The organism is Methanobacterium sp. (assembly GCA_030017655.1).
GTDB lineage: Archaea > Methanobacteriota > Methanobacteria > Methanobacteriales > Methanobacteriaceae > Methanobacterium_D.
On record JASEIM010000011.1, the window covers coordinates 1 to 57,671 of the forward strand.

The 57,671-nt window shown below is 33.0% G+C and carries 63 protein-coding genes and 1 CRISPR repeat array (1 of these 64 running past the window's edge); of the genes, 19 read left to right on the plus strand and 44 right to left on the minus strand.

Annotated elements, in window-relative coordinates; all coding sequences use genetic code 11:
• From QMD61_06185 to QMD61_06285, 21 genes are all read right to left on the minus strand, one after another.
• Nucleotides 1-121, minus strand: a 121-nt coding sequence (locus QMD61_06185; GenBank protein ID MDI6724217.1) for an inorganic pyrophosphatase, incomplete at its 3' end; no start/stop codon positions are given.
• Between the two features lie 55 nt (nt 122-176).
• Nucleotides 177-536 (minus strand): twitching motility protein PilT, encoded by a 360-nt coding sequence (locus QMD61_06190; protein ID MDI6724218.1) that lies wholly within the window; start codon nt 534-536, stop codon nt 177-179.
• Between the two features lie 30 nt (nt 537-566).
• Nucleotides 567-1,793 (minus strand): translation initiation factor IF-2 subunit gamma, encoded by a 1,227-nt coding sequence (locus QMD61_06195; GenBank protein ID MDI6724219.1) that lies wholly within the window; start codon nt 1,791-1,793, stop codon nt 567-569.
• 23 nt (nt 1,794-1,816) lie between these two features.
• Nucleotides 1,817-2,203, minus strand: coding sequence for a 30S ribosomal protein S6e (locus tag QMD61_06200; GenBank protein ID MDI6724220.1), 387 nt, complete (start codon nt 2,201-2,203; stop codon nt 1,817-1,819).
• Between the two features lie 70 nt (nt 2,204-2,273).
• Entirely contained in the window at nt 2,274-4,052 is a 1,779-nt protein-coding gene (gene infB / locus QMD61_06205) for a translation initiation factor IF-2 (protein MDI6724221.1), read from the minus strand.
• A gap of 277 nt (nt 4,053-4,329) precedes the next feature.
• The gene (gene ndk / locus QMD61_06210; GenBank protein MDI6724222.1) at nt 4,330-4,782 is read right to left on the minus strand and encodes a nucleoside-diphosphate kinase; all 453 of its coding nucleotides are present in this window, start codon (nt 4,780-4,782) and stop codon (nt 4,330-4,332) included.
• Nucleotides 4,779-4,940: a 50S ribosomal protein L24e gene (locus QMD61_06215; GenBank protein ID MDI6724223.1), complete on the minus strand. Its 162-nt coding sequence runs from the start codon at nt 4,938-4,940 to the stop codon at nt 4,779-4,781. Before QMD61_06215 ends, ndk begins: the two co-directional genes overlap by 4 nt.
• 15 nt (nt 4,941-4,955) lie before the next feature.
• On the minus strand, nt 4,956-5,162 hold the full coding sequence (locus QMD61_06220) for a 30S ribosomal protein S28e (protein MDI6724224.1): 207 nt from the start codon (nt 5,160-5,162) through the stop codon (nt 4,956-4,958).
• A gap of 58 nt (nt 5,163-5,220) precedes the next feature.
• On the minus strand, nt 5,221-5,592 hold the full coding sequence (gene rpl7ae / locus QMD61_06225) for a 50S ribosomal protein L7Ae (GenBank protein MDI6724225.1): 372 nt from the start codon (nt 5,590-5,592) through the stop codon (nt 5,221-5,223).
• 619 nt (nt 5,593-6,211) lie between these two features.
• Nucleotides 6,212-6,415, minus strand: a complete 204-nt coding sequence (locus tag QMD61_06230; GenBank protein MDI6724226.1) for a histone family protein — start codon at nt 6,413-6,415, stop codon at nt 6,212-6,214.
• Nucleotides 6,416-6,652: 237 nt separating this feature from the next.
• On the minus strand, nt 6,653-7,849 hold the full coding sequence (thrC, locus tag QMD61_06235) for a threonine synthase (protein MDI6724227.1): 1,197 nt from the start codon (nt 7,847-7,849) through the stop codon (nt 6,653-6,655).
• An 81-nt stretch (nt 7,850-7,930) separates the two neighbouring features.
• Nucleotides 7,931-8,590 (minus strand): stage II sporulation protein M, encoded by a 660-nt coding sequence (locus QMD61_06240; GenBank protein ID MDI6724228.1) that lies wholly within the window; start codon nt 8,588-8,590, stop codon nt 7,931-7,933.
• A complete protein-coding gene (locus QMD61_06245) occupies nt 8,584-9,690 on the minus strand; it encodes a tryptophan--tRNA ligase (protein MDI6724229.1) in 1,107 nt (368 codons plus the stop codon). Before QMD61_06245 ends, QMD61_06240 begins: the two co-directional genes overlap by 7 nt.
• A gap of 179 nt (nt 9,691-9,869) precedes the next feature.
• Nucleotides 9,870-10,373, minus strand: coding sequence for a tRNA-intron lyase (gene endA, locus QMD61_06250; protein ID MDI6724230.1), 504 nt, complete (start codon nt 10,371-10,373; stop codon nt 9,870-9,872).
• 28 nt (nt 10,374-10,401) lie between these two features.
• A complete protein-coding gene (gene hxlB, locus QMD61_06255) occupies nt 10,402-10,989 on the minus strand; it encodes a 6-phospho-3-hexuloisomerase (protein MDI6724231.1) in 588 nt (195 codons plus the stop codon).
• A gap of 37 nt (nt 10,990-11,026) precedes the next feature.
• Entirely contained in the window at nt 11,027-11,698 is a 672-nt protein-coding gene (gene npdG / locus QMD61_06260) for an NADPH-dependent F420 reductase (GenBank protein MDI6724232.1), read from the minus strand.
• 588 nt (nt 11,699-12,286) lie between these two features.
• Nucleotides 12,287-13,045, minus strand: coding sequence for a sugar phosphate isomerase/epimerase (locus QMD61_06265; GenBank protein MDI6724233.1), 759 nt, complete (start codon nt 13,043-13,045; stop codon nt 12,287-12,289).
• A gap of 56 nt (nt 13,046-13,101) precedes the next feature.
• On the minus strand, nt 13,102-14,928 hold the full coding sequence (locus tag QMD61_06270; GenBank protein MDI6724234.1) for a PINc/VapC family ATPase: 1,827 nt from the start codon (nt 14,926-14,928) through the stop codon (nt 13,102-13,104).
• Between the two features lie 30 nt (nt 14,929-14,958).
• A complete protein-coding gene (gene hisI / locus QMD61_06275; protein MDI6724235.1) occupies nt 14,959-15,357 on the minus strand; it encodes a phosphoribosyl-AMP cyclohydrolase in 399 nt (132 codons plus the stop codon).
• Between the two features lie 4 nt (nt 15,358-15,361).
• The gene (gene hisS, locus QMD61_06280) at nt 15,362-16,657 is read right to left on the minus strand and encodes a histidine--tRNA ligase (GenBank protein MDI6724236.1); all 1,296 of its coding nucleotides are present in this window, start codon (nt 16,655-16,657) and stop codon (nt 15,362-15,364) included.
• 422 nt (nt 16,658-17,079) lie between these two features.
• A CRISPR array of direct repeats spans nt 17,080-20,288; the repeat unit is 30 nt; unit sequence GCTTAAATCAGACTATTTTAGGATTGAAAT.
• Between the two features lie 76 nt (nt 20,289-20,364).
• Nucleotides 20,365-21,027, minus strand: coding sequence for an RNA ligase partner protein (locus QMD61_06285; GenBank protein ID MDI6724237.1), 663 nt, complete (start codon nt 21,025-21,027; stop codon nt 20,365-20,367).
• A 207-nt stretch (nt 21,028-21,234) separates the two neighbouring features.
• On the opposite strand from QMD61_06285, the gene aroE reads away from it, so the two are divergent.
• Nucleotides 21,235-22,083, plus strand: coding sequence for a shikimate dehydrogenase (gene aroE, locus QMD61_06290; GenBank protein MDI6724238.1), 849 nt, complete (start codon nt 21,235-21,237; stop codon nt 22,081-22,083).
• 18 nt (nt 22,084-22,101) lie between these two features.
• Nucleotides 22,102-22,947 (plus strand): TatD family hydrolase, encoded by an 846-nt coding sequence (locus QMD61_06295; protein ID MDI6724239.1) that lies wholly within the window; start codon nt 22,102-22,104, stop codon nt 22,945-22,947.
• 18 nt (nt 22,948-22,965) lie between these two features.
• Here the strand turns inward: QMD61_06295 and QMD61_06300 are convergent, their stop codons facing one another.
• From QMD61_06300 to QMD61_06315, 4 genes are all read right to left on the minus strand, one after another.
• Entirely contained in the window at nt 22,966-23,544 is a 579-nt protein-coding gene (locus QMD61_06300; GenBank protein MDI6724240.1) for a TIGR00267 family protein, read from the minus strand.
• 34 nt (nt 23,545-23,578) lie between these two features.
• Complete coding sequence (gene hmgA, locus QMD61_06305) at nt 23,579-24,790, minus strand: hydroxymethylglutaryl-CoA reductase (NADPH) (protein MDI6724241.1); 1,212 nt, start codon at nt 24,788-24,790, stop codon at nt 23,579-23,581.
• 125 nt (nt 24,791-24,915) lie between these two features.
• Nucleotides 24,916-25,776: a succinate--CoA ligase subunit alpha gene (sucD, locus tag QMD61_06310; protein ID MDI6724242.1), complete on the minus strand. Its 861-nt coding sequence runs from the start codon at nt 25,774-25,776 to the stop codon at nt 24,916-24,918.
• On the minus strand, nt 25,773-26,510 hold the full coding sequence (locus tag QMD61_06315) for a hypothetical protein (protein ID MDI6724243.1): 738 nt from the start codon (nt 26,508-26,510) through the stop codon (nt 25,773-25,775). The genes sucD and QMD61_06315 overlap by 4 nt, the downstream gene beginning before the upstream one ends.
• A gap of 200 nt (nt 26,511-26,710) precedes the next feature.
• On the opposite strand from QMD61_06315, the gene aroD reads away from it, so the two are divergent.
• The 4 genes from aroD (at nt 26,711) to QMD61_06335 (ending at nt 28,889) form a co-directional block, all read left to right on the plus strand.
• Nucleotides 26,711-27,358 carry a type I 3-dehydroquinate dehydratase gene (gene aroD / locus QMD61_06320; protein ID MDI6724244.1) on the plus strand — a complete coding sequence of 216 codons (648 nt, stop codon included), beginning with the start codon at nt 26,711-26,713 and terminating at the stop codon, nt 27,356-27,358.
• A 4-nt stretch (nt 27,359-27,362) separates the two neighbouring features.
• Entirely contained in the window at nt 27,363-28,001 is a 639-nt protein-coding gene (locus QMD61_06325; protein MDI6724245.1) for a S24/S26 family peptidase, read from the plus strand.
• Between the two features lie 49 nt (nt 28,002-28,050).
• Nucleotides 28,051-28,248: a YwbE family protein gene (locus QMD61_06330; GenBank protein ID MDI6724246.1), complete on the plus strand. Its 198-nt coding sequence runs from the start codon at nt 28,051-28,053 to the stop codon at nt 28,246-28,248.
• 302 nt (nt 28,249-28,550) lie between these two features.
• Entirely contained in the window at nt 28,551-28,889 is a 339-nt protein-coding gene (locus QMD61_06335) for a DUF3147 domain-containing protein (GenBank protein MDI6724247.1), read from the plus strand.
• A gap of 24 nt (nt 28,890-28,913) precedes the next feature.
• Here the strand turns inward: QMD61_06335 and QMD61_06340 are convergent, their stop codons facing one another.
• Complete coding sequence (locus tag QMD61_06340) at nt 28,914-29,522, minus strand: DedA family protein (GenBank protein MDI6724248.1); 609 nt, start codon at nt 29,520-29,522, stop codon at nt 28,914-28,916.
• A 218-nt stretch (nt 29,523-29,740) separates the two neighbouring features.
• Between QMD61_06340 and QMD61_06345 the strand changes: the two genes are divergently transcribed.
• Nucleotides 29,741-30,571: a DUF368 domain-containing protein gene (locus QMD61_06345; protein MDI6724249.1), complete on the plus strand. Its 831-nt coding sequence runs from the start codon at nt 29,741-29,743 to the stop codon at nt 30,569-30,571.
• A gap of 10 nt (nt 30,572-30,581) precedes the next feature.
• On the opposite strand, the gene QMD61_06350 is transcribed toward QMD61_06345, so the two are convergent.
• Nucleotides 30,582-31,511: a hypothetical protein gene (locus QMD61_06350; protein ID MDI6724250.1), complete on the minus strand. Its 930-nt coding sequence runs from the start codon at nt 31,509-31,511 to the stop codon at nt 30,582-30,584.
• Nucleotides 31,512-31,839: 328 nt separating this feature from the next.
• Here QMD61_06350 and QMD61_06355 point away from each other — a divergent pair, with 328 nt between their 5' ends.
• Nucleotides 31,840-32,505 carry an ATPase gene (locus tag QMD61_06355; GenBank protein MDI6724251.1) on the plus strand — a complete coding sequence of 222 codons (666 nt, stop codon included), beginning with the start codon at nt 31,840-31,842 and terminating at the stop codon, nt 32,503-32,505.
• Between the two features lies 1 nt (nt 32,506).
• Here QMD61_06355 and QMD61_06360 read toward each other — a convergent pair whose 3' ends face one another.
• Nucleotides 32,507-33,280: a winged helix-turn-helix domain-containing protein gene (locus QMD61_06360; protein MDI6724252.1), complete on the minus strand. Its 774-nt coding sequence runs from the start codon at nt 33,278-33,280 to the stop codon at nt 32,507-32,509.
• Nucleotides 33,281-33,890: 610 nt separating this feature from the next.
• On the opposite strand from QMD61_06360, the gene QMD61_06365 reads away from it, so the two are divergent.
• Together QMD61_06365 and QMD61_06370 are read left to right on the plus strand one after the other, a co-directional pair.
• A complete protein-coding gene (locus QMD61_06365; GenBank protein ID MDI6724253.1) occupies nt 33,891-34,289 on the plus strand; it encodes a pyridoxamine 5'-phosphate oxidase family protein in 399 nt (132 codons plus the stop codon).
• A 282-nt stretch (nt 34,290-34,571) separates the two neighbouring features.
• Nucleotides 34,572-34,808 carry an MTH865 family protein gene (locus tag QMD61_06370; protein ID MDI6724254.1) on the plus strand — a complete coding sequence of 79 codons (237 nt, stop codon included), beginning with the start codon at nt 34,572-34,574 and terminating at the stop codon, nt 34,806-34,808.
• Nucleotides 34,809-34,845: 37 nt separating this feature from the next.
• Here QMD61_06370 and QMD61_06375 read toward each other — a convergent pair whose 3' ends face one another.
• From QMD61_06375 to rnz, 11 genes are all read right to left on the minus strand, one after another.
• The gene (locus QMD61_06375) at nt 34,846-36,294 is read right to left on the minus strand and encodes a replication factor C large subunit (protein MDI6724255.1); all 1,449 of its coding nucleotides are present in this window, start codon (nt 36,292-36,294) and stop codon (nt 34,846-34,848) included.
• 2 nt (nt 36,295-36,296) lie between these two features.
• Complete coding sequence (locus QMD61_06380) at nt 36,297-37,262, minus strand: replication factor C small subunit (GenBank protein MDI6724256.1); 966 nt, start codon at nt 37,260-37,262, stop codon at nt 36,297-36,299.
• Between the two features lie 274 nt (nt 37,263-37,536).
• Nucleotides 37,537-38,778: a roadblock/LC7 domain-containing protein gene (locus QMD61_06385; protein ID MDI6724257.1), complete on the minus strand. Its 1,242-nt coding sequence runs from the start codon at nt 38,776-38,778 to the stop codon at nt 37,537-37,539.
• 216 nt (nt 38,779-38,994) lie between these two features.
• Nucleotides 38,995-40,443, minus strand: a complete 1,449-nt coding sequence (locus QMD61_06390) for a Ni/Fe hydrogenase subunit alpha (protein MDI6724258.1) — start codon at nt 40,441-40,443, stop codon at nt 38,995-38,997.
• Entirely contained in the window at nt 40,440-41,363 is a 924-nt protein-coding gene (locus tag QMD61_06395; protein ID MDI6724259.1) for a F420-nonreducing hydrogenase, read from the minus strand. The genes QMD61_06390 and QMD61_06395 overlap by 4 nt, the downstream gene beginning before the upstream one ends.
• Nucleotides 41,363-41,911 (minus strand): hydrocarbon binding protein (contains V4R domain), encoded by a 549-nt coding sequence (locus QMD61_06400; GenBank protein ID MDI6724260.1) that lies wholly within the window; start codon nt 41,909-41,911, stop codon nt 41,363-41,365. The genes QMD61_06395 and QMD61_06400 overlap by 1 nt, the downstream gene beginning before the upstream one ends.
• Before the next feature lie 11 nt (nt 41,912-41,922).
• Nucleotides 41,923-42,174 (minus strand): 4Fe-4S binding protein, encoded by a 252-nt coding sequence (locus QMD61_06405; GenBank protein MDI6724261.1) that lies wholly within the window; start codon nt 42,172-42,174, stop codon nt 41,923-41,925.
• A 462-nt stretch (nt 42,175-42,636) separates the two neighbouring features.
• On the minus strand, nt 42,637-42,888 hold the full coding sequence (locus tag QMD61_06410) for a 4Fe-4S binding protein (GenBank protein MDI6724262.1): 252 nt from the start codon (nt 42,886-42,888) through the stop codon (nt 42,637-42,639).
• Between the two features lie 325 nt (nt 42,889-43,213).
• Nucleotides 43,214-43,819 carry a sortase gene (locus QMD61_06415; GenBank protein MDI6724263.1) on the minus strand — a complete coding sequence of 202 codons (606 nt, stop codon included), beginning with the start codon at nt 43,817-43,819 and terminating at the stop codon, nt 43,214-43,216.
• 72 nt (nt 43,820-43,891) lie between these two features.
• The gene (locus QMD61_06420) at nt 43,892-44,647 is read right to left on the minus strand and encodes a mechanosensitive ion channel family protein (GenBank protein ID MDI6724264.1); all 756 of its coding nucleotides are present in this window, start codon (nt 44,645-44,647) and stop codon (nt 43,892-43,894) included.
• 85 nt (nt 44,648-44,732) lie between these two features.
• On the minus strand, nt 44,733-45,641 hold the full coding sequence (gene rnz / locus QMD61_06425; GenBank protein MDI6724265.1) for a ribonuclease Z: 909 nt from the start codon (nt 45,639-45,641) through the stop codon (nt 44,733-44,735).
• Nucleotides 45,642-45,753: 112 nt separating this feature from the next.
• Here rnz and nadC point away from each other — a divergent pair, with 112 nt between their 5' ends.
• Nucleotides 45,754-46,590: a carboxylating nicotinate-nucleotide diphosphorylase gene (nadC, locus tag QMD61_06430; GenBank protein MDI6724266.1), complete on the plus strand. Its 837-nt coding sequence runs from the start codon at nt 45,754-45,756 to the stop codon at nt 46,588-46,590.
• A gap of 534 nt (nt 46,591-47,124) precedes the next feature.
• Nucleotides 47,125-47,517, plus strand: coding sequence for a hypothetical protein (locus QMD61_06435; GenBank protein MDI6724267.1), 393 nt, complete (start codon nt 47,125-47,127; stop codon nt 47,515-47,517).
• Nucleotides 47,518-47,663: 146 nt separating this feature from the next.
• Here the strand turns inward: QMD61_06435 and QMD61_06440 are convergent, their stop codons facing one another.
• From QMD61_06440 to QMD61_06450, 3 genes are all read right to left on the minus strand, one after another.
• Entirely contained in the window at nt 47,664-48,227 is a 564-nt protein-coding gene (locus QMD61_06440) for a ZPR1 zinc finger domain-containing protein (GenBank protein MDI6724268.1), read from the minus strand.
• A gap of 78 nt (nt 48,228-48,305) precedes the next feature.
• Nucleotides 48,306-49,259: a 3H domain-containing protein gene (locus tag QMD61_06445; GenBank protein MDI6724269.1), complete on the minus strand. Its 954-nt coding sequence runs from the start codon at nt 49,257-49,259 to the stop codon at nt 48,306-48,308.
• Between the two features lie 101 nt (nt 49,260-49,360).
• Nucleotides 49,361-49,708, minus strand: coding sequence for a roadblock/LC7 domain-containing protein (locus tag QMD61_06450; protein ID MDI6724270.1), 348 nt, complete (start codon nt 49,706-49,708; stop codon nt 49,361-49,363).
• Nucleotides 49,709-49,842: 134 nt separating this feature from the next.
• Here QMD61_06450 and QMD61_06455 point away from each other — a divergent pair, with 134 nt between their 5' ends.
• The 6 genes from QMD61_06455 to QMD61_06480 all read left to right on the plus strand — a co-directional run bounded on the left by QMD61_06455 (nt 49,843) and on the right by QMD61_06480 (nt 55,171).
• Nucleotides 49,843-50,898: a DUF1611 domain-containing protein gene (locus QMD61_06455; GenBank protein MDI6724271.1), complete on the plus strand. Its 1,056-nt coding sequence runs from the start codon at nt 49,843-49,845 to the stop codon at nt 50,896-50,898.
• 45 nt (nt 50,899-50,943) lie between these two features.
• A complete protein-coding gene (gene sepF, locus QMD61_06460) occupies nt 50,944-51,297 on the plus strand; it encodes a cell division protein SepF (GenBank protein MDI6724272.1) in 354 nt (117 codons plus the stop codon).
• Between the two features lie 85 nt (nt 51,298-51,382).
• Complete coding sequence (locus tag QMD61_06465) at nt 51,383-52,582, plus strand: DUF2226 domain-containing protein (GenBank protein ID MDI6724273.1); 1,200 nt, start codon at nt 51,383-51,385, stop codon at nt 52,580-52,582.
• A 10-nt stretch (nt 52,583-52,592) separates the two neighbouring features.
• Complete coding sequence (gene minD / locus QMD61_06470; GenBank protein MDI6724274.1) at nt 52,593-53,372, plus strand: cell division ATPase MinD; 780 nt, start codon at nt 52,593-52,595, stop codon at nt 53,370-53,372.
• A 35-nt stretch (nt 53,373-53,407) separates the two neighbouring features.
• Nucleotides 53,408-54,196, plus strand: coding sequence for a cell division ATPase MinD (gene minD / locus QMD61_06475; protein ID MDI6724275.1), 789 nt, complete (start codon nt 53,408-53,410; stop codon nt 54,194-54,196).
• A gap of 93 nt (nt 54,197-54,289) precedes the next feature.
• The gene (locus QMD61_06480) at nt 54,290-55,171 is read left to right on the plus strand and encodes a carbohydrate kinase family protein (GenBank protein ID MDI6724276.1); all 882 of its coding nucleotides are present in this window, start codon (nt 54,290-54,292) and stop codon (nt 55,169-55,171) included.
• A 10-nt stretch (nt 55,172-55,181) separates the two neighbouring features.
• On the opposite strand, the gene QMD61_06485 is transcribed toward QMD61_06480, so the two are convergent.
• Both QMD61_06485 and QMD61_06490 read right to left on the minus strand, forming a co-directional pair.
• Nucleotides 55,182-55,922 carry a glucose-6-phosphate isomerase family protein gene (locus tag QMD61_06485; GenBank protein ID MDI6724277.1) on the minus strand — a complete coding sequence of 247 codons (741 nt, stop codon included), beginning with the start codon at nt 55,920-55,922 and terminating at the stop codon, nt 55,182-55,184.
• 78 nt (nt 55,923-56,000) lie between these two features.
• Nucleotides 56,001-56,759, minus strand: coding sequence for a TatD family hydrolase (locus QMD61_06490; protein ID MDI6724278.1), 759 nt, complete (start codon nt 56,757-56,759; stop codon nt 56,001-56,003).
• Between the two features lie 487 nt (nt 56,760-57,246).
• Between QMD61_06490 and QMD61_06495 the strand changes: the two genes are divergently transcribed.
• On the plus strand, nt 57,247-57,671 hold the 5' portion of the coding sequence (locus QMD61_06495; GenBank protein MDI6724279.1) for a winged helix-turn-helix domain-containing protein. It continues 391 nt past the right edge of the window; 425 of the gene's 816 nt are visible here — the first part of the coding sequence; the start codon lies at nt 57,247-57,249; the stop codon falls past the right edge of the window.

Here is a 57,671-nt window from a genome sequence, read left to right on the forward strand (position 1 = left end):
CAAATGCTTCCATATCCTTATCATATTCATATTTATTTCTTGATCCCTTAGGTATCTCAATAACTGCATATACAACTTCAGGAACCGATGGTCCTGGTGATAAATCCTTCCAAAGATTCATGTACAATCACTCCAAGTTTTCCAAATTATTTATTAAATGAGTATTAATTTTAAATTTATAATCCTAAATATCCATCAACGGCCAGATAACTTTTCTGGCGCAAATATATAACTGTAATTCCTTTTTCTCTTGCTCTTTTTTTAAGTCCTATGTCATTTGTACATAGGACATTGGAAATCCGAAGTAAAGCATCGTCTACTCTTTCCCTTTTTTTTAAATCAACATTTATTATGTTAATTTCGGGAGATTCAACTATTTTCAGGGCAATTGATGCTTCAGTTCTTGCTTTGCCCTTTGATCTTTTTTTTATCTCTTCAAGTTCATCAATAACAAATGATGGAACTAGAAGTTTGTAATTTGGTATAATATGCCCAAGTTCATCCAGTATATCAACATGAAATTGAGCAGGTATCATAAAAAATTTGCATCAAGGACCGCTTCTTTTTTATTCAATGATACCATATCCAATTAACCTCCATCTTGCACCTACTCGTCTACTTAAGGCTACTCTCTGGCCTTCTTCAGCGCAAACAGGTAATTTGAGCTTTACATCCACATTATTTCCTCTGGCACTTGTTACAACGCCTATAGTCGTGGCAGTTCCTATGTTAATCATTAGAGGTTCTGATGATTTTATTGGTTCAACTTCTCTTTCTTCTTTTGTTCCAACAACTCTTTCAAGGAGATGTGTATTCATTGTGAAATCAAGCAACATTGGAGGTAGCGTATCTGGCTCTCCAGCAACAGATCCTGATAATGAATCTGCTTTAGTTAATGCAGGATCAAGTTTTGTACCCACACCAATAAGTCCTCCAGGCCCTACTTCATCAACAGACTCTCCTGCTGCAATTAAACCAACGATTTCCGATTTCAAACTAATCCATGAGGCTTTACCCCTCTTTTTAATTTGAATTCCGGGCATTATCTCGATTTCATCACCGATTTTAAGTTTTCCCTGAACAAGAGAACCACCTATTACTCCTCCAGAGATATTTGCTGGAGAGCATCCCGGTTTATTTATATCAAATGATCTTGCAACGTACATCCTTGCGGGTTTGTCAAGCAACCTTTCAGGAGTTTTAATTCTTTCCTGAATCATTTCAATCAAAATATCCACATTTGCACCTTGCTGAGCTGATATCGGTATTATGGGTGCGTCTTCTGCACATGTACCCCTTACAAACTCTTTAATCTCGTTGTAACTTTCTATAGCTCTTTCTTTTGATACTATGTCAATTTTATTTTGAACCACAATAACTTCCTTGACCCCGATAACATCAAGAGCCATAAGATGTTCCTTAGTTTGGGGCTGTGGACATGGCTCATTGGCCGCTATTACCAGTACAGCGCCGTCCATTATTGCAGCACCAGATAACATTGTGGCCATAAGTGTTTCGTGTCCAGGAGAATCCACAAAGGAAACTTTTCTTAAAGTTTCTGTTTCCTTACCGCAGTGTTCACATACAAGTGCGGTGGTATAACATTGAGGGGCAGGACATTCAGTGCACTGTCTGAAAGTTATATCTGCATAACCTAACCTTATTGAAATTCCCCTCTTTGTCTCTTCACTATGAGTATCTGTCCATATGCCAGATAGGGCCTTTGTTAATGTAGTTTTACCATGATCAACATGACCTACAAGCCCTATATTTATTTCAGATTGTACTTTCACAATTACACCTAAATCCTAGACAATTATTCTTGAGCTTCTTCGGCTCCTAAAAGTTCTTCTATACTTTTATCGCCTTTTTCTGTAACAATTGTATTAATTTGAACTATATCATCAGATATTGTGTTTCCACGAACTGTTTTTCTTCTTCTCTGTCCGTCCATTTTAGGTTTGAAACCAATACCGCCTGAAAGAAGACTTCTTATTCTTCTTGGCCCTTCAACATCTCTTTTCATTGGGAAACCGTTTTTATCACTCCCACCTGTTATTTTAAGTTTATATCCATTTAAACCTACTATGGAAGCTTCAATCTCGTCTCCAATTTTTAAACCAATCAAATTTCTTGTTTGTGCTGTGTCAACTTCTACCTGATGACTCTTTTCTCCTTCTGAAATAACTAATTTAAATGCCAATCTATCTCCTCCATCTTACAATAGTATCCGAGTTTTTAGTTTAATATGAATTTTATTTATTTTATAGTATTTAATGAATTCCCCACGTAGGGTTTTCCTTCCTCTTTATATCCACTATTTCATTAAGTGTTTCATATTCATCCTCAGTAAGCTTATTTTTAAGCTCTGATTCAAGGATTTTATAATGATTTTCAGGTATATCAACGTAGAGAACATCTCCTTCATCAAAATTCTTGCCGAAAATACCATCTTTTATGCTCATGGCAACCTTCTTGCCTCTTGAGGCTAATTTTAGATTTTCACCCTTATCTTGCATTCCTTCAACTTTACCAACTTTTGACCCATCTCCCCTAATTAAACCGTAATCCTGTTTAATAGTTCCAGATAAGACTTCAATACCTGCAATAGCTGGTTTACTATTTCTGAAGATTAGTTTGGGTATTATTCTTATTTTAGCAGGCTTTATTATAGCATCAAGATATGCCTTTTTCTTTTTTTCCTCTGCAGCTTCTATCCATTCCTGGTAATCTTCTGTCAATTTATATATGACATTGGCAGAGAAAAGCTTAATATCTGATGCCTTAATTTCTTGAGCGGCAGAGGGAAGTATTTTAACATTGAAAGCCACAATTACACCATAGAGAGGATTTTCTTTTTTAACAATTACCGCATCCACAACGTCTCTTCTTGAGACATCGCCTATATTTGCGGCTCTTATTGGAACTTCCATGTCTCTGAGCAGATTAACCAGTGCTTCAAGAGAACCAAGGGTGTCTGCCTTTACGATAATTCCAAGTTCATCAGTATCTATTTTTATGTCTTCAATTTCTCTTAAAATTTCGTCTTTGACATTTTCAAAATTGTTTCTTGTAACTCTAAGAGGTGATCCTGCAACTGCATTTTCAATGTTGGGGGCTACAATTTTAATACCTGCTGCTGCAACAACTTCATCAACCTTCTGGAACCTCTTTTTAGATTCTCTTATCTCCTCAAGAGGTCTTGGTTTTAGAAGGGATCTTATACCTGTATTTATAACATCATCCAGTGTCATGATGGCAATGGTATCATCTTTTTTGATTATACCGTCATAAATCACGGCATCAATTGTTACTCCAAGCCCAACCTCTTCTTTCACCTCAAGAATGGTTCCCTTAGCTGGAGCATCCTCTTCTATCTTCAACTGTTCCTTCAAATATTGCTGGGCAAGTCCCATAAGCATTGCTAAAAGTTCAGGCACCCCTTCACCTGTTTTTGCGCTTATAGGTACTATACTAATCTGTTTTGAAAAGTCGCTGATTCTATCAAATCTCTCAGATTCAAATCCTTCTTCATGCAGAATTCCCACAAGTTCATAGACTCCTGTGTCCAGTTTTTCCTGAACATTTTGAGGTTGCTTAGAAAAAGTTTCTAAAAATGGAGATGCAGAGTGTGATTGCCAGCCATATATCTTATCCATTTTATTTGCTGCCACGATAAATGGAGTTTTATACATCTTGAGAATATTTAGAGCTTCATAAGTTTGTGGTTTGAACCCTTCATTTATATCCACAATTAAAATAGCCAGATCAGCAAGCGCTCCCCCTCTCTTACGGAGGGTTGTGAATGCCTCGTGTCCGGGAGTATCTATAAAGAAAAGTCCTGGAAGGGTTTGTTTAATGCCTAATTTCTTAAGAAATTCGCCACCAATATCTTCTACAACATCTATAGGGATTTCTGTTGCCCCAATATGCTGAGTTATTCCACCAGCTTCTTTTTGGGCAATTATACTACCCCTTATAAAGTCTAAGAGTGTGGTTTTTCCGTGATCCACATGTCCAAGTACAGAAACTATTGGTGATCTAATTTTCAATTTTAAACCTCAAATCTTTTTTAAATTTTGTGACCCTCGAAAACAAAGCTTACAAACACGAAGTGTTTGTGCATTCAAAATTCAAAGAATTTTGAAAGTTTTCGGGGCGTGCGAAAATTTTAATTTTCGCGGCCACAAAACATTCCGTTTTGTGTAGAAAATCATAGATTTTCTAATGTTCAGAAAACACTACTTATTTTCTTCGACCTCAAAAAAATTTTCAATTTTTTGTGGTTCGAAAACGTGAAGTTTTCTCAACCTCAAAAAAGTAAAATGATTATTCATATATCAGACTTTCGTCAGGTAGTGTATATTCACAAATTTCAGAATCCTCAAAAAACAATGCAATTTCTCTTTTTGCAGATTGTGGAGAATCTGAAGCATGAATTATATTTCTACCAGTTTCAAGTGCATAATCTCCCCTGATAGTTCCAAGATCTGCTTCTTTTGGGATTGTAGCCCCAACCATCTTCCTTATAAGACTTATACATTCATCGCCTTCGATTACCATTGCAAGGACTGGTGCTGATGTGATATAACTTACGAGATCGTTGAAGAAGGGTTTGTCTTTGTGTTCCCCGTAGTGTTCTTTTGCCAGATCTTCAGAAATTTCCATCATCTTTACAGCGACTATTTTAAGTCCTCTTTTTTCAAATCTGGTTAATACTGCTCCCATGAGCCTTCTAAGTACAGCGTCAGGTTTAAGCATCACAAAACTTCTTTCACTCATTGTTTAACCCACTTGACCTTTCTTGGAACTCTTCCCAGTTTTATTCTATTCTTTTCGCATTTGCTGCTGCAGAAAAAGTATACAGTTCCATCTTTTCTTACGTACATTTTTCCAGTACCTTCCTGGATTTCTTCTCCGCAGAATGAACATGTTCTCATATTAAACACCTTCTATTATGGAGTACGGATCTCTTTAGCTTCTCTTATTGTATCGAGTAACATTAAGATGTCGCCTTCCCTTATTGGCCCCATAATGTTTCTTGTTAATATTCTTCCTTTATCTCTTCCTTCAAGTATTCTACATTTTACCTGCATGACCTCTCCGGTCATTCCTGTTCTTTTTAGAACTTCAATTACTTCAGCAGGAGTTGCTTCAGCCATATAATCACCCTGAATTATTAAAGTGAGGAAGGCAGTTGCCTTCCAATAAAAAAATTAATTATTTTTTGAGTTCTTCGACTTTTTCAACTACTTCGTTGATTAAATCTTCAGCTTCACCTGCATCAGTTATGACTGCAGATGCTGTACCAACATTTAAACCTGCTGCTTCACCTAACTCATCTTTAGTTGGGATGTAAACATAAGGTGTGTCTTTTTCTTCAGCTAAGACAGGTAAGTGAGCTGCTATTTCTGGAGGATCGATATCCTCTGCTATGAGTACTAATAACGCGTCGCCTCTTTCAATGGCTTTGGTTACCTCGTTTGTTCCTTTTCCTACTTTACCTGTATCTCTTGCTATTTCTAAAGCCTCAGACGCTTTATCAGCTATTTCTTGTGGTACATCAAATTTTACATATATTGCTTTTGCCATGTGATTTACCTCCTTTTTCATCTGGTTTTTATACCATCCATCGGCATATCCTTAACTTTCAACTTTTGCCTATATAAAAGTTGTTGCCTGTAGGATTTCAAAAACATAAAAAATGTTAATTCTTTACCATTTAATCCAGAATTTGTTCAATTTAAAATATCTATCCCAGATTTTTGTAGATTTTCAAAAATTCCAATTCTAAAACAGTTTGTAGTTAAAACATAAAATATAGAATCAGTATAATATATGTAATTGATCATTGCTTATAAACTTTATCTACTAAAACAAGAAAATAGGTAAAAATTTTATTTTTCAGTGAAATAACACTTTCAATATCTAAAACAGTGCAAAATTTAAGGCTTTAATTCATTAAGCCATTTATAACACTTTAAATACTTTTAAATTAAGAAAACGTTACTAAAATTTAAAAAAAATAAATAAAATAATTAAAACCCTACAGAAATTCATAGAATTTCTGTGGCCTGCAAAATCTTCGATTTTGCGGTTCAGGAAACTAAGTTTCCTTCAACATGGAAAAATTTTCTATTTTTCCGGTTGCAAAACTCTGTTTTGCAAACACCGAAAACCGGAGATTTTCGGGTGGGTTTATAAAAAAGGATTATAACCTTTTAACTGCCATTTCAATGTCTGATGCTTTTACGGTTTTTCTTCCAGCGTGTTTAGCGAGTTTAACAGCCTGTACTGCTATGTCTTCACCTTGTTCTTCTAGAGCTTTTGCTAAAGCTTCTCTTGCGTCATCACTTACTCTTTCTGCACCGGCATTTTTTATTATTCTTCCAATTGGAGCAATTGGTAATTCCATATTTAATCACCTCATTTTTGTATATTTGTTATTATACTCTGTTGAGAAACTCCTATATATATTTATCGTTTTTTTCACTGATTATTTGAAAAACTATATGATTTTTAGTCACATGAAGACGATCCATATGATTTTCAGACACCATGTTGTAAATCATATGATATTTCGAGTGGCACAAAAAAATAGAATATGTAGAAAAGTTAGATCAGTTAGAAAATAAATTATAAATGAAATTGTTTATTCTTTAGCTATGATGCGAGAAAGCTCTTCTATATCTGCATTAACTTCAATAGGCTCCACACAGGCATTAATAGCAGTATTAGGATCTTTTAGTAAGTGTCCTGTAACAACACATACTATCTGTTCATTTTTATCCACTTCTCCACTCTCTACAAGCTTGATAAGACCGGCAATTGACGCTGCAGAAGCAGGTTCTACTCCAATCCCTTCAGTCCTCGCCAGCAATTTCTGGGCGCTTAAAATTTCCTCGTCAGATACTGTTTCTGCAAATCCATTAGATTCATTTATGGCCATAATTGCTTTTTTAGCGCTTACTGGTGCCCCTATCCTTATTGCTGTGGCAACAGTTTCAGGATTTTCAAATGGAATTATATCGTCTTTATTTTCTTTTATAGCTTTGACAATCGGAGCTGCTCCTTCTGCTTGAATTCCTGTCATCATAGGCAGATCTTCTATAAATCCTGCGTTATAGAATTCTTTAATTCCCTTCCATATTGCAGATATGTTACCTGCATTTCCAACAGGCAAAATAATCCTGTCTGGAGATTTCCATCCAAGATCATCCACTATTTCAAACCCAATGGATTTTTGACCTTCCAATCTGAAGGGATTAACAGAATTCAGTAGATACAATTGACCTTCAAGTGCAAGGGCAGTTATAGCCTCAAGAGCTTCATCAAAATTTCCCCTAACTGATAATACATCCGCTCCATGGAACATTGCCTGGGCAAGTTTACCAAGAGCCACTTTTCCAGATGGAAGAAGTACTATGCAGCGTAATCCGGCTCTTGCAGCATATGCAGCAAGTGAAGCTGATGTATTTCCTGTGGATGCACATCCAACAGTATCTACTCCCAATTCAATGGCTTTTGTAATTCCAACACTCATTCCTCTGTCTTTAAAGCTCCCTGTTGGGTTTGAGCCTTCTACTTTAACGTAGAGGTCTACTCCAAGTTTTTCACCGAGCTTATCGCATTTGCAGAAAGGAGTTCCACCCTCTTCAAGACTTACAATCTTTGCAGGATCCACAGGCATAAATTCCTTATACTTCCACATTGTGGATTTTCTGCAATTAAAAACCTCTTTAGAAATTTCTGGTTCGCATATAACTTCAAGTATCGAACCACATTCACTACAAGTATATATTATATCGTTTAAATCGTATTTTGCACCGCATGTAATACATTTTATCATGATTTCACCATTTTGTAATTTGATAAATAATAAATAATTTTAATAAATATTCTGTTTAAAGGGGCAATTTAAAACCAGGAGTTATAACATGCCTCTAACGTAATTTCCCCATGCTATGGTAAAATTAGCCTCAATAAATGCCCCTATGAGAATTAGAATAATTGCTATTGCAAGCAGGACTAAGGATTCCTTTAAGTCGTCGTAACCTGCATACATTATTTGTTCTAACTGCTTTTTTAAAGGCAAATATCCTTTAATTTTCGTCAAATTACGCATAAAACTGAATATAACGCTTGCAAGCCTGAATCCTGCAGTTCCTGCAATAATAATTCCCGTTATTTCGAATATCCCGTGAGGTAGTGTATAGATAATAAAATTACCGATCGGGAATTGTGAAGCTGCATATCCAATAAAAATACCGTTATAAACCAGTATAAGTGCAGTTCCTAATCCAAAAATAATTCCCCCACCATAGATAAGAAACGCAATTTTAAGATTATTAATAAAGATAGATAAGGTTGTAAGTTTAATTTCGCCTCTGTTTATGCTTTCTTTAAATGATCTAAGTACTTCTCTCATAATCTGGTCAATAGTGCCAGATAAGAAATAGCCTGCAAACATGGATGACAGAAATAAAGCTGCTGAAAGTATTAAAAAGTGTTCATTACGTTTATAAAGGCCCGAAAAAAAGCCTTCGTGGTCTTCTTTACCCGAATATCTCTCAATATCTCTTTCTAACATTTAGGTTCCCTTTCTAAAATTTTTTGAGCAATTTTCTTTGATTTTTCCCGTTTCTTGGAAAATTCATTTAAGAAGTCCTTCATCATCTCTGCTACATTCTTTTTACACTCACCACACATAATATTACCGCTTTTGCATGACTCATATAACTCGGTGAGTTTCTTCTCTGATGGTTCCAGATGGTAAAGAACCAGTTCATAAACTGTGCAGACTTCCGGAACTCCGCCATATTTACGCTGCTCATCAAGACTATCTTTACCGCCGGTTTTAGCTGATCTAACCTTCTTTTCTGCAGTTTCAGGAGAGTCACTTAAAAAGATAGCAGTATTGGGTTTGCTGCTTGACATTTTATCTCCAGTAAGCCCTGTAATAAATCTGTGGTAAGTTGATGAAGGTGGAATAAACCTAAATTTACTTTTAAATCGTTCTGCAATGTCCCTTGTAAGACGTATGTGCGGATCCTGATCTGGCCCTACAGGAACTACAGATGGTTTAGGGCCACCACATTCTTCCAGTTGGGGGTGAAGAATATCTGCAACCTGAATTAGAGGCGCATAAAGATGTGCAATGTTTGTACTTCCATGAAAACCGTATATGGCTTTCATTTCATTGAAAGTGACCTTTTTTGATAGCATATATGCCAGATCTCCCACAGCTCTATTTTCTGATTGGAGATAGGTGTTTATGTTTTTCTTTTCAAGGTCCAGGCCCAGTGCAATGTAATTGGTAATGTATTCAGATATCGCCAGTTCCTTTGAAGTTTCAAAATCAACTCCTCTCGCAGAATAAGCCTCCATGTCTGCTATGGGTATGTGTATGTCTGCTCCCTTCTTCTGGTACCATATGATCTGATCAACGATCATTTTATGGCCTATATGCATTTTTCCACTTGGCATCATGCCGCTTATAACTGCAAATGGGTTTCCTTCCCTCATTGATTTTACTATTCTGCCGTAATCTCTCTGGCCAAAAACAATGCCCCTTGTTATTAGATGATGAGGAGATTCAATTTCTTCAACAAAATCTGCAAATGGTTTAATTCCAAATTGTTCTATGAGTTTTTCATAATCTAAAGTTGCTGAACCCCATGGATCTATCACTTTGTTCACCTGAATTAAGATTTAAATTTTAACATATACAAATTGCTCAAGATAATTTGTATTTTATGGTCATTTCCAACAATGATGTTAATAATCAATGCAATATTTTATAATTTACTATTAATTGCCTATTTTAGAATATATAATGTATTAAGTTATTTATTTTAAATACTGTTCTTTTATGGCCTTGTCCATTCTACATTGTAATATGTGATGTCGTTTTCTTCATCAACAACTGCAAAAAGAAGCTTTTTATTTACTCCATGTGCTACCCGAACATAACTTGAAAAATCAGTTGCTGGAATCTCACAATTTTCAGGAACCACCTTTACAAGATAATCTGAATGACCGTCACCAGGGGATTTTCCTCTTTCATACAGCCTAAATTCAGAGCCGTATTTAAATCCTGTCTTAACAATATAACCCCTGTTTCTAAGATCACTGTAAACAAGGTATTTTATGAATAGATCTTCTCCACGAACCATTTCAAACATTTCATCTATTGATATGTTTTTTCCTTTCTTTGAAATTTTTAATTTGCCTTTTTCAGCAAGATAAAGTGCCTCAATAAGGGTAATTTGCAACCCTTCCTCACTCATATTCCCATAATGGCTTTTTTCGTGGAGTTTTATTCCTTTTTTATCTTTGATTATAACTAAATTTCCTGATAATTCTGAATTCATTGTAAATCACTTGAGATTTTATTCTAATTTACTTCTCAATTATTGCATGCCTTCTTTTTAGATCTGTTTCTTTTTTACCAAGACGTGCCATAAACTCAGCTATAAGCCCATCAAGGAATAAATGAGTACTATCTTCAAAAAGAGTACCCATTGGAGCTAAATCATCATAATGTCCCTTTAAAACATTTGATGTATAGTGTTTCCACGGTCTTTTTGTTTTACTTTTAATATTAATAACAACATCTAAACTTTCTCGAAGTCTTGACTCTGGATTTCCAGTTATTCCTATAACCTTTGCATTAACTTCCTTTGCCGTTTCAGCAGCTAAAGTAACGGTTTTAGTTTCTCCAGATCCTGATATTGCAATTAAACAGTCTGATTTTTTAATTGCAGGGGTTGTTACATCTCCAACAACAAATACTGTAAAGCCAAGATGCATAAGTCTCATTGCAAACATTTTTCCAACAAGTTCAGACCTTCCAGTTCCCACAATAAAAACGCCTTCTGAATTTACAATAGTATCTATCATTTCAGAAACGCTTTCTTCTTCTATCTTATTTATAACTTCTAAAGCATGTTTAGTGATTTCTTTAGCTGTTTTTTTTACGTATTTCATCTTATTCCCTGTAATAAATTAATTTAAATGGATTTATTTAAAGTCCGGTTATTCTAATACCGGCCAGTTTTATTCTATTTCGAATATTGAGATTTATAAGCAATGGGGTAATCTTTTCCACAATTCTTGCATTTTCAAGGGGGCCGCAGTCTATGGCTTTAACGCCAGGAATCTTTTCTGCAAGTGCCATAACCTCTTTTTTAGCTTCTGCATCATCTCCAGATATTAGACAATCACATTCTACATCTTCAGTTATATTCAGCAGGCTTGCAGCACTGATATTGTTAAAAGCAGATATAACTTTTACATTTTTATCTTTTAGGAATTCAGCAGAGCGTTCTGCAGCAGATCCATTCCATACTTCAATATATCTTGTTGGTTTTCCTCCAATACAGCCATCTAAAGGAACTGTTGCATCGATCATTATTTTATCTTCTAACTGGTCTTTTACGCTTCTAAGAGTTACCATTTGAGCTTGAAGAGGCACAGTTAATAATGCAATGTCACCTTCTGCTGCTGCTTCATCATTGGTCATTCCAGCAACATTTCTGGTTTCATCACCATCTAACATATTTTTTATCATATCAACCGTATTTTCAGCTTTTTTAATATCTCTTGAGCCGATTATTACAGTTTCGCCTGCTTTTACAAATCTTACTGCCAATCCTATTCCCTGATCTCCGGTTCCACCAATCATTGCAATTTTCATAAAAAATCCCCATTTTTAAATATCATTAATATTTTATCTTATTTACATTATTTAATCAACAATATTTAAGAATGATCCAATGTATAATTCGAAAATAGATATTTTAACTTTAAAATTTGGTTATATAAATTTATTCCGTTGATTGATTAATCTGTAAATATGAAGCTCATTTTACAATTTAAAATGGTCTCCTTTTGATTTTTAATTATTATTTTCACCTTAAGTTCAATCATTTCATCAAATAATATCATACTTATGATAAAATAAATATTAATTGAGGCTATATCTAATTGCCGAAGATCTCTATTCGGCTCCAATAAAATCCCCAAATCTTTATCAAATTTAGATAAAGCTTTAATAACCCTTTAATTAGTATTAGAGATGGTTATGGGTGAGAAATAATTTTGTTGAAGGATGATCACGATATAGTTAAAAATCTCCAGTAAAACATGTTATGAAAAATGCCTGAAGAATCAAAGGAATTTACACGTCCTTTTTTAATTACACATACACATTGAAAGTCAAAGACAATAGATTAATTAAAAAAACTGAAAGAAAAAATGAATCGGGATTTTCTTTAATGCTTCATCATTTAAAATTCTTTAAATTATTTATGTAATCAAGACTTTTTAAAATTTCATCCTGCTTTTTAACTTCGATTACACAGATTCCATCAAATTTAATCTTATTTAAACCATTAAAAAGCGATTCAAAATCAATACTTTCACTTCCAATTGCATCGTGATTATCAAATGAACCGTCATTATCACTCAGATGAATATGCTCCAGATTATCATAATTAAGCATATCTTCAACAGATATGCCCATATTATGAGCGTGGCCCACATCAAGAGTCATGTAGGCGTTGATTTCTTTTATTATATTATTAAGTTCTTCTAGATCCTTGCAAATCATTCCTTCCATGTCCGGCATGTTTTCAACGCACATCTTTATTCCCATGTCTTCAGCATATTCAGAACACTCCTTTAGCGAATTTAAAGTGTTATTCATAATTTGTTCCTTAAATTTACGTGCTAAAAATGCCATATGACCTGGATGGACAACAACAACTTGAGCATCAATTTTCACTGCTAAATCCATTGAATTTTTTATTTCTTCCACTGAAGCTTTTCTAATAGAATGGTTAGAAGAAGCTAAATTGATGTCCGAAAGAGGTGCATGTACGCTTGTTTTAAAATTATAGGAATTAACAATTTCATAATCTATTGAATTATATGGATATTCCTTTATTAGTTCAATATATTCTATTTTGATGCTTTTTAAATAATTTAATATTTCTTCAAGAGACATTGGGAATAATGCTAATGTAGATACTCCTATTTTCATTTTATCACTTATTTAAGTTGTTTATTCAAAAAAAGTTAATAAAAATTTCATTCCGATCATTCACTTCTTATTCTTGCTTGAATAGGAATATTTCGTTTTAATGCATCCAAAATAATTGTTGCAAGTTCAATATCCTTTTTTATTTTTATAGTTCCTTTTTTCCCGACTGTTGCCGTAAATAAGTATTCATCATCCACTATGATATCAAAAGGAATACCTACAGCCTCTTTACCAAAGTTTAAAACCACATAATTACCGGCAAGTTCAACATCCACTTCAGATGTTTTTTCAATTTCCATTGCTTTAAAAGGTTCAACGCCAATACTTATGCCTATTCGCTTTTCAACTTCGTCAATTGTCTTTCCTTTTTTACCAATGAGTCTTGGAATATGTTCCTCATCCATCCAAACCGTTGCACGCTTATCTGATTTCATATCAACTTCAATATGAGCTCCAGGAACTGTTTTCTTAATTTCTTTAATTATTTCCCGCTCTGCAATCTTTTGAACAGGAGTTTTCTCATAAGAAGTTGCTCCCACTTCCATGACAATTGTCTGCTCACCGTAGGTGTATATTTCATGGGCAAGGTCTCCAGTTTCAAAATCCCTGATCTCAATAACTGGTCTTGATAGATCTGCCTCTATCATTCCTGTTGGGACTTTTACAGTAAGTGCAACATCATAAACTGCCGCAACATTTCCCTCGTTTATGAAAATTGTTGTATCCACAATTGAAGGGATTATTCCAAGTTCTACCCGTCCAATCACTCTTTGAATAGCATCTATTGGTCTTGTAGCATGTACAACTCCAATCATGCCCACACCTGCAAGTCTCATGTCAGCAAAAATTTTAAAATCTCTTGTTTTCCTTAATTCATCATATATTGTGTAATCTGGACGTACTAAAAGTAAAATATCGGCTGTTTTTTCCATACTTCGCTCTAATGGCGCATACTGAGTAATTTCATTCCCAACCTGAAGGTCTCTGGGTGATTCCATGGTTTTAACCACTGAATTCAGATTTTGACTATAAAATTCAGCGATAGCCTGGGCAAATGTTGTTTTACCGGCACCAGGAGGTCCTGATATTAATATTCCTTTAGCTCTTTCCCTTAACCTTTCTATAAGTTGTTCTGGGAGCCTATAATCACTAAGAGATACCTTTGCAACAGGCCTGACAACTGTAATTTCAAATCCATCGGAAAATGGAGGTCTTGCAATGGATATTCTGTACTCTCTAAACTGAACTACTGTTGCACCTTCTCTTTCAATCTCGATGAAACTTTTAAAGTCACTTTTTGCTCTTTCTACAATTTCTCTGGCCATACTTTCAATTTCAGCATAATGTAATGGCCTAGAACCAACTTTAACAAGTTTAATGTTTCCAGGTGTTCCTTTCTTTGCCATCGGAATAACGTCTTCTTTTAGATGAACTGACATGGTATTTTCATCGAAATATTTTGTAATCTCCAGATCTTTATATTCTACCATTTCCGGCTGATAATAAATAACATCCAGTCCCTGGGCTTTTGCAACTTCTGTTTGAACTTTATCACTTGTAATTAATGTTGCATCATTATCCTGTGCTGTATCTCTTATCATGGCGTCTATTTCTCCGCCCCTTGCCAGAGATATCTGTTCTAATGTTGGTCTTTTTCCAATGTAATTTAATACAATGGTCCCTTCTGTATATAACTGCTGAAGATTTTTTAATTCTTCTAAACCATTAAAACCTGTTTCTCTTCCCCTGTTAGCCTGATTTTCCAATTCAGATACAACTGCTTCTGGTATTATTACTTCTGAGCCCCTAAATTCATCTTTCTGAACAATTTTAGTTATCCTTCCATCTACAATTACACTCGTATCTGGAACAATTCTCATCATATTTCTCTCCTAATATTTTAAAAAGTTTGTTTAATCCTTATTATAAACTTCATCTGGTTCAAAAACTTTATTTCCAACAATTTCTAATTTATTATCTTTTAATTCCCTAAAGAAGCAGGATTCATAACCTTCATGACAGGCTCCACCTTTTTGGCTAATTTTAATAAGAACAGCATCCTCATCACAGTCAACCAGTATTTCCTTCACTTCCTGGAAGTTTCCTGAACTTTCTCCCTTAAGCCATATCTTCTGGCGTGAAGTACTCCAGTAATGTGCTTTTTTTGCATCTATTGTCTTTTGAAGGGCTTCACGATTCATAAATGCCACCATGAGAACCTCTGAGGTCTTATAATCTTGAGCGACTGCTATGACCAGTTCCTGATCTCCTACTTTATGTCTGAAGTTCAAACCGCTTTCTGCTATATTCATATGATCATCTCATTTCAATTTCTTGATGTAATTTTGTGTATAAGTCGTTTAAATCAACCAGTTGCTGATCTCCAGACTTCATATTTTTTAATGTTACTTTTCCAGCATCTATATCTCTTGCACCGACTAAAACTACATATTTTGCTCCCAAGTTGTCTGCATAGGACAATATTTTCTTAGTTTTTCGTTTTGCAAGATCTACATCAGTTTTGATACCTTTTTTCCTCAAATTTTGGGTTATTTTAAACGCCTCGTCCCTCATTTCCTGAGATAGTGGCGCGACAAATATATCTACATGTCCTTTAATTGGAATCTCTGTATTCTGTTTTTCAAGTGCCCCCATAACTCTGTCAAACCCAAAGGCAAATCCTGTGGATTCCACTGGTTCGCCGCCAAACACTTCTATTAAATTATAGGTTCCACCACCACTTATTTGTTTTTGTGCTCCAAGTCCATGTACATAAATTTCAAATACAATTCCTGAGTAATAGTCCAGTCCCCTTGCTATACCGAGATTTACAATGTAATTTGTAAATCCAAATGTTTCAAGAGTATTTAAAAGCTCTTCCAGATCATTCAAAGACTTAGAAGCACCTTTACACTTTTCTACAACGCTTCTGACTTCTTCTATGACTTCTTTATGTCCCTTCATTTCAATCAGATTTAAAAGGGTTTCTTTAAGGATTGAAGATACATTTAAGTTATTCAGCAAATTTTCAAGTTCTTCAACATCGCCTTTATCAACCAAACCCATTATTTTTTCCTGATCACCTGCAGCAACTTCAGCATCGCTTAAAAGACTTCTGATAATTCCCAGGTTTCCAATATGGAATTCAAAATCCTTTAATCCAAGTTCTTCTAAGGCATGAGCCGCCATGGTAATTACTTCTGCTTCTGCCTCTGGAGACTTTCCTCCAATCAATTCACATCCAAACTGCCAGAATTGTCGGAATCTACCGGCTTGAGGCCTTTCATATCTAAAACAGCTGCCAAAATAGTACATTTTAATTGGTTTTGCATGTCTCTGAAGTTCATTGAGGTAAAGCCTTGCAACTGGAGCTGTTAACTCCGGCCTGAGTGCTAAATCCCGGTTTCCTTTATCTTTAAAGTGGTAGATTTCTTCTTTAATTGCCTCTCCTGATTTTGTGGTAAAAAGGGTGAGATCCTCAAATATTGGTGTTTTTATTTCACCATAACCATAATTTTCAAATACTCTGCGTAATGTGTTTTCAACGTATTTTCTCTTTTCCATTTCCTTAAATAGAAAATCTCGTGTTCCTCTGGGTCTTGATATTTCCATTAACTTCACCTTGCTTGATAAATAGATAAAACATGATTTTAAGAAACAAAAGTTTCATGTATCTTAACTAATTAGTTTATTATTTCATTTAATACGATTACTTTAATTATTTTAACTCTTAGAGTTTATATTAATTGATCGTTTGTGCCGGATTATTAAAGAGTAATATTAAAATAACATAAAGTTATTTAAGTCCTAAATATGCTATAAAGATTACTTAAAACTTATTTAATTACATACCTCACTATTTAAACTTTAAATGGATATAAGTATAATATGATTTTATATTTTGCATAAATAATGGCAAATTGAAGGTCGTTGATCCATATAAAGAGATTCTAGAATTGGGGATCGACAATAACAATGTATTTATAGGGACATGGAGAGAAAGAATCTAAGGAAATAGAGCAAATTTCCGCCCTGCTTAAATCAGACTATTTTAGGATTGAAATTGTGAAATAAGAGAGTTTGAAAACGAATTGGATGAAGGCTTAAATCAGACTATTTTAGGATTGAAATATACCTATCATATCAGACCCTTACGTGCCTTCAACAGGCTTAAATCAGACTATTTTAGGATTGAAATGGCAACGTTTTATTAATCGCAAGATGGGATAATTCTGCTTAAATCAGACTATTTTAGGATTGAAATATGAAAGACAATGAAATTATAAACGAATTAATGACTAGCTTAAATCAGACTATTTTAGGATTGAAATGGAAGATTAGTCTCCGCACTTGTTAGGGAGGCGGGGCTTAAATCAGACTATTTTAGGATTGAAATTACCTAATTCCGTAGCCTTGTTAATTATATCGTTATCGCTTAAATCAGACTATTTTAGGATTGAAATTTGGCATATAAAATACGGTAATTTAGAAGATTATTGGGCTTAAATCAGACTATTTTAGGATTGAAATCCCTGGAAAGTATTGCACTAAAATTCGGTATTCCTGCTTAAATCAGACTATTTTAGGATTGAAATTTATTAAATTGGAGAGTATAGAGCCAGGGGTACATAAGCTTAAATCAGACTATTTTAGGATTGAAATTGTGATAGATACGCTCCTGTACCACTGAAGTAGTAGCTTAAATCAGACTATTTTAGGATTGAAATTTATACTAGTGCATTATGGCGTAGTCATGATATTTAGGCTTAAATCAGACTATTTTAGGATTGAAATAACAGGAAGTTTTGAAGCAGAGTTTAACAAATACTGGGCTTAAATCAGACTATTTTAGGATTGAAATCTTACTAATAAGAGCTGTTTCTAATTCAGTAATAAAGCTTAAATCAGACTATTTTAGGATTGAAATAATGGTTATGCTATTCTATTAGGAGATTTATGTGATAGCTTAAATCAGACTATTTTAGGATTGAAATTAAATTCTTTTTATACGGTTTTAATCTATCAACTGGCTTAAATCAGACTATTTTAGGATTGAAATTTGGCATATAAAATACGGTAATTTAGAAGATTATTGGGCTTAAATCAGACTATTTTAGGATTGAAATCCCTGGAAAGTATTGCACTAAAATTCGGTATTCCTGCTTAAATCAGACTATTTTAGGATTGAAATTTATTAAATTGGAGAGTATAGAGCCAGGGGTACATAAGCTTAAATCAGACTATTTTAGGATTGAAATTGTGATAGATACGCTCCTGTACCACTGAAGTAGTAGCTTAAATCAGACTATTTTAGGATTGAAATTTATACTAGTGCATTATGGCGTAGTCATGATATTTAGGCTTAAATCAGACTATTTTAGGATTGAAATAACAGGAAGTTTTGAAGCAGAGTTTAACAAATACTGGGCTTAAATCAGACTATTTTAGGATTGAAATCTTACTAATAAGAGCTGTTTCTAATTCAGTAATAAAGCTTAAATCAGACTATTTTAGGATTGAAATAATGGTTATGCTATTCTATTAGGAGATTTATGTGATAGCTTAAATCAGACTATTTTAGGATTGAAATTAAATTCTTTTTATACGGTTTTAATCTATCAACTGGCTTAAATCAGACTATTTTAGGATTGAAATAAGTCATAAATATTGATGATAGGAACAAGACTTTTACGCTTAAATCAGACTATTTTAGGATTGAAATTTGCTAAGCTGTATTGTCCTGTGATGTCTGCGTGCTTAGCTTAAATCAGACTATTTTAGGATTGAAATGATTGTATCGGGATATATTATGCTTAACACATGCTTAAATCAGACTATTTTAGGATTGAAATTTTCCCCAACATCATAGTTAACTGGTACTGCATCTAGCTTAAATCAGACTATTTTAGGATTGAAATTGTTGCAGTAGATTATTATACCTTGTTAAATCCTTGGCTTAAATCAGACTATTTTAGGATTGAAATCTTATTGCCCCTACATCTGCACATTCTGTGTGAAATGCTTAAATCAGACTATTTTAGGATTGAAATTGTTGTCATCCAGTTCGTATCTCATTATGTAGTTTCCTGGCTTAAATCAGACTATTTTAGGATTGAAATTATAAAAATTATACAGTAAATACAGGGACAGGGCTTAAATCAGACTATTTTAGGATTGAAATAGAAACTAGATGATGATGAAATCCTTACAGCTGACGATATTAGCTTAAATCAGACTATTTTAGGATTGAAATGAATTCTTCTGATGCCTTTAAATTGTTTCATTGAAGCTTAAATCAGACTATTTTAGGATTGAAATGAGTCTAACGTATCTACATACGCTATATTGGAGTAGCTTAAATCAGACTATTTTAGGATTGAAATTTTTATTTAAAGGCATGATGTAAGGCACTGTTGTAGCTTAAATCAGACTATTTTAGGATTGAAATATTAGATATGGTGGGATTTGATGTTTGGCGATAATGCTTAAATCAGACTATTTTAGGATTGAAATTCAGCAGTTGCACCAAATCAACTTGCAAATCGTGGTGAGCTTAAATCAGACTATTTTAGGATTGAAATGCATTAAAAGATGCAGCAATTCAAATGAATACCAGGCTTAAATCAGACTATTTTAGGATTGAAATTACTTTAATTGAAATGTATAATTGGTTTATAAAGGGCTTAAATCAGACTATTTTAGGATTGAAATAATTTCTTGCATGGACGTTAATCCATGCACATTCACGCTTAAATCAGACTATTTTAGGATTGAAATGAGGAAATATTAAATTATCTGGTTGATGGAGAAGAAGCTTAAATCAGACTATTTTAGGATTGAAATTTCTGGATGCAGAACATGTCCCATTTCATGATAAACTGCTTAAATCAGACTATTTTAGGATTGAAATTACTAGATATAATGGATTATTGCAGTTTGGTAATAAAGCTTAAATCAGACTATTTTAGGATTGAAATGAACAAAGGTGACATTGTATTTGAAAAAGCAACAGCAGCTTAAATCAGACTATTTTAGGATTGAAATGGATTAACAACCGCATATTTAATGGGTGGTTATAAGGGCTTAAATCAGACTATTTTAGGATTGAAATCGAGTAATACAGGATATATGTATTTAGATTATCTTGCTTAAATCAGACTATTTTAGGATTGAAATCATAGCAAACTGGGTAAATACATCATCTGTATTAGGGGCTTAAATCAGACTATTTTAGCTCTATCAAAAATCATAGATTTTTGAAAGCGAGGATTTTTTGATATCTTGAAAAATTTTCGACGGCCTTTTCAAGGAAAAGGTTGTTATTCATAATACTTCAAATATTCATTAAGCATTTTAGGGAACGACTTTGCACTCAAAAATCTAAGTCCAAGCCTTTCTGCCCATACCCTAATACCTTCATCAGCCGCTACAACACCTGCACCCAATTCCTTTGCAAGAAGTAGAACGTCAAGATCTGGCGCGCTGTCAAGGGTCCCTTTCCTTAAAGCTGCCCTGTAACGCTTTCTGAAGTCTTTTATGGCGTTTCCAATTATTTCCATTTCAATTTCAGCTTTGGCTTCGCCTCTTGATAATCTAACCATTGATTCAACAGCCGCCTCCCAGATGGCATTTTCAGATATCCTCATTCCTTTATTCATACGTTCCCTCATATCATGCACGTATTCATAGAAAATTTCTGAAGGTATCTTTGTGTCATATCTGTTAGGTGTTTTTTTAACTATCCATGTTTCAGCCTTAACCAGTATGCTCTCAGGGCACTCATATCTTCCCATATAATTTATAAATTCTTTATAAGTGATTGGGGGCATGTGACAGCTCATGTTTAGTTTTATTCTTGACTCTGCTATTAAATCCACCAAAACATCAACTGTTTTTATCAGTTCTCCTTCACCATATTCTTCTCTAAGCTGATTATCCGTAAATGCGGTTGTATCTAAAACAAACCTTTGTTTTGCAGGCATTTTATCCCCTCAATCCCTAAATTCATCTTACAAATTAATAAAGTCTATCTATTATTATGTCAGCTGATGCTATTAAATGAATATGGTTATTATATTTTCTTTTAATCCTGTTTTAATTTCTTATAGATTATTTCTTAAATTAACTTTAAAAAGTTTATAAATCGAGTGATATAAAATATTCTATTGAATTAGTATAGTGTGATGATAATGATAACCGGTAAAACAAATGTTGTTGGATTAATTGGTGATCCTGTGGAGCACAGCTTATCTCCACCAATGCATAATGCTGCTTTTAAGCATTTAAATCTTGATTACATTTATGTTCCTTATCACGTGAAAAAAGAATCTCTGGGGAATTCAATATCTGGTGCTAAAGCCCTGAATATAAAAGGACTCAATGTTACAATCCCCCATAAAACAGAAGTCATTAAATACTTAGATGTCCTGGATAAACCTGCAGAGCTTATAGGTGCTGTTAATACTATCAAATTTGGTGATGATGAGGCTAAAGGATATAATACTGATGGAATAGGGGCTGTAAGGTCAATTGAAGAAGTTAGTAGCGTTAAAAATAAAAAAGTTATTATTTTAGGGGCGGGAGGAGCGGCTCGTGCGGTTTCATTCCAGATACTTATTGATGGTGCAGAATCACTGGTCATTGGAAATAGAACACCTGAAAATGCATTAAAACTTCAAAAAGACCTTATCAAAAAATTAAATGCTGATGTTAAAACCATTGATCTTGGAGAAGAACTTAAAAAAGAACTTTTAAATGCTGATATTCTAATAAATACAACACCCATCGGCATGTATCCCAATATAGATCAGGAACCTCTTGTTAAAGCTGAAATGATGTGTAAAGATCTAATTTGCAATGATATCGTTTATAATCCTCTTAAAACAGGACTTCTTAAAGAAGCTGAAAAAGCAGGTGCAAAAACCGTTTCAGGAATTAAAATGCTAATATATCAGGGCATGGAGTCCTTTAAAATATGGACTGGCGTTAATCCTCCTTTAGATGTTTTTGAGAATGCCCTTAAAAAGCAGATAAAATGATTAATCAAAGGAGATTTTATGGAAAACATCAAAATAACAGACAATCACATACATGTTGACCCTAAAAATGGTGAAGGTCCCCTTGAAGTTGCAAAAAAATTTCATCGAGCTGGAGGAAGCGTGATGATAATTCCAAATAAACCTACATGGACAGTTGGAGCTTCATGTAATTTTGATAAGGCAATGCAACTTGTTATAAAATATACAGAAGAAATAAACAATAATACAGAGGTTAAAGCTTTTCCAGTAGTTGGAGCCCATCCTGCAGAGCTTTCAAGACGTGTTGAAAACGGCGTGAAACTTGAAACTGCAGAAAAGATGATGATAGAAACATTAGAATCTGCACAGAAACTGGTTATTGAAGGAAAAGCAATTGGAATTGGGGAAATCGGTAGACCTCACTATGAAGTTTCATCTGAAGAGATGGAAGTCCACAACAGAATTATTCTATATGCAATGGAGCTTGCAGCAGATGCTGACTGTGCTATTCAGCTCCACACAGAAAGTGCTGGTGAAGAGCAGTTTTTAGAATTTGCAGAAATGGCCGATAAGGCAGGTTTAAAACGACACAAGGTTATAAAACATTTTTCCGGACCTCTTGTAGCTCCAGATGAAAATCATGGATTAACACCATCTCTTATTGCAACCAAAAGCGTTATAGTTGAGGGGATTAAAAAAGGAAATAACTTCCTTATGGAAACTGACTATCTTGACATGAAAAGCCGGCCCGGAGCTGTTCTGGGCCCTAAAACTGTGCCTAGACGTACAAAAGACTTGCTGCAGAAGGGTATTTTAACTGAAGAAGATGCTTACAAAATTCATGTGGAAAATGTGGAAAAGGTTTATGGAATTGAACTTGAATAAAAAAAAGATTATTTTTTTTTAATGACTGCCGCCTATTAAGAAAGATATTACACTGATAGCAATACCAATTATCACAATTTCAACACTTGTCTTTAAAAGACTTTCTCTGGAAACTCTACCAAGATATATACCTAATGCAACAAGTGCGATGAAACAGGCAACTAAAGTTGTTACTAGAGCTGTCATTCTATCTCCAATTATTAAGAAAGGCACCACAGGAACAAATGCACCTATAAAACTTGAAAATCCATGGGTAAACATACTCATGTAAATCCTTCTTTTGGCTTGCTGGTGAATGAGGGTATCATCAAGCTCACCTTCATTTAACATCATTTTTTCTTCAAGTTCACGAAGTGTTCGGGACTCTTCAGCCCTTTCACCAATAAAGGAACCAAAAGCATTGGACATGGCTAAAGCAATTCCAACACTAAGTCCAGTTAATCCTACGACAAAATTGGATATTTCAACACCACCAGCGGCTGAAACACCACTTGCTGCAAGTGTTCCACCCATAACAGCGAGTATTCCATCCATGGTACCCAGTGCAACGTATCTGCTCATTTTAAGGTATTCTTCAATGAATTCTTTTATGTTCATTTGTTATTTTTCTCCTTTAAACAAAAAATAAGGTTTAAGCCCTTCCAAGCTCCTTATGCGCCCTTGCAAGATGTCCTGCAGCTAATGCACCCATTAATGAAAGCTCTCCGGCGAGAACAGTCCCTGCAACGATTTCTGCGAATTTATGAACCTTCTCATTACCATAACAATCCATGATTTCAAGGCATTCCCGGGCTGTATCTATACTTGTACCACCACCCACAGTTGCAACAGGCACGTCTGGAAGTGTAACTGAGAAATAAAGGTCTCCATTTTCTTCTTCTGATGCGGTGGTTATTCCAATACTTCCTTCAACTATGTGGGCTTCATCCTGGCCTGTAGCTAAGAACATAGCTCCAATCATGTTTGCGTATTGCGCATTAAAGCCCATACTTCCAGAAATAGCAGATCCTATAAGATTTTTAGAGGTGTTAACCTCTACAATGGCTCCAGCTGTAGCTTTAAGTTTTTTCTCAACTATTTCTTTAGGAATGAGGATTTCTGCGACAAAACTTTTACCTCTTCCTTCCACAAGGTTTAAGGAAGAGGGTTTTTTATCAACACAAACATTTCCACTTAATGCAACTATATGGGCGCCAGTTTTATGTGTTAAAAGGCTTAAAGCTGCTTCAGTTGCTATTGTAACCATATTCATGCCCATGCTGTCTCCAGTTGTAAACACAAATCTAGGATAGATATACCTGCCGACTATAAGTATAGGGTCAATTTTTATAAGCTTTCCATGTCTTGTAGTTACTTCCGCTGCCTTTTTAAGCTCTTTAAAGTTCCTTTCAATCCATGCTTTAATTTCAAGTGCCTCAGACACGGATTTGGCCTTTATAACTGGTGCTCTTGTCATCTTATCGTCGATAATTTTGGTTGTGACACCGCCTGCTTCAGCTATAACAGAATATCCTCTGTTTACAGATGCTAAAAGTGCCCCTTCAGTTGTTGCGAGGGGTACGTAAAATTCACCCTTTGCATAATCACCATTAACTTTAAGTGGCCCTGCGATTCCAACAGGGATTTGAATGGCACCTATTGGTTGTTCTATGTTCTTTTTAGAGGCGGCTTCCATATCGATGGAATAATTTGATAAATGTTCAATTTTGGAGTTGCTTACTTCTTCTATGAAACTTCGTCTGATCGTTACTGCTTCATCAATGTTATCAGTGTATTTTTCAATTTCACGAAGTTTTATTTCCCCCTTCTTGATTTTATCTATAATTTCTCTTTCATCAACCATAATTTCACCAGTATACCTTTTAATATGTTAAAAACTAAAAATTACTTTTAATAATCATTAAATCAAGATATTGTATTTTATATGAAAGTTATATAAAATAAATTTTAGTTATGTTATGGATGTTATCATAACATGTTTTTTATAATTTCTACGATCTCAGATGGCCTGGATGCGACATTTACCCCTGCTTCTTTTAGGGCATTCATTTTACTTTCTGCAGTTCCACTTTCTCCTTCAATTATGGCCCCTGCATGTCCCATTCTTTTTCCTGGAGGTGCTGTAACCCCTGCAATGTAAGCTATGACTGGTTTGGAAATTTTTTTAGCTATATATTCTGCTGCTTTTTCTTCTGCATTACCGCCTATTTCACCGATCATAACCATTGCATCGGTTTCATCATCTTCCTCAAACCTCTGCAGTACATCTGCATAGTTCAATCCAACAACAGGGTCTCCGCCTATGCCTAAACATGTGCTTTGACCCATACCTGCATTTGTTATCTGGTATGCGACTTCATATGTGAGAGTACCGCTTCTTGATACTATTCCAATGTTACCTTTATCAAATATATGTGTAGGCATGATTCCAAGCTTTCCAACGCCTGGAGATATAATTCCAGGAGTATTAGGACCTATTACTACAGTATTATTTCTTTTTGCATATTCTACAATCTGCATTGAATCCTGGACAGGGATATGTTCGGTTATTATTACAACGAGGTCAAGCTGTGAAATGGCTTCGTATGCAGCGTCCTTTGCAAATGGTGCAGGGATAAAAATTATTGATGCATTAATATCCAGTTCTTCCTTTGCCTCTGCTATTGAATTATATACATTGACCGGGCCAAATTTTTGACCCCCTTTCCCTGGTGATGTTCCTGCGACTATCTGCGTGTTATAATCAAGCATATGTTCAGTATGGAAAGATCCTTGCTTTCCTGTGATTCCCTGTACTATACATCTTGTATCTTCATTCAGAATTATCATCTAATCACCTCTCCTGAAACTTTCATTCTCTCTGAGAGAGGTACTGCTAAATCCATTACATTTCCATTCATAAAAGCAGAAACTGACATTATAATACCTCTCGGAATTACATATGATGGTGATCCTCTTCTTACAAGACGAACGTGCTGATTACCTATTGCAGCACCCACCATGGCCCCTGCTACAGTTCCAACGCTTTCAATATCATCTATTGTTGCAACCACAACCGGATCATCTGTTTGGTTTGAAACATAGCCTATACCTGGGATTTTAAGAGTTCCATCAACTCCTCCACCCCCAATATCATTAACGTTGTCCATGCCTTTAGCTGCTTTCATTACTGAATCAGCAACTTTACCAACAATTTCTTCCCCACCATAAGTGTCAAAAGCTATTATAACAGCGTCAGGATATCTATCCTGCCTTATTTTAGCTTCAGCATAAGAAATACCCTCTCCTGCGCCCTTTGATGTCTCTGATATTCCTTCTATATCTCCAAGATTTTCTGCATTTTTTCGGAGTATCTCAATTATTTTAGAATTAACGGATTCAAGCTTATCATCCTCAACAAATGCGCTTATAACAACGTCATCTCCAGTAATATTAGTTAAAGCTGCTTTATAAGCTCCTGAATCTATTAATTCAGGGATATCTTTTTCTATATTCCTAATAAGAGAGCAGCTGCAAGAAACATCATTTATTGAGATATCTGCACCAATAGCAGTTAATTTCAATTGATCACCTTTAATAGTTAAACATGTAATTTTATATAAGCTATATTTTGATGAACTTGTTTTTAAAGATTTTGTGAAATATTTAATAAACTTTAAAAAAAATAATAGAGATTAATAAATGAAATTTATAAATATTAGTTTAATAAATATTGAAAGATCTCCAAAAATGACAAGGTAGTATTGATGTGTTAGGAAAAACGATGATTTGTGCCCCTATAATGGAAAAAGAATCCAAGTATATTCTTAAATCTGCTGCTCGGGCAATTGATCTTGGAGCTGATATTTTAGAGTTTAGAATTGATACTCTGGAAAATCCTGATTCCAGTGAAATTCAACAGTTAATAATAGATATTGACCACCCAATAATCGCTACCAATCGAATAAAGTCAGAAGGTGGATTTTTCAGTGGAACGGAAGAAGAAAGGATTTCCATACTTATTAAAGCCGCTGAATACGCAGATATAGTTGATATTGAATTACAGACACATGATAAACTCCGAGGGAAAGTTATAAAAGCTTCAAAATCAAATATAATATCATACCACGATTTCAAAAAGACCCCTACATTTGAGGAGCTTTTGGATGTGGTTAAAAAGGAAAAAGAAATTGGAGATATAGCAAAATTTGCCGTTATGGCCAAAAATTATAAAGATACCCTAACTGTCTTAAAAGTACTTTTAGAAGTTCAAAACACAATTGGAATATCTATGGGAGAAATTGGCAAATATACAAGAGTGGTTGCACCACTTTTTGGTTCTCCCATCACATTTGCATCAATAGATAAAGAATCTGCCCCGGGACAGTTGGATATTGAAACAACAAGAAATATTTTAGGAAATTTGCGGTGATAAATTGAAAACAAGGTCATGGTTAATTATAGGAATTATAATAATAGGCATTATAGCAAGTTCGGCTTTTTATATTACCCAGGGAATGAGCAACGTTGATATAACCCTGAAAACTGATGGGACAAGTGTGGATGTTCAAGCATCTTCACTTTTTGAAACTCCTCCACAGATGACGGCTGAAATGGAAAGGAAGGCTATGGAAGATATACAGGATCCCCATAGTTCTGTTGAAAGCATTAAAAAGGATTTATCAGCCATTGCCAAAAAATATAATTATACCGCTGACGTTACTATCAAATCACAATTTGGAACTGATCAACTTCCAATGCCTGCCACAGTAAGTGGAACATCAATGGTTCCAACTTTACAGGATGGCCAGGACATAATTGTTTTAAAAACCAAGAACATAAAGGTAGAAGATATTGTAGTTGCTTTTCACCCGGATTATGGCATGATTGTCAAAAGATTAAAAAAAATTGAAGGAAATAGGGTCTATTTAATGAGCGACAACCGACAAGTAGAAGTTTATACCACTGAAACACCTCTTCCGGATGGTGCTGTGGAAATTCAGACTATAAAAAAGACTCCTCTTGATACATGGCTTTCAAAAGACAAGGTAATAGGAGTTGTAAAAGAATATTAGAGGGAAGAAACCTATTTCCCTCATTTATTTTAATTATTAGATGATTTTAATGAATGGAAAATACAGAAAGGATATATCTCCCCAAACTGAAGTTTACATTGTCTTAAAAAAAGATCAACGCTCAGGAAAGTTGACTCGAGGAACAGTTAAAGATATACTCACAAATTCGTCTTTTCATCCCCACGGAATTAAAGTAAAATTAAATGATGGCCGGATTGGTAGAGTAAAGCAAATTATCAAGAAATAAATACTTCTTCTAAACTCATTTTGAACTTTGTAGCCCAGATATATATTATCCTAATTCAGCAGGTCTCTTAACCCTCTTTACCCCCTTTTACGTGATATGATTTTTATAATTAACAATACAATCATTTTTTTTTTGAATTTCCCCGGTAAAAATCAAAATCCATTAAGATTCCACATCCTTTAGGGCCTATAATTCCTTTTTAACAAAAAAAATGTCCTTTATTGTCTAATTTTTCATTAAAAACTAAAAAATAATTAACATTTATATCATATTATAATAAAGAATTATTTCAAGGTCATAAAATGATGGAAACATTCTCAAAATATTTAATTTATTTTATTTTAGGTGGGCTAATTGTTACTTTAGCTACATACTTCGGAAGTGAGAAAAGAGGACTGGTAGCTGCGTTTTTTGCAATGTTTCCAGTTGTGACTGCATTTACATTATTTACCATATATTCTGCATCAGGTTCCGATGCTGTAACATCATACGTTAAAGGATTACTTCTATTAACTCCCATATGGATTATATATCTACTTATTGTACTTTATTTGCTGCCAAAATATAATTTTTGGATTGCTTTAGCTACTGGAATAATTGTTTATATGTTAATTGCTTCTATTCTTGTTTTTAGATATTAAAAAATTATTGGGAAATTAATCAGCTTATTCTTTACCCCTGTAGTGATATATAATGTAAATAATAACTGCTACAATGCCCATTCCAATAAATATATCCAGAATATGGAAATAGCTCCTTATTGTTTCCCAATGAGGGCCAAACATTAATCCTATGTAACCTAAAAAAGCAACCCATGGAATACAACCTAAAATAGTGTAAACAGTGAATTTTTTAAAATTCATTTCAGCAATACCCGCAGGTAGAGATATAAATGTACGAACAATTGGAAGCATTCTGCTTACAAAAACTGCCTCATGTCCATATCTTTCAAACCAGTCATGGGCCATTTCAAGTTTTCTATGGCTTATAAGGAAATATTTACCGTATTTTTCCAAAAATGGCCGTCCACCTATCGATCCAACAAAATAAGCTATCCATGAACCTAATAAATTTCCCAGAACACCTGCAATTACTATTCCTGAAAAGGTCATCTGACCCTCCCATGCAACATATCCTGCAAACGGCATAATTACCTCACTGGGAAGCGGTATACAAGCGCTTTCTATGGTCATTCCCAAAAAAACGCCCCAATAATCTAAATATTCAATTAGATTAATAGCTATTTGACTTACATAATCAAGTACACTTATCATAGGATTAAAATAATTAATCTGATGATATATAATTTTAGTTATTTTACTAAATAATACAAAAGATTATATTAAACAGAGTACTATAATCATAAACGCATTCTAAATTTAATTTTAGGATTATATTTTTTTCTTAATACAGGATAACATGTCTAGGTGCTAAAATGAAACTTATCAAACTCAATATTGAAACATTTCTTATATTCTTAAGGGGCCTGTTCATGGGAACAGCCGATGTTATTCCGGGAGTTTCTGGAGGAACCATTGCATTAATCACAGGTATTTATGAAAGATTAATACATGCAATAAGTCGAATAGATTTTAAATTTATATTATACCTTTTTGAAGGAGATTTTAAAAGATTTAAACAAAATGCAGTTCAAGAAATAGATTTTGAATTATTTATTCCATTACTTTTAGGCATAGGCCTTGCAATTCTTACCATGTCAAAGGTTATATCATTCCTTTTAATCAATTATCCTGCAATTACTTTCGCTTTTTTCTTTGGTCTGATACTTGCATCAGCAATTTTTGTCTATAATCATGTTGATGAACTTAATATAAAAAATATAACGTTTGTAGTTCTTGGTTTTATTTTCGCAGTTATATTTGTTGGTTTAAATCCGATTCAAGCGAATCATTCTCTGCCCGTAATTTTTCTATCAGGTTCTGTAGCCATATGTGCAATGATATTACCTGGAATCTCTGGAGCATTTGTCTTACTTCTTTTAAACCAGTATGAATACATGATAAATGCCTTAAACAATTTACAATTTATAGAAATCATCACATTTGTGGCTGGTGCTTTGGTTGGGATCCTATCTTTTTCAAGAATTTTAGATTATTTATTGATTCATCATAAATCAGTTACCATGGCATTTCTGGTTGGTCTAATGATTGGTACTCTTAGACTCCCCTACCAAAAAATAGTTGTTAGTATAGAATCACCAATCCCTATTGTGATTGCTGCTGTTATTGGATTCGTCATAGTCTTTATTTTAGAGAAAAGATTTGAAAGCCATCCATTATCTTCAAATATAAACAAAAAATAATTTTTTTTATTTATTCAAATTTTTTAAATTCCCTTGGATTAAATCCAATTTTTAGAAGCTTTGTACTATCTTCACTGTTAATATTTCTTTCTTCAGTTGGAGGTATAGGACTTCCTTTTTTTGCAAATACAGTTCCATTCTTTTTATTTGCTGCTAAAAACTTTCCAGCATCTCCATTTACAATAATAGATCCCTTAATCATATCTATTCCTGTAAAATCATCGCAGTTGCCATTAATAATTACTGTTCCTCCATTTAATAAGGCACCTGTATTTTTACCAGCGTTTCCATTGACCCTGACAGTCCCATCCCTCATTAAAATACCGGTACTCAAATCAACATTTCCATTAACAACTATTTGTGCATCTTTATTTAATCTAGAGCCTACAGTATCTCTTATAATTCCATCATCTATTAAAATCCCATTATTTGTAAGTTGACTGCCTTTAAGTTTATCGCCTTCAAGACCGTTCATTAAGATATCAGTGATGGATTTAAATTTTCTGTATCCTTGCATATCTGATTTAACTTCAACTAGATTTCCTATGGGGTCTTTAACGTTTCCTTTAATGTAAATAGATCCTTTAACCATGCTTATTCCCATTCGTGTATCAACGTCCCCATCTACAATTACATTTCCAACATTGACTTCTTTACCTGAGCCGCCGAAGAATTTTAAGTCTACACCCATGCTGGAACATAAGCGATGCCCTGCATTTCCATTTATTTTAACATCATTCCCTTTTTTAAGGTGTTCAACTAAATCAGAAAAAGTATATTCATTGCCCGGGATTTTCCAGCTTGGATCAAGCTTTTCGCCCTTATGCTGCCAGTAAAAATTATATGTAAAATCACAGAGACAATCTACAGGTTCATGAAGGTCTATCTCAAGAATCTCCCTATCTTTTTCCTTTGATTTTTTCCCAAATAGTTTAAACATTATAATCCCCCATCTAAATTTCTTTTTAGATGCTTAAAAAATTTGTCAAAATTTTAAAATTTTGACACCACAATAAAATACGTTTTTGTGAGCTTTTATTTTCGAAAGTTCGAAAAATCTCCGATTTTCTCAACTTAAAAAATTCTTCGAATTATTGTGTTTCAGGAAATGTTGTCAAATCGAAGAATTTGTAACAGCAAACACGAAGTGTTTGCATGCTACACATTTCAAATTAAAAAATCTACCATTTTAATCAAAACTCTATTTAACATATAATATTTAAAATAAACAAATTAAGTTTAATTATATTCTAAACATTCGTGATAAAATGGATAAAAATATGGTCAGATCTCTGCAAAAAATTGGTGTTGATACGCGATTTGTGAGCATAATCAATGATGAAATATTTATAAATAATTTAAAGCTTTCAAGATTTTCAAGAAAGAAAGAAGAACTGTTTAAAAAAAGTTTTCCAGAAATTGAAGTTGTTCGCTCCAAAATATTTCAAAAAATATGTATGAGGGCTTCCAGGAATTTAGCCCATTGTATTTCTCCTAAAGAGAAAATTTTTTTAATTAAAAATGATGATCCTGTTAATATCACCCTTAATACAATTTTGGAACCCTATAAAAGAAAATACGGCGTCGAAATTGTTTATGGTGATAATATTGGTGAAGCAGCAGATTTAAATGCTGATTCAATCGCTTTATCCATTACATTGGATGATGAAGTAGAGAATATACTAAATTTAATGCTAAATGGTGCAAAAATAGAATTAATAAGTTCAAACGAAACATATGAAGATAAAAAGTTAATATATCCCCTTATCAATGTTCCAAAATCATGGATATATTCATGGAAAGGAATAGAGCAAGATATTATTCCTGAAAAAAAATATAATAGTCCTGAAGATTTATTAAAATTTTTAGAAAGCTTAATTCCAGATGTAAGGGAAAATATTTTAAAATCAGCCCTATTTATACATAATGAATAAATTATTCGGTTTTTAGAGAATTTTCTTCATCTAAAAGACAATTAATTTCACTAAGAGCAACTAAAAGACTGTATCCTTTTTCAGTAAGCATGTAATCACCCCTTTCATGCCTCTGGATTATAATTCCGCAGTCAAGAAGTTTTTGAATGTGGAAGAGCAGATTACCCCCTCTCAGTCCTGTTAGCTCTGAAAGTGATGAAAATGTTCTGGTTCCATTTGCCATTGATTTAATGATTTGAAGTCTCTGCTTGTTAGATAAAGGTTCAAGTACTTCTTTGACAATGGATTCTTCACATATCAGCGCTATATCCTGTCTTTTCTCCTCATTGGTGCTGTAGATACGAAGAGCTCTCATTAAATTTATTTGCTTTTTAAATAAGTCATTTACTTCTAAAAAACAGATTTCACATTTTTTATACGGTGCTGTTGATTTTAATTCATCTAAATTTGATTGATTTTGGTTAATAGTCTTTTCAGTGACATTATCTTCATGAATAAGACATGCATTATTTTGTAGAAATCCTGTAAACCTTTCTCTACATTCATTTTTCATATCACATTTTTTAACCATTCCCCTTTCAAGACCATGTTCAATATCATGACCCATATATTCTTTAAGTGCATTGATGAAATCTTTTTTTGAATTTACACGTATTAAATCAAGATATTGCTGATTATGGTTTTCCATTAAGAGTTTAATATCATGGTGCATTGTTGCAAGTTTTTCTTTTATCTCCGACATTTCTTTGTTATGGAGTTCCTTTTCACTTAACATTCCAATCACCTGATTTGCATTTTATAATAAAATCAAATATTATATATAAAATACCATGTATAATATTATAACCATTAAGTATATATTTATAGTCTAACAAAGTAAGATGAGGTTGAGAAAACTCATAAAACACCATGTATTTGGTGCAAAGAAACACAGTTTCTCATGCTTAAATCTCTGATTTTTGCAGCTCGAGATTTTCTAACCATAAAAATCAAGATTTTTCAAGGTGAAAAAATGGAAGTAAAATTTGAGTTACAGCACTTCTGCTGCGGTCCTAAAGGATGCCAGATTGAAGTAGAATACGGCGAAATGATGGACGCAGAATAATTATGTTTAATCTAATAACTTATTTTTTCATTACTCTTTATTATTTTTAATACATATTTAAGTATTTTAACGCTGAGTCAATATTTATAGCTTGTTTTAAAAGTCAATTTTAATTAAAAATCTATTTTTAAAATTATTGCCGCTTTTAAGTAGTTTTAATCTTCCTAATGCAATATTCACAAATAATTACCAATAAACAGCCATTATTTTTTCTACATTAATTATATATTCCTTTTAATTAATATTATATACTGGAAAAAATTTCAAAAAGGTGATTTAGGTGGTAATGACTGATGAAATGATGGATGCTGTAGAAAAGGAGAATGTAGTTTTTTTTGCCACTGCAACAAAAAAGGGAACACCCAATGTTGTTCCGATAGGATTTGCAAGGCCTCTAGACGAGGAGACTATATTAATAGTGGATAATTACATGAATAAAACCCGTGAAAACCTTGAAAATAATCCAAAGGCAAGTCTAGTTCCAAGAGATGCTTCAAAATGTCCATATCAGTTTAAAGGAACGGTAGAAATCCATACTTCAGGCAAATATTTCGACGACGCAGTAGATTGGGCCCAGAGCGTGATGAGCGAATTATCTCCAAAAGCTGCAGTTTTACTTAAAGTTGAGGAGATCTATTCTGTAAAACCAGGCCCTGATGCGGGTAAAAAAGTAGATTAAACAATTTACTCCTTTTTAATTATTTTTATTTTAAAAAAATCTTTATTTTATTTCCAGATTTTTAAATTTATTTATATTAATTAGAACAACCACTATTATGTCTTTTTTAATTAAATTTTAACCTTATAATTTCTGTTACAATTTAAATTTTACAATAATTTAGGTAATTATAATGTATTTACTACAGTTTAATGACGATTAAATATATATTTCTAATTAACTATAGTTAAGCCTGGTGAAGATGCAAATGCATTCATGCCTTAAACAAAAAGAGGTGAGAAAATGGGTGTGAAAGAAGAAATAAAAAACCAAATTATAGGAGCGCTTGAAGGGGCGAATTTCCCGATAGAAACACCAGAAGAACTAATTAGTGCAATGCCAGATGGCGCAGAAACTACCTGTAAATCCGGAAATCTAGAATTAAAAGCAGGAAATGCTGGACAGGTACTTAAAGCCGACGACTTCCCATTTAAAAATGCTGAAGAAGTAGCCGATACTATTGTTAACAGAGCATTATAGTTTCTATAATCCTAAAATTCTTCTTTTAAAAAAAATATTATTTGAAACTAAACAACGAAGTCTGCTTGGCTCCATTAGTACCATTTTCATCTTTTTTCTTTGAGTTATTTGAATCGTCTTTAGCTTTCTTTTCTATTTTTGGTGAATTCTCATCTTTTGAAGATTTTTTTGTGCTCTTTTTAGTTGTCTTAGAGGTTTTTTTAGCCTTAGTGCTTTTTAATGCATCCTTTGATTCTTTCTCTTTTTTAGCCTTTGTTTTAGTTTTTTTGGGTGCTCTAACCTTCCTTGATCTAAAAAGCTTTACTTCATCATCTTCCAGCCCAAAATACATCATCATATTATATGCAATTTCATTATCCTGAAACATGATTTCAAAGTATGGAAACTGGGAAATCGCCACCTTTTTTGAGGTGTGAAGTTTTTCAGCTATCTTCTCCGCGACTCTGTTTTGTAAATCTCTTTTACTTCTGCTTTTTGAAAGCATGGTGTAAACTGATGAATTTGCATATCTTGCAAACTTCTTGTAGGTTTCATCCTTTGATAAAGCAACCCCTACACTCATAAAATCATAAGCATATTTCCAGTATGTGTATGCACGTGTTGAAAAAGCCCTTCCAAGGTAAATATCAGCTTGAGAAACCATTTCATAAGCTTCCTCTATTTCATGCTTCTTTTCATATTCACGGGGGATATTTTCTATAACCATTTCAAGTAAAAGGGCTGGATCAGCTTCCACCTGCCGCATAGAATCTTTAATTCTATTTGGATTTTTACTTTTTAAGATGGTTCTCACAGCATCAAATATATTAGACCTCTCATCCTTTTGAGCTATAAGATTAAGGTCTTCAGATGTGATCTTTTCTTCTCCCTGTGCTATAATTTGGAGATCTCCTATTGCAGACCTTAAATCTCCACGTGATCTTTTGGCAAGTTCTCTCAAGACATGTTCTTCAAATTCAACACCTTCTTTTATACATATCTTCTTTAAAAAAGAAACTATTGAGTTCGTATGTACTTTTCGGAGAGTTATAACCTGACATTTAGATTTAAAGCTCTTGATTCTGTTACTGTAAGGATCATTAGCCATCATTATAACCGGTTGGCTCCCTTCCTTTAATATTTTATTAATAGCTCTTGAACCGCCCCGATCATCATTTCCATGAAGTCCATCAACTTCATCAAGGATTATTAGTTTTAATCTACCACCAAATAGGGTCATTGAAGATGATGCCTCCCCTACAGTACTCATTATGGCATCATATGATCGTTTATCACTTGCATTTAATTCAACAGAATCAGAGAATTCCTTCGCAATTAATTGTGCAAATGTGGTTTTACCAGTACCTGGAGGGCCTAAAAGAAAGAGGCACTTTTGAGGATTACCTGCCTTCCACTCCTCAACCCATTTAAGAATTTCCTTTTTCGCCTTTAAATTCCCAAGAACTTCATCAAAGTTCTTCGGACGATATTTTTCTGTCCACAACATCTTTAATCTGCCTTTCCTTTTAATAAAAATTTGGTAAGGAGAGCTTCAAGCTGAATTCTTGGATTAGATCCTTCCCTTATCCTGAAATCGTATTCTCCAATGCTTTGAATTAAATCAACATATACATCTTCTTCAATCATGCTTTCCATTGACATGCGCGAAATTTCCTGATAAATTTGTGTAATCATGTCTTCCCCGCTTGTACCCTGAATAACCATTACTTCTCTTAAAAGATCCCTTGCCCCTAAAAAATCTCCATTCAAAGCCATTTTTACTATTTTACGTACATCCTGAGGTTTTGCCTTGGATACGATTTCATGAATACTCTCATCAGTAATTTCATCTGTAGTTGATGCTGATGCTTGAAGAATATTTATTGCTTTTCTTAAATCCCCTTCTGCAAAATAAACTATGCTTTCAATGGCCTCTCTTTTGATATTTAGATTTTCGGCTTCTGCTATTTTTTCAAGTCTGTGGATGATCTGTGTTCCTTTTACAGGTGCAAATCTGAAGATTGCACATCTTGACTGAATTGGATCGATGATCTTTGAAGAATAATTACAAGATAATACAAATGATGCAGTCTTTGTGTACATCTCCATTTCCCTTCTTAAAGCGTGCTGTGCATCCTTGGTCATGTTATCCACTTCATCAAGGAAAACTATCCTGAATGGAGCCCCTACTGCTTTTAACCTACAGAAATTTTTGATATTTGTTCTTACTGTATCTATTCCCCTTGCATCTGATGCATTTAGCTCTAAAAAGTTCTGTCTCCAGTATTCTCCTAAAATTTCTTTTGCAAGGGCAATTGCAGTTGTTGTTTTTCCAACCCCTGCAGGACCTGTAAACATTAAATTTGGCATGCTCTGTTCATTTACGTATTTTTTTAGTCGTTCTATAATATGATCTTGACCTACTACTTCATCAAGGTTACTTGGTCTGTATTTTTCAACCCATGGTCCATTCATTTAATCACCGTTTGTATTTTCCTGATTATCACATAAATTTAAAAATTCAGGTAAAAAAATGTGATAAAAAATTATAAAAATATTCAATCTGATTATAAGCTGTGTTTTTAGTCTGCAATATGGATTTGTAATAGGAAGTATAAAATTTATTGTTATTAATAAATGATAACAAAATGTTTCAGTATCTTTTAAATTATTATTAAAAATATAATTAACCTAAAAAATTGTAAATAACTTTGATTTACAGGGATTTAAAAAATTAATTCATCTAACCTTATTTAAAAAGTTCTCTTATTTCAGAATGAGTTTTATCTTTAATTCCAAGTTCTGTTATAGCTTCTCCATAAGATGCATTAATTACTTTGAATTCAGCCCTGACTATCCCTCTAAAAGCACCATATCCCATTACTTTACCATAATTTTCTGTTATAATATCAATTATTTTACTGAAATCAGTTATTAGTGTATTCGCTCTTTCATCTAAAGGAATATTCTCCGCATTTTCTCTTATTTTATCAAAATCAATTGCAGAGTTGCTTCCCACTTCAACATCTTTTAAAAGACTTTTGCAATCTTCAACAGGTAAAAATCTTCTTATAAGCCCTCTTGCTGGTGCTACCCCCATAATTTTACTTGCACCAATTGACATCGCCAAAAATATGGCTTCATAAATATCTAAAATTAGTTCCGACTTCTCTTTATCTCCCTGAGGAACTATGACATTTTTCGGTAAATCAGGGAAAGAAATCGGAGGTCTGATAACTGGAAGAGGAGCAGAAGACTCTGAAGCTTCTTCTTTAATTTCTTCTTGAGACTCTGAAATTTCAGTTTCTAATTTTTCTGTTATTTCTGACCCTTCACCTGTTTCTTCTCCATGAAGAGATTCTAATTCAAGCATCTTTGCAAGTTCTTCTTCAGCTTCTTTAGAATCCAGAGCTTTAACTTCTTCTGACTCTAATATATCCTCTACGTTTTCAGTTCCTGTAACTTTGCTGAATGCTTCTTTTACTCCTTCAGTTTCAACCAGTTCATCAACTATCTCAGCAGCCTCTTCTTTACTAATGTTTTCGACTTTTATACGTTTGTCAATTTCTGTTTTTTCAGGGATTGGGGCAGGAATTTCCTCTAATGATTCAGAAGGGATCAGATCTTTTGTGAGTTTAACTATTTCATCTGCAGATCTTTTAGCTGAAATCCTTACCAAACCTATATTTGCTGAAATATTCATCAATATAATAAAATGCACATTTTCCAGATGTAAAAAAAGAGCCTTTCCTCCTTCTGATTCCACCAATACTCCTTCTATTTCCCCTTGATTGGCCGAATTAAGTAGTCTTTTCGATGAACTTGTAATTACATGTGCCATCGGACCAAAAAGAGCAATATCAGAATTCTGTGACATACTGTGGCTAATAATATCTCCATTACCGTCAGCTATTAAACTACCTTCTATACCCTCAATCTTATTTAAATCAATTAATATTTTAGTTAACTGAGTTTCAATTTTTGAGTCCATATAACCACTTTGATATTATGCAAAAACTCTATCTATTTTTTATGTTTATGCTTATTAATATATCTCAAAACTATATTTAAATCCAACATGGATTATTTAAGATAGATATTTAATTGAAATATTTTAAAAATCCTCTAATTGAAAATAAGCGTTTAAATATCTGAAAAAAAGAAATCTAGTTTAAAAAATGAAAAAATAGAGATTAAAGCATTTTAGCTATAATATATGTCTCTTTAAAAGTTCCCCATTGCTATCATGTATATCTACAAGTAATGGTGATTCTCCATTAATCATGTGAGTAGCACATGAAAGACAAGGGTCATAAGCCCTTATAATCATTTCAAGCTGGTTTTTAAGGCCCTCAGAAACTTCTTCACCTTTTATCATGGCTTTAGCTGTTTCTCTTACGCCTATATCCATTGAAAGGTTGTTCTGACCTGTTGAAACTATGAGGTTTGCACGCTTTATAAATCCGGCTGCATCTGTTTCATAATCATGGATTAAAATTCCTCTGGTAGCTTCAATCATTCCAACTCCCCTCCTGATTTCGCTGGATTCTTTTGCTTCAGCTTTGGTCATCAACGGCTCAGAAATACCCTGTCTTAAATCTGTACCTGTTATTGAACTATCTTCAAGAAGTTCTACAGCTTTTTCAGATGCATACATTAATTCTATCAGACGTGCATAGTGATACAGAAGAGGATTTTGAGCTATTCCATATTTTTCTTTGTATTCTGCAAATAATTCTGATGCTTTTTCGGTTGGAACATTCTGTGCTATGTTTAATCTGGCAAGTGGTCCTACTCTGTAATTTCCTTCTGGGAATCCTATTTGTTTTAAGTATGGGAATTTAAGATATGACCATGGCTGTACTTTTTCTTCAATGTAATCTAAGTAATCGTCTGCATTAAATTCATAAACAGAGTTACCATCTTTATCAATGATTTTAGCTGGCGCATCGTAAAATTCAATATTACCATTATTACTTAAAGCACCGAAATGAGTTTCAACAGGGCCTAAAAGTTCTATTGCTTCACTGTATTGTTCGAATAATGGCTTAGTTACTTCAACACCTTTTTCAACAAGCCCTACAGCATTTTTAGCTTCTTCTAATAGTTTAGTTCTTTCCTCTTCGGTTATTCCTTTGGATTGACCTCCAGGTATGGCTGTAACAGGACTGATTGGTTTACCTCCAACCGCACTTGTTATTACCTGACCGATTTTTCTGGTTTCAATTGCCATTTTTGCAAGTGCAGGATCATTTTTAAGAATTCCAACGACATTTCTAAGTGCAGGATCAGATTCAGGACCCATTACAAGGTCAGGAGCTCCCAGGAAATAGAAGTGAAGTGAATGGGAGTGAATGTATTGGCCAAGAAGCATTAATTCCCTTAATTTTTTAGCTGTTTCTGGTGGCTGCAATCCAAAAACCTGATCTGTAGCCTTAGCTGAAGCTAAATGGTGCGCTGTTTGGCATATACCACATATACGAGGAGTGATACGTGGTGCTTCTTCTACCGCGGCTCCTTCTAAAAATTTCTCAAAACCCCTTATTTCCATAACGTGAAAATGAGCATCATTAACATTTCCAGAATCATCCAGTTGAACCGTGATTTTTGCATGTCCTTCAATTCTGGTTACAGGACTAATTTCTATATTTTTCATCTTTTCACCTCTTTCTTAACCAATTGAGGAATCTTAGAAACCAGTTTTTCCTCCATTATTGTGCTTCCAATAACGAATCCATAAATTAAATGCCCCATATCATACATCTGTTTTTCAACATCTTTTTCCGGCATTTTAGAAAGGTGTGCAATCCTTTTAATAACTCCATTATATACATCGTGGCTAGGCTCTCTTAGAATGTCTAATGAAGGACCTCCACATCCATGACATTGAACTCCAGCCTGTGTACAAAGTGCACCACATCTTCCAAGAGTTACAGAACCAAGACATACATATCCCTGGCTTAGGAAACATTGCTGAGGATCAGGGTCTCCTTCAACTCTTCTGTGGATTTTATCAAATTCAACGTGGTCCATCCATCTCTGGCAATCGGCGCATACAGTCTTTTTAGGAACATCTGGAGTTTCTCCATTTATTAGAGGTATTAATATGTCTCCTGTTAATTTTTCCTTAGGAGGACATCCTGGAATATAATAATCAACTTCTGTAAAATCTCCTGCAGGGTGAACGATAGGTAGTAACTTAGGTACTACTTCTGAAGGTACTTCAGCAGATTCAGTACTCGGATTATCTGTGTAAGTACGTGATGTAACCTCTTCAGGATTGAATAAGTCCGCCATTCCTGTAATACCACCATAACATGCGCAAGTTCCATATGCTATTAGTGTTTTTGATTTGTTTCTTAGTTCTTCAAGCCTTTCTTTATTTTCTTCGTTTCTAATAGAACCAGAAACTATTGCAATATCTACATCATCAGGTATTTCTTTAGCATCTACTAATACTGGACAATAAACTATATCTGCTTTTTCTAGTATCTTTAGTAGATCCTCGTGTAAATCAAGAATGGAAATTTCACATCCTGCACAGCTTGCAAGTGCTTCCATTGCAATTTTAACCATTATTTACCACCCCATTTTATAGTTAGGGTCTTAAGACATGCATTTGGTCCTATGTGATCTATATCTAGTTTTCCTTTGATATCCATAACTTCTTCTACTGCTCCAACCATATATCCATATAAAAGATAGCATAATGGCCCTTTTTGAGGCAGTCCTGTTCTTCTAAGTGCCTGTCTTACAACACAATCACTAAATAAAAGTTTTACAGATGTTTCACCATTGCCTTCAATTGTATATTCATCCTGACCAGATGGCTTCCACATTTCAAAATAAAATTCTTTACCTAATACATCGCCCATTTCCCAAAGAGCCTTTTCGACATCGTCTGTTTTTTCCATTAATTTACCGGCTTCATGTCCCATTCTTTTTCCAGCCTGATAAACAATAGCATTGGCTCCACGACCTGAAACTTGCTCTAATGCACTGGACATAGATCCTATAAATTTCATAAGAACGTGCAGAGCTTCTTCATAATCGTCAATGTCTCCTCCAGTTTCTTTAGGAATTAATTCAGGTTTAAAATTTCCTCTTATATCTTCAATTTCCATTATAAATCCCCTTATATTATCTTTTCTAAAGCTCTACTTACTTTTCTGTCGATATAAAGTCTTTTAGCCACATGTATATCTTCATGTTCCAGTGCCTGAGAAGGACAAATTTCATGACATGAAAGACACGCCATACAGTCCACTTCATTCACTACAACCGTTTTTCCATTTTCCTTATCCAGTTCATACACATCGTTTGGACAATCTTCAACACAAGATCCGCATCCAACGCATGCCTCTTCATCTACCTTTATTTTTACCATTTAAACTCCTCATTTTTTCCTTTATTGCCTTTATTTGGTTAAAAAATGAATTGGAATCCTATAAGGACTTTATTAATGATTTATTCCCTTTTTTTGGTTATTAACATTAGACTTTAAATATTTATATCTTATATAGACTCTTTTTACTATTAAGGGTTTATATTAATTTTCTATAACTTCTAAAACAAATTAATAAGAAATTATTACGAGATAATAAAAGAATTAGCTTAATTTTTAAAAATAATAATGTATAAGGTTATTATATTAAATATTCATTGATCAAATAATATCTAAAGATTAAAAGGGAGATTATAATATTTATAATCTTGATTTAAAATATAATTACATTATTTTTGCAATGAACATTAAAATAACCTTTTTTACAAAATTCATCCCTTTTTATGACAAGAATTATGAAAATCCTTATTGCATTATAACAGAACATTCACTAATTATATTTTATTATATTATCTTTTCTAAAGCTCTACTTACTTTTCTGTCGATATAAAGTCTTTTAGCCACATGTATATCTTCATGTTCCAGTGCCTGAGAAGGACAAATTTCATGACATGAAAGACACGCCATACAGTCCACTTCATTCACTACAACCGTTTTTCCATTTTCCTTATCCAGTTCATACACGTTAAGGGGGCAATCTTCAACACATGATCCACACCCAACGCATGCATCTTCGTCTACTATTACTTTTGCCATGTTAATCAGTCCAATTTTTTCTTTAGAGTCTCTGGAAATATTCTTTTAATTTAATTAATTCATTGTTCCATTAAAACTTAAAAAAATAATTCCACAAATTTAATCATTTTTGGAAAAATCCATATATGAAATTTCTTTACTATTATAGGTTTCGATAAGGATTCTTAATTCTGATAGTTAGTAATAATAAATTTTATGAGATAATAAAATTAAATAGATTATTATTTAAAGAATTAATGTTTACTGGGGTTTATTTTTTAAAAAATTATATTATTTTATAATAAACATTAAATTGATTATAATTATTAACTAAACAAAAATAGAATTATTTTAATGGACTTGTAGATACCAGTTTACAATGAGTTATATATGCTGCCTGCTTTCTTCCTGGCGGATAACATGTAATGAGCAGTAATCGTGCTTCTCCATTCTGTTCAAATTGAATAGGGTTCTCTTTGTAATCCCATCTTATGTCTTTACCATTGGAAGTTACTTTGTAAACATATTTTTTGGATACAATATAATCCTTTATTATGACTTCATCCCCCACATCAAGAGAACCAAGTTTACCAAATAACCCAGAATATTTTGTTCTATGGCTTAATAAGCCACATTCTCCACTTTGACCCGGAAGAACGCTTTCAGGATAATGGTAAACAGTGTTATATCCATTAACAGTATCGGAGCGTATGATTCCATTTACATCTATTTTTGGAATTATTAATCTAGCACTGATAAAGTTTGTATTACCTTTTATAATTGTAGGATCTAATATGTCCACAGGTGCACTTTTTTTAATTTTATATGTTTCTATACTGGCTCGAGCAGCGTTCAATTCCAAAGATTTCTCATAAGCTACAATAATTATACCTGAAGCTATTAAAATACATGCTAAAATAACTATTACTGATAAAAATTTATACTTACGCATTCAAGCACCGCATTATCTTAGTATAGTAATTTATTCACCACATAATATAAACTATAAAGATATTAATTTATATTAAGCATTTTTATTTACCAATATTTTATTTACTTCTTTTGCAAGCAATGATTTTGATTCCGTTACCCTCCATGGGTCATTTATCCATATACAAAGCATTAATTTAACTCCTACATCAGAAAGCTCTTTAACTATGACTTTGGGTTTTGGCTTTTTTAAGACCCAGTCACATTTTGAAGCCACATTTTCAAGAGATTTAAGTGTTTTTTCAAGTTCTTCCTCATAGGGTATTGTAATATCTAAATCTACTCTCCTTAAATCAGATCCAGTATAATTTATATAAGGATTTGTGGAAAAAATAGAATTAGGAACCGTGATAATTTTTTTATCGTATGTCTGTATTGTGGTGAGCCTTAAACCCATTTTAATAACTTTTCCTTTTTTATTAGATACTTCTATAATATCTCCAACTCTGAAACTTTTATCTGCAATTACAAACATTCCTGAAATGAAATTTGCTATTATATCTCTGGCAGCAAACCCAACAGCAATACCTACAATCCCAAAGCTTAAAGCAATTGCAGTTATGTCTATCCCTAATTGTTTAAGAATCACTGTTATGACAATTGCAATAATTGTATATTTAATAATCTCCCTGAGGACTTGAATTAGTGTTACATCTACATCCAGCCGGGTTCCTGTTTTTTTAAGGAAATATGTAAACCATCTAATTATTATAAAACCCACTATTAGTGTTATTGCAATTACAATAATATCATAAATCTCTATACTTGATAGAAATGAGTCTATTGTCATTATTTATTATCCTGTTATTTTTCTGATATTATTTCTGCCATCAGTTAAATATTTTAGTTAAAGAAATGAAACTGGTCATTAATATTCAATCCATACTTCGTTTAACCTCAACATGCATGAAGTCTTCTGCAACCTCAGAATTTTTAAAAATCTCTTTTGCTTCAGCTTCAAGCGAATTTGACTTCTTATATCTTGTACTTATATGTGTTAAGAATAATTTTTTAACATTAGCTTTCTTTGCAATTTGTGCGGCCTGTTTAGATGTGGAATGACCTGTTTCGTAAGATTTATCCTCATAAGTACCTTCAAATGTCGATTCATGTATTAAAATATCTGCACCTTCTGCAAATTTCACCATCTGCTCAGTTGGACTTGTATCACCAGAATAAACAATTATTCTACCTTTTCTTTCTTCTCCAAGGACCTGATGAGGCATAATTGTTCTATTTTCCACATCTACAGGTATTCCTTGCTGTAGTTTTCCAAAATCAGGGCCTGGCTTAACACCAAGTGATAAAGCTTTTTCTTTAATAAATTTCGGTCTTCTTTTTTCCTCAATTTTATAGGCAAAGTTTAAAACACTGTGTTTCATAGGGCAGCAGCTTATCTTATAATTTTCTTCTTCTAAAATGGTTCCTTCACTAATTTCATGCATATATATCTCAAATGTTAAGGAATAATATCCAAAGTTTCTCACATTGTTAATAAGTGGAATAAGCCCTTTAGGGCCAAATATGTGTAACGGTTCCTTCCTTCCCCTAAAAGCCATTGATTGAATTATCCCTGGAAGTCCGAGTATGTGATCTCCATGAAAATGAGTTAAAAATATTTTGGTGATTTTCATGGGGCTTATTTTACTTTTTGACATTTGAAGCTGAGTACCTTCACCACAGTCCAGCAGCATAATTTCTCCAAATGCCTTTAAGGCTATTGCGGAGTGACTTCTATGACTTGTAGGAATTGCTGATGATGTGCCCAAAAATATAAGTTCCATGATCTTACCTTCAAAATAAATTTTAGATTACTTAATTTTAAAAATTGATTAAAGCATGACTTTACAGTTAATATTTATATCTTTTATCTTATATATCTAAATAGGGATAAATATGAGGGATATTTTAAAGAAAATGGTCTATGAGGATATTGGTTTTGAAGATATAACCACCAATGCACTTATTGAAAAAGGCATAGAAGCCAGAGGGAAAATAATAGCCAAAGAAGATGGCATTATTTCAGGTATTGATGTTGTGAAAATCTTACTCGATGAATTTAACATTAAAGGGTCATTTAAAAAGGAAAATGGAGATAATATAACAAATGGCGATATAATCATGGAAATTACTGGAGAAGCCAGGTTAATATTAAGTTTAGAACGTACTATTCTCAATTTTCTTATGAAAATGAGTGGCATCGCAACATTAACGTTTAAAACCGTTGAAAAATTACGTGAGATCAATGAAAACCTAATATTAGCCTGCACACGTAAAACAACCCCCGGATTACAGTTTTTTGAGAAAAGTGCAGTTAAAGATGGTGGAGGAGATACACATCGATTCAGACTGGATGATTGTGTCTTGATAAAAGATAATCACATTGCAATTGTAGGTAATGTTAAGGAAGCATTGATAAAAGCCAGAAAAAACGTTAGTTTTACCAAAAAAATCGAAATAGAAGTTGAAAACCTAAATGATGCGGTATACGCAGCCCAAAATGGTGCAGATATTATAATGCTTGACAATATGAAGCCTGTTGAAGTAAAAAAAGTTTTATCTTCCCTTGAATCAAAAAATTTAAGAAAAAATGTTTTAATTGAGGCTTCAGGAGGAATAACTCCAGATAATATTGTAGAATATGCTAAAACAACTGTTGATATTATTTCTACCGGTTATATTACCCATTCTGCAAAGTCACTTGATATGAGCTTGGAAATAATTATAGAATAGAATATCAAATAAAAATAATTGATCTTTTATATTTTTATTTTATCACATCTTATTTTAGAGATAATTATAATTCAAGGTGTATATAATTTAAATGCACTTATTGAATTCTTCAAAAGAAGAGCATTATTTAACATTAGATTTATAAGTGTCAATGTTTAAAATGAAACTATATGCCATAATCTTTTACATACAGCATTCTCAATTATTATTATTTGGGTTGAGAACAAATATTACAAATTAAGAATTTGCTAGTGAAGTGAAGCTTCCTATGGCTTTCGAAAATTGTAGTTTTGATAGTTCCTGAACCCCAAAATAGAAAATCTTTTGGAGTTATCAAAATTCAGAATGAATTTTGAAACACTCAAAATCAAGATTTTGATGTTTCAAATGCAGAGCATTTGATAACCCCCATTATTGAAACTTGCAAAACTTTGTTTTGCGTCCAAACAAATCTAAGCCAACAAAAACTTTGTTTTTGTGGCGTGAAAATCAAAGATTTTCACAGATTTTTTGAGGAATAATTGGAGGATTTAAATGAACAATGAAGAAATAAATGAAAATGAAGAAGTAGAATCTCAAGAAGAAGCTGAAGAATTACCATTTGCAAAAGCTGAGGTTGTAAGGCTAATGAAACAAAATTTAGACAGCGACAAAATGATCAGAGAACGAGTAAAGGTCGAAATGAACAAATTCCTTGGAGAAGTCCTGGAAAAGGTCTGCAAGCAATTAAATGAGTATCCTTATACCACAATAGAATATGAAATGCTTAAAGAATCTATATATCCCTATAAGAATGTTGAAAGGATAAATGAAGAAAAAGAAAGGATATTAAAGCATTTAGATGCTATTAAAGCTGATTGTGATGCATTAAGCCTTGATGTCAGAAGAACATTGAAATTAAAAGATGTTGAAGATACATTATATTAATATCAAATATCTTCATTTTTTTCTGGTAGATTTAAGGTAAAGACGACCGTATCTAACGGCAATATAAATTATAATTAAAATTAAGCCCAGAATAAGGGCTAATATGCCTGTAGTCATTAAAAAACCTGTTTAGCTATATTTCACAATTATTTTTCATATGTAATAAAACCTGTTTTTAGACTCCTTATTTCATCCTGTGTTAATTCTCTTTTAGATGCATCATCATGAATAATTATGCTGTGCCCAAAGGGATCTTCAATTATTATTTCAATTTCCAGTTCCCCTTTTTTAATTTTTTCTAAATTTTCCAATATTTTCAGAGCATTGTTTTTGGATTCTTCATCCTCTACAAAGTTTAATGTTGTTTTAACAGCATCTTCAAACCTAATTATTATTCCCTCAATATTTGATACATATCCCTGTGATTTAGGCCCGGGTTCTACTTTCAATCCTAATTCGGGTATGCTAACAGTTGCAGATTGAGATCTTACAACTCGAGCATTTAAATTATCCTTATTTATCCAGAGAGAATATCTTACAGGGTCTTTTTGCTCAAGGCATATCATATCTGAATGTTTATATCCACATTTAAAACAGTGGACTGTTGATTCTAATACTTCACCGAAATAGGGTATCTTTTCATTTTTAGATTTGAATTCCATAGATCCTTTTGATTGGCAAACTGGACAATCTCCTTTCATCTCTGTCAACTTAAATTACTCCTTTATTTTTAAAATAGATTATTTAATAGGAAAATAAAATTTACTTAAAAAATTAATTGTTTATTATTAATCTTGTTTTTTAACTACAAAACCTTTTTTATCCAGTTCATCGATGATAAGTTTAAGACTTTCATCATCAGGAGCGCATAACTTATGGCTGTGAATATTGTTAGATAATTCATAGAGTCTTTCAAGATCGTTTTTTCGTTCTGGATTGTTAGCTAAAGAGTTTAAAAATCTGTTAACTTCAGCTGGATCAGCTATATTCACTTTTCTCCTTACAGGCTCTCTAAAACCACGTAAAAAGTAAGAAATATCCTCCATTTTCCCACCATTATTTAGTATGGTTTCCATTACAGAACCAATCTCTTCTACTGAATTATTAAGAATAACAGAACTGCATATTTCTCTGATTTCAGTTAGCATTCTTTTTACAGTGCTATCAATATCCAAATTATTTAAGACACTCACATCATGTTCTTTTGCCTGCTGGACTAAAACATCGTTTATTATCCTGTTTTCCTTGAAATATTCGAGATGTTTACCACCACGTTTTATTTTCATTGCCCTTTTAACAAATCTTTCCTTGTGAATTTCTTCATCAGCAGTAAGTACAAAAAAATTGAGAGATGCATCATTTTTAAATTGCTCGGTATTTATCAGACCTGGAACAAGATGTACCCCTTCAATTACAATATCATCAAAATCTGCCACTGCTCTTTGAATTACCTTTTCAATTGCTGGAATGACAAATGATGCATGTTCCTCAAATCCTGCACTTATTAAACTTTTGCTATCTCCGTTATACCTATCTTTGTCCCTTATGGTAACATATGCATCAAAAGAGGATTTATGGAGTGCAGGAGCATATTCTGGGCCTATTATTCCTCTGACTATTTCTCTTATAAAATCTGTTTCTATTAAATGTTTTATTCCCAGTGACTTGGCCAGTTCTGAGGCTATAGTTGATTTTCCGATGCCCGAAGCACTTCCAATCAAAATAACATAAGGTTTTCTCAATATTATCACCAATACAGAAGAATATCAATTAATTTAACTTAAACTAATTGATATCCCGTATTATCATTGTACATATTTGTAGGATAATATATAAAAATTTTTTATGTTAGGAAATCAACTACACGTTCTGCACTTCTTCTCATTTCTATTCTGATTAAACCGAGATTTATATCGATATCAGTAATAACAACCAGAATACCTTCACCAGCATCAATCATTAGAGTTTTACCTTTATCCCCTTCAATCATAACCTGTTGGAGTGGTTCATGTTTCATTTCCTCAGCTGATCTCTCTGCTGTACCAAAAACCGCTGACGCCATTGCAGCAACAAGTTCTGAATCAATATCCCCCGGAACTTCAGCTTCAATAATAAGACCGTCTTTTCCAACCACAAGAGACCCATTTACACCATTGATTCTTCCCAAATCTTTAAGTATTCTCTCTATCATACTATGCCTCCACTTATTGATATTAAAGTGCTCAAGAATATATCTTAAAGTATATATCTTGGTTTAACCTTTATTAAATAAATAGGTAATGTAAGTTCTCAATTTATCTTACTGAGTACTAATGGAGTGATTATTTGTATGATGTAACTTCTGTAAAAGAACTTCAAACGCTTAACCCTTTTATTATCGTTGGATGCGGTGGCGGAGGCGAAAAGTTCGCTAATTTTGAAGGAATAGAAGCTATTGGTTTTGTTGATGATAATCCTAAAAAACAAGGCATGGAATTTTGTAATAATGTGATATCCGCAAGTTTAAGAGAAGTAATAAAAAGTACTGATGCTAAAAGTGTTGCAATAATGCTTCCAATCGGAGCAGAGGGCAGTGCACTTAAATATGCTGTAGAAGCTATCGACAACAACAAGAATGTAATTACATCCTTTAGATCTCTATCTCTACAGGAAAACAAAGCACTTGTAACATTTGCTAAATCTAAAAACGTAGTTATAAAGGAAATAAGTCCCCGTTTAGATGTAATTAAAAACATTTTTGGATTGACCCCACCAAAGTGTACTGAAATCCTGCCCAAAATTAATTATAAACCCAAAGCTCCCGTTGTTTTTGTTGGGGGAACCTCTCAGGAATGCGGTAAACGTACTACAACAAGGACATTAGGAGAAATGGCTCAAAGAAAAGGTTTGAATGCAGCAGTAATCTCAACTGATGAAATGGGAATAGAAGGCCCGGTAGATATGAATTTTAGAGCAGGAAGTCTTTCTGTTATGGATGTAGCAGCTGCAATTATTGGTGCAATTAAAAAATTGGAAGAAGAAAAAAATCCAGATATTATTTTCGTTGAAGGTCAATCCAGCCTTACTGAAAAGGGAAATCCCCATCCAAGAGGTCTATCTGCCGCAATACTCATAGGCTCAATGCCTGATGCTACTGTAGTTTGTCACAGACCTAATCATCCTTTTAGAGAACCTCGAGGGATAAAACATGAAATCAAGGCAATAGAATCAGTAGAACCAACCAAAGTTGTTGGTATTTCATTAAATATGAGAAATGTAAAGAACAAAAATGATATATTGAAGTTTGAGGAAAAATACAAAATACCAGCAGTAGACATTAAAAATGGAGGAGCATCAAGATTACTGGATGCAATTATCCACCATGTTGGATTGGTTAAATAGCGATTATTAGCAGGTGAATTACTCAAAAACTACAGAGGAATTTAGATGAAAGACGTCATGGATTATATTAAGAAAAACTTGGGATTAGAGAGCGATACAGTAGAGGAAGAAGAAAAAGAAACAATAATTGTTCCTGAACATTCTTTTTATGAAATAATCCTGATGAAGGCTCAGGGCATTCATGATATAGATGATGCTTTGAATCAAATTACTGAAGAAAAAAACCCTATAATAATAGATATGGGCTACATAGACAATAATCCAGACGAATTCAAGATGGTTGGTGAAAAATTAAAGAATTTTAGGGAAACTGTAGGGGGAGAAGCAATATTACTGTGTAAAAGCGGTAAAAATGTGGTTATAATAACACCTCCAGAGATTAAACTTGTAAGAAAATAAATTTAATTTCATAAAAATGAAAAATGATAATATACAGTTTAACAATAATATAATTCAAATTACCAATAGATTAGAGGAATAAAAAATGGAGTTACCAATTACCAGGCCTTCTATGATGTCTTATGCCGATCAACTAGACTTTAATGAGCTTTTAGGAAAATTAAAATCAGATAGATGTAACGGATTTATAAGAGTAACTTCAGGATCTCTAGAAGGTCATATTCTTTTCAAAGAAGGAAATCAAGTGGCTGCATCTTGTGATAAACATTCAAAGATTGAAGCTATTGAAAAAATTAAATCCATCACTGCTGATGCTAATGCATTGATTGAAGTATTTGATTTGAAAGAATCCCAATTAGATTATCTTATGAAAGTTAATAAGGCATATTTAATTAATTTAAGTTCAAAAGCAGATAATATAAGGGAAGAAATCATAAAATCAGAATATCCAAAAACAAGAGTTGAAACCGAGACTATTAAACTTGAAGATGAACCAGAAATTAAACCAAAAGAGGTAAATACATCTAATGATCCTTCTGAAACTGCAATAAAGGAGATTGAACCTGCGCCAGAGATTAACAATAAAGAAATTATTAAAGAAGAACCAGCGAAATCTGAAATCGAAACTCCTGTCCAGGCCAAAATAAATGAAGGAAACTCAGAAATCAGTGCTTCTAAAAATATTACTAAAGAAGAACACATTAAAACTGATGTTGATGTAGAAAGTGGTGTTGAAGAACCTTTAATAACAGATACATATATTAATAATCCTTCTCTGGAAAAAAAGGAAATTAATGTTGTAGAAGATAATTTAACCGACGAAAAGCCACTATCTGAAGAAATCGAATTCGAAAAATCAGCTAATGACACAGAAAACATGGATAGAAGTGAAATTATGAAAAAATACGGTCTTAAAGATGTGCATGAAGAAGAGGTTGAGACACTTTTAGAATCTTATAAAGGAGGATCTTTAAGCGCTGATGACGTTGAAAAAGTAGAATTAACTCTTATGAATAAAATTAAAAAATCAATACTTGGTATTCCTAAAATAAAAGGAGCTGAAGTGATTGTATTTTTAGATAACAGTAATGAACTTTTAGGAACCATTAATATCATTTCTGAATATGAATCAAAAGGTTTATTGTCAAGAATCATGGGTGATTCTAAAGATATTGAAAATTTAACTATTCAAATAATAAATATCACCCAAATCGAAATAAGAAAGAGTTTTAGAGGATATCCAGAGATTGTAGATAATTTCGAAATAAATGTGGAGTTTAGCTAGGAGGTATAGAATGACAAGAGTAATAACTGTCGCCTCAGGTAAAGGTGGAGTTGGAAAAACAACAATAACTGCAAATTTAGGAGTGTCTTTATCAACATACGGAGAAGAAACCATAGTACTGGATGCTGATGTTGCAATGGCTAATTTAGAGCTTATTTTAGGTATGGAAGGAAAATCCGTAACATTACATGACGTACTGTCAGGAGAAGCTTCAGTTGAAGATGCTATATATGAAGGACCTGGTGGAGTAAAAGTAATTCCTGCAGGTATTTCACTTGAAGGACTGCGTAAAATAAGGCTAGATAGATTAGAAGGAGTTTTAGAAAGTATTGTCCGAGATGCAGATATACTTTTAATAGATGCACCTGCAGGGTTAGAAAAGGACGCATTAGCAGCTATTGCTGCTGCACAGGAAATGATTCTTGTTACAACCCCTGAAGTTCCATCTATAAGTGATGCTTTAAAAACTAAGATAATTGCAAATAAACTGGGTGTAGATATAATCGGAGTTGTTGTTAACAGAGAACAGCATGACAAGACATTCTTAACTGTTAAAGAAATTGAAACCATTTTGGAAGTACCTGTTATTGCTGTTGTTCCTGATGACCCTGAAGTAAGCAGGGCTGCTGCGTTTGGTGAACCTCTGGTAATTAAGAATCCAAAATCTCCTACAAGTAACGCTATAATGCAATTAGGTGCAGATCTTATTGGAGAGGAATATCATCCAATTGAACCCGATAAAAAAAGCGTTATCTCCAAATTGGTCGAAGGTTTACTTGGAAGAAGATGATAACTCCTTATTATTTATAATGGTTAATGGTGGAAATGTCAAAATTTATAGTTATCGCTTCAGGGAAAGGAGGTGTAGGTAGAACTACCCTAACTTTTAATCTAGGAGTTGGAATGTCCTTATTCGGTAAAAATGTTGTAATGCTTGATTTAGATTTAGTAATGGCAAACTTAGATGTTATTACGGGACTTCTAAATCCTGATGTGACATTACACGATGTTCTTGCAAGAAATAAATCCATAGAAGAATGTGTCTATGAAATAGAGCACGGGATAAGAGTTATACCTACAGGAATTCATTTTGAAACATTGAGACATATCAATCCAAAATATATATCCTGGGATAAAATACTGGAAGAAATTGGTGATTATGGAGATATTTTCCTTATGGACATGCCTGCAGGGATTAATTCAAATATCTTTGAAGGGCTTCCTGAAAGTGCAGAAATGATTATAGTCACAAATTCAACAATGACATCGGTTGCTGATGCTCTTAAAATTAGAATTCTTGCCAATGAATTAAATCTCAATATTATTGGGTTTGTATTGAATATGTGGTACGAAGACGGATTTTTACTATCAGCAAAGGAAATAGAGTCAATACTTGAAATTCCAATGATTGGTATAATCCCATATGACCGTGAAATTGATAGATCAATGGCCCTTGGAAAATCTGTAGTAGAGGTCAATCCCTCATCCCCTACAAGTAATGCAATAATGCTTCTTACCGCACATCTACTTGGAGAAACATATAAACCTATAGAACCAGATAAAGAGGGCATAATCCAAAGATTACGAAAATTTATTGGCATATTACCTGAATAATTTTTAATTTCTTTTCAAAAAAACTTTAATTAATTAATAAACAGAGTTTTAAAATAAATCCTTTTTTTCAAATTTTCAGAAGATGGTGATTCTTTGCAGGAGGAGATTGTAGGTCTTGGAGCATGTAATATTGACTTCATTAAGAAAGTATCACGATTTGCCGGGCCAGATGATGAAGTAGATGTTAAAAAACTTTTTTTATCTATTGGTGGTTCTGCTTCTAATTTCACAGTAGGAATATCCAGGTTAAATGTTAATGCAGGTATTATATCAAGGATTGGTGATGATTATTTTGGCCAGTTAGCTGAAGAAGAGTTCAAAAAAGAGGGAGTTAATACAAAACGACTTTGTAAGGTAGATGAAAAGACAGGGATGACTTTTATTGCTGTTGAACCAAATGGAGAACGTTCCATGTATGCATTTATTGGTGCAAATAAGAAGTTTCATCTGCATAAAGAAGATATAGAATACATTAAAAATTCTAAAATTCTGCATGTTACTCAGATGTACAAAAAAGTGGTTAATGAGGCAGCTAAACATGCTAACTTCTTATCCTTTAGTCCTGGCGCAATTCTTTCATCATTTAAGACCCAAAAACTCCAAAAAATAATTAAACGGACGGATATTTTATTTTTAAATAAAAAAGAAGTTGATATTTTAACTGGAATGGACATAGATGAAGGGGCCTCTTTACTTCTTGATTTAGGGGCAAAAATGGTTATTGTAACCTGTGGAGAAAATGGGGCTAATTTATATAATCAACATGGAACAATTCATTCACAAGCAAGGAAAGTCAAAGTACATGATACAACTGGTGCTGGTGATTCCTTTGCAGCGGGATTTATTGCAGCATATATTAAAAGAAAAAAGTTAAAAGAGTGTCTTGATTTTGCTAATATTGTGGCTTCTCATTGTGTTCAAAAATTTGGTGCTTTAAATACGCCCCTAATGTCTGAAATAGACCATGAACTTTAATAGTTTAAATTTAAATATTTAAAACTAATTCCCACAACCAATCATATTTATGGGGTTTAATAAGAAAATAAAGATTTTTAACATTTTGAATTAAATTATACATATCTTTATCCCTGTAAAATCCCATTTCAGGCACTTCTACAGGCTTAATATGACGTATTTCTGGAATTTCCCCATAGTTTTTATTTTGAATTATTCTTTTATTCCTTAATTCAAAATAAGCAGCGCCACCATACTTTTTATAAGGCCCATAAATTGATGAAAAATCATTAAATACCCAGTTTGCCATTTTTAGTTCCTTATTAGAAGGATTTATAGTTACATGACCATAATTAGGTGGAATAATTACTTTATCTCCTTCTTTTGCCTCAATAAAAATACAATCGGTGATTACTCCCTTTTCAAGTTTTTGCAGAATATAGTGTGCTTCTCCGTCTAAAACTTCGTAAACCTCAGGATAAGTATATTCAGTTCCTTTTATTAAAGGATGATAATGACCTGCAGTCTTAACAAATTCCTCACCCATATTATAAGGGGGTATTGTTGTAATATCATAGCGAAGGCCATTTTTAACTATTATGTCTCTATCTTCACTGCATTTTGCAAGATTCCTGTACATATAATAAAGATCTCTATCATGCATGGTTTTAAACCATTGCAAATCATAAATCACATCTTTCATATCTTTGATTTTTCGGATATTAGGAAAAATTTTTTCTCCACCAAACTCTAGAATTACATCTGTATTCATATATTGCTCCCTTATCATATTATTATATTTAGTAAAAGTATTATTAAAAATTTGTTTTTCGTGTTATTATTTAAAGAATTAATTACCCATGAAAAACTCTAAAGCATTATCATTAGAAACTTTTTTAATAGTTTCATCTTCAAATCCAGCTAATTTCATTTTATGTACAGTTTTAGGAACAGATAAAGGATCAGATGGTGAAGAACTAATATCACTATCTAAAAAAATTCCTTCGATACCATATTCTTCTAATAAAAGTATAGCTTCATCTGGAGTCATTTTCTTAGGTTGTACTGTAATTCCTATCTTTGTTCCAAGTTCAATTACATCTTCAATTACAGTACTATCTACATGATCTATTACAACCTTATCAGGACTTATATTTTCTTCAATAATATTTAATGAAACCTCTGCGACTTCTTTTTTATTCTTACGGGGAGTATGGACTATTACAGGCATATTAACGTTTTCAGCAAGGATTAATTGTCTTTTAAATATGTCTATTTGAGTTCCAGAAATCGTTTCAAGCCCAATTTCTCCAATGGCCACCACATTATCATCCTGAATTAAAGCAGATAATTTTCCCAGAGCAACTTCAAAATCCTTTGAAATACTTCGAGGATGGATGCCAATTGCAGCATATAACTTCAATCCATTCTCTGCAGCTCTTTCAACATCATTATTTAGAATCCTATGCCAGTGATCCAAAACAACATCAGCTGATGTCATACGGAGAGGATCATGTGCGCAGGTGATTGCAGTTTCTATTCCAGCAATTGCCATATTCTCAAAATCTTCATAAGGTCTTGTATCAGCATGTATATGGGAATCAATCATGTTTTACACCTTTTAAGCTTTTCAATTCTCTTTTACCCATTATGAGATCAAAGATAAATTAATTTTTAAGCAGTATTTAACTTTTTTTATATTCTTATTTATAAATATTTAAATGTTTATTACTTATTAGAAGTTTAATTTAATGATACTGATTTTATTTATACAATATTTGTAATATATCCATTATTCTCGGATTATAAATAGATACAATTGATTTAACTAAATTAATTATAATTTTAAAAAATTATTATATGTTTATTAATTTTTTAGTATAGAATTTTAATATATAATTAAAAAAGAAGGTTATAATAAATTATTAAATTTTTTTCAAATTTAATAGAAGTATTTTTAAGTAATTAGTAAGTTTAATAAAACATATATCATTATAATAATATTATAGTACTTAAATATACTATAAGATGATTAATATAAATTAATATATAAATAAATCCAATGAAAAACCCAAAATTTGATTAAGGTGGATTCAATGGAGACAAAAAATATTTTAAAAATTTATGATAACGTAAAAACAGATTTTAAATTCATTACAAGTTCTAGCATACGAAAGAAAATTATATTAAGCTTAAATGAGTCTCCACAAGAACTGAATGAACTTAAAAAGAATCTCAATCTTAAATCTTCACCAATTTTACGCGAAATTAAGTCGCTTCAAAATCAGAATTTTATTTTCAAAAAGGACAACCAATATTTTCTATCTCCTCTTGGAAAAATAATCTCATTAAAATCAAAAAGCCTTATAAATACACTCGCGGCAAAAAATAAAAAAATATGGTTAAATCATGATATAAGCAGTATCCCTCCAGAATTCATAAGAAAAATAGAATGTTTAAGCGATTCATTTGTTATAGAATCAACTTTAACAAATGTTATAAAACCCCATACAAACTATAG

Coding starts and splice junctions, on each gene's coding strand:
- QMD61_06190 (MDI6724218.1), bottom strand. CDS start 536: ATGATACCTGCTCAATTTCATGTTGATATACTGGATGAACTTGGGCAT.
- ndk (MDI6724222.1), bottom strand. CDS start 4,782: ATGAGTGAAAGAAGTTTTGTGATGCTTAAACCTGACGCTGTACTTAGA.
- QMD61_06215 (MDI6724223.1), bottom strand. CDS start 4,940: ATGAGAACATGTTCATTCTGCGGAGAAGAAATCCAGGAAGGTACTGGA.
- QMD61_06220 (MDI6724224.1), bottom strand. CDS start 5,162: ATGGCTGAAGCAACTCCTGCTGAAGTAATTGAAGTTCTAAAAAGAACA.
- rpl7ae (MDI6724225.1), bottom strand. CDS start 5,592: ATGGCAAAAGCAATATATGTAAAATTTGATGTACCACAAGAAATAGCT.
- QMD61_06230 (MDI6724226.1), bottom strand. CDS start 6,415: ATGGAATTACCAATTGCTCCAATTGGAAGAATAATAAAAAATGCCGGT.
- thrC (MDI6724227.1), bottom strand. CDS start 7,849: ATGATAAAATGTATTACATGCGGTGCAAAATACGATTTAAACGATATA.
- QMD61_06240 (MDI6724228.1), bottom strand. CDS start 8,590: ATGTTAGAAAGAGATATTGAGAGATATTCGGGTAAAGAAGACCACGAA.
- endA (MDI6724230.1), bottom strand. CDS start 10,373: ATGAATTCAGAATTATCAGGAAATTTAGTTATAATCAAAGATAAAAAA.
- hxlB (MDI6724231.1), bottom strand. CDS start 10,989: ATGAAATACGTAAAAAAAACAGCTAAAGAAATCACTAAACATGCTTTA.
- npdG (MDI6724232.1), bottom strand. CDS start 11,698: ATGAAAATTGCAATGATTGGTGGAACCGGAGATCAGGGAATAGGATTG.
- QMD61_06265 (MDI6724233.1), bottom strand. CDS start 13,045: ATGAAAATAGGAGTATCTACATTAGCATTATTCCCAATGTCTCTTGAA.
- QMD61_06270 (MDI6724234.1), bottom strand. CDS start 14,928: ATGATGAGAATTGTTCCAGATACGAGTGTAATTGTAGATGGAAGGATA.
- hisI (MDI6724235.1), bottom strand. CDS start 15,357: ATGAATATAGCAGAAAGCGGTTTGAACTTCAGACATAAAGTAGGAGAT.
- hisS (MDI6724236.1), bottom strand. CDS start 16,657: ATGGAAATATCAAGACCCAGAGGAACACGAGATTTTCTATTTAAGGAA.
- QMD61_06285 (MDI6724237.1), bottom strand. CDS start 21,027: ATGCCTGCAAAACAAAGGTTTGTTTTAGATACAACCGCATTTACGGAT.
- aroE (MDI6724238.1), top strand. CDS start 21,235: ATGATAACCGGTAAAACAAATGTTGTTGGATTAATTGGTGATCCTGTG.
- QMD61_06295 (MDI6724239.1), top strand. CDS start 22,102: ATGGAAAACATCAAAATAACAGACAATCACATACATGTTGACCCTAAA.
- QMD61_06300 (MDI6724240.1), bottom strand. CDS start 23,544: ATGAACATAAAAGAATTCATTGAAGAATACCTTAAAATGAGCAGATAC.
- hmgA (MDI6724241.1), bottom strand. CDS start 24,790: ATGGTTGATGAAAGAGAAATTATAGATAAAATCAAGAAGGGGGAAATA.
- sucD (MDI6724242.1), bottom strand. CDS start 25,776: ATGATAATTCTGAATGAAGATACAAGATGTATAGTACAGGGAATCACA.
- aroD (MDI6724244.1), top strand. CDS start 26,711: ATGATTTGTGCCCCTATAATGGAAAAAGAATCCAAGTATATTCTTAAA.
- QMD61_06330 (MDI6724246.1), top strand. CDS start 28,051: ATGAATGGAAAATACAGAAAGGATATATCTCCCCAAACTGAAGTTTAC.
- QMD61_06335 (MDI6724247.1), top strand. CDS start 28,551: ATGATGGAAACATTCTCAAAATATTTAATTTATTTTATTTTAGGTGGG.
- QMD61_06340 (MDI6724248.1), bottom strand. CDS start 29,522: ATGATAAGTGTACTTGATTATGTAAGTCAAATAGCTATTAATCTAATT.
- QMD61_06345 (MDI6724249.1), top strand. CDS start 29,741: ATGGGAACAGCCGATGTTATTCCGGGAGTTTCTGGAGGAACCATTGCA.
- QMD61_06350 (MDI6724250.1), bottom strand. CDS start 31,511: ATGTTTAAACTATTTGGGAAAAAATCAAAGGAAAAAGATAGGGAGATT.
- QMD61_06355 (MDI6724251.1), top strand. CDS start 31,840: ATGGATAAAAATATGGTCAGATCTCTGCAAAAAATTGGTGTTGATACG.
- QMD61_06360 (MDI6724252.1), bottom strand. CDS start 33,280: ATGTTAAGTGAAAAGGAACTCCATAACAAAGAAATGTCGGAGATAAAA.
- QMD61_06370 (MDI6724254.1), top strand. CDS start 34,572: ATGGGTGTGAAAGAAGAAATAAAAAACCAAATTATAGGAGCGCTTGAA.
- QMD61_06375 (MDI6724255.1), bottom strand. CDS start 36,294: ATGTTGTGGACAGAAAAATATCGTCCGAAGAACTTTGATGAAGTTCTT.
- QMD61_06380 (MDI6724256.1), bottom strand. CDS start 37,262: ATGAATGGACCATGGGTTGAAAAATACAGACCAAGTAACCTTGATGAA.
- QMD61_06385 (MDI6724257.1), bottom strand. CDS start 38,778: ATGGACTCAAAAATTGAAACTCAGTTAACTAAAATATTAATTGATTTA.
- QMD61_06390 (MDI6724258.1), bottom strand. CDS start 40,443: ATGAAAAATATAGAAATTAGTCCTGTAACCAGAATTGAAGGACATGCA.
- QMD61_06395 (MDI6724259.1), bottom strand. CDS start 41,363: ATGGTTAAAATTGCAATGGAAGCACTTGCAAGCTGTGCAGGATGTGAA.
- QMD61_06400 (MDI6724260.1), bottom strand. CDS start 41,911: ATGGAAATTGAAGATATAAGAGGAAATTTTAAACCTGAATTAATTCCT.
- QMD61_06405 (MDI6724261.1), bottom strand. CDS start 42,174: ATGGTAAAAATAAAGGTAGATGAAGAGGCATGCGTTGGATGCGGATCT.
- QMD61_06410 (MDI6724262.1), bottom strand. CDS start 42,888: ATGGCAAAAGTAATAGTAGACGAAGATGCATGCGTTGGGTGTGGATCA.
- QMD61_06415 (MDI6724263.1), bottom strand. CDS start 43,819: ATGCGTAAGTATAAATTTTTATCAGTAATAGTTATTTTAGCATGTATT.
- QMD61_06420 (MDI6724264.1), bottom strand. CDS start 44,647: ATGACAATAGACTCATTTCTATCAAGTATAGAGATTTATGATATTATT.
- rnz (MDI6724265.1), bottom strand. CDS start 45,641: ATGGAACTTATATTTTTGGGCACATCATCAGCAATTCCTACAAGTCAT.
- nadC (MDI6724266.1), top strand. CDS start 45,754: ATGAGGGATATTTTAAAGAAAATGGTCTATGAGGATATTGGTTTTGAA.
- QMD61_06435 (MDI6724267.1), top strand. CDS start 47,125: ATGAACAATGAAGAAATAAATGAAAATGAAGAAGTAGAATCTCAAGAA.
- QMD61_06450 (MDI6724270.1), bottom strand. CDS start 49,708: ATGATAGAGAGAATACTTAAAGATTTGGGAAGAATCAATGGTGTAAAT.
- sepF (MDI6724272.1), top strand. CDS start 50,944: ATGAAAGACGTCATGGATTATATTAAGAAAAACTTGGGATTAGAGAGC.
- QMD61_06465 (MDI6724273.1), top strand. CDS start 51,383: ATGGAGTTACCAATTACCAGGCCTTCTATGATGTCTTATGCCGATCAA.
- minD (MDI6724274.1), top strand. CDS start 52,593: ATGACAAGAGTAATAACTGTCGCCTCAGGTAAAGGTGGAGTTGGAAAA.
- minD (MDI6724275.1), top strand. CDS start 53,408: ATGTCAAAATTTATAGTTATCGCTTCAGGGAAAGGAGGTGTAGGTAGA.
- QMD61_06485 (MDI6724277.1), bottom strand. CDS start 55,922: ATGAATACAGATGTAATTCTAGAGTTTGGTGGAGAAAAAATTTTTCCT.
- QMD61_06490 (MDI6724278.1), bottom strand. CDS start 56,759: ATGATTGATTCCCATATACATGCTGATACAAGACCTTATGAAGATTTT.